General features: G+C 68.8%; 54 protein-coding genes (2 of these 54 running past the window's edge). 28 read left to right on the forward strand and 26 right to left on the reverse strand.

The genetic code is table 11. The features are described from left to right. The 5 genes from QFZ21_RS19780 to QFZ21_RS19800 form a co-directional block, all read right to left on the reverse strand. Positions 1 to 525, reverse strand: the 5' portion of a protein-coding gene (locus tag QFZ21_RS19780; protein WP_307380931.1) for a succinate dehydrogenase iron-sulfur subunit. The gene continues 243 nt to the left of window position 1, outside the view; 525 of the gene's 768 nt are visible here — the first part of the coding sequence; the start codon lies at positions 523 to 525; the stop codon falls past the left edge of the window. 2 nt (positions 526 to 527) lie between these two features. Further along, complete coding sequence (gene sdhA / locus QFZ21_RS19785; protein WP_307380933.1) at positions 528 to 2,354, reverse strand: succinate dehydrogenase flavoprotein subunit; 1,827 nt, start codon at positions 2,352 to 2,354, stop codon at positions 528 to 530. 19 nt (positions 2,355 to 2,373) lie between these two features. Further along, positions 2,374 to 2,820: a succinate dehydrogenase hydrophobic membrane anchor subunit gene (locus tag QFZ21_RS19790; protein WP_307380936.1), complete on the reverse strand. Its 447-nt coding sequence runs from the start codon at positions 2,818 to 2,820 to the stop codon at positions 2,374 to 2,376. Further along, positions 2,820 to 3,254 (reverse strand): succinate dehydrogenase, cytochrome b556 subunit, encoded by a 435-nt coding sequence (sdhC, locus tag QFZ21_RS19795; RefSeq protein ID WP_307380938.1) that lies wholly within the window; start codon positions 3,252 to 3,254, stop codon positions 2,820 to 2,822. The genes QFZ21_RS19790 and sdhC overlap by 1 nt, the downstream gene beginning before the upstream one ends. Before the next feature lie 150 nt (positions 3,255 to 3,404). Further along, complete coding sequence (locus tag QFZ21_RS19800; protein ID WP_307380940.1) at positions 3,405 to 4,661, reverse strand: FG-GAP-like repeat-containing protein; 1,257 nt, start codon at positions 4,659 to 4,661, stop codon at positions 3,405 to 3,407. A 90-nt stretch (positions 4,662 to 4,751) separates the two neighbouring features. On the opposite strand from QFZ21_RS19800, the gene QFZ21_RS19805 reads away from it, so the two are divergent. From QFZ21_RS19805 to QFZ21_RS19845, 9 genes are all read left to right on the forward strand, one after another. Beyond that, entirely contained in the window at positions 4,752 to 5,867 is a 1,116-nt protein-coding gene (locus QFZ21_RS19805) for a mannose-1-phosphate guanylyltransferase (RefSeq protein WP_307380943.1), read from the forward strand. 147 nt (positions 5,868 to 6,014) lie between these two features. Next, the gene (locus tag QFZ21_RS19810) at positions 6,015 to 7,163 is read left to right on the forward strand and encodes a BMP family protein (protein WP_307380946.1); all 1,149 of its coding nucleotides are present in this window, start codon (positions 6,015 to 6,017) and stop codon (positions 7,161 to 7,163) included. Positions 7,164 to 7,240: 77 nt separating this feature from the next. Further along, positions 7,241 to 8,770 carry an ABC transporter ATP-binding protein gene (locus QFZ21_RS19815; protein ID WP_307380948.1) on the forward strand — a complete coding sequence of 510 codons (1,530 nt, stop codon included), beginning with the start codon at positions 7,241 to 7,243 and terminating at the stop codon, positions 8,768 to 8,770. After that, positions 8,767 to 10,014, forward strand: coding sequence for an ABC transporter permease (locus QFZ21_RS19820; RefSeq protein ID WP_307380949.1), 1,248 nt, complete (start codon positions 8,767 to 8,769; stop codon positions 10,012 to 10,014). Before QFZ21_RS19815 ends, QFZ21_RS19820 begins: the two co-directional genes overlap by 4 nt. Continuing rightward, positions 10,011 to 11,297: an ABC transporter permease gene (locus QFZ21_RS19825; RefSeq protein WP_373426031.1), complete on the forward strand. Its 1,287-nt coding sequence runs from the start codon at positions 10,011 to 10,013 to the stop codon at positions 11,295 to 11,297. Before QFZ21_RS19820 ends, QFZ21_RS19825 begins: the two co-directional genes overlap by 4 nt. Positions 11,298 to 11,301: 4 nt before the next feature. After that, on the forward strand, positions 11,302 to 11,718 hold the full coding sequence (locus QFZ21_RS19830) for a cytidine deaminase (RefSeq protein ID WP_307380950.1): 417 nt from the start codon (positions 11,302 to 11,304) through the stop codon (positions 11,716 to 11,718). Then, on the forward strand, positions 11,715 to 13,034 hold the full coding sequence (locus QFZ21_RS19835) for a thymidine phosphorylase (protein ID WP_307380951.1): 1,320 nt from the start codon (positions 11,715 to 11,717) through the stop codon (positions 13,032 to 13,034). Before QFZ21_RS19830 ends, QFZ21_RS19835 begins: the two co-directional genes overlap by 4 nt. A gap of 36 nt (positions 13,035 to 13,070) precedes the next feature. Continuing rightward, positions 13,071 to 14,186 carry an adenosine deaminase gene (locus QFZ21_RS19840; protein ID WP_307380954.1) on the forward strand — a complete coding sequence of 372 codons (1,116 nt, stop codon included), beginning with the start codon at positions 13,071 to 13,073 and terminating at the stop codon, positions 14,184 to 14,186. 39 nt (positions 14,187 to 14,225) lie between these two features. Then, a complete protein-coding gene (locus tag QFZ21_RS19845; protein WP_307380956.1) occupies positions 14,226 to 15,290 on the forward strand; it encodes a polysaccharide deacetylase family protein in 1,065 nt (354 codons plus the stop codon). Positions 15,291 to 15,300: 10 nt separating this feature from the next. On the opposite strand, the gene QFZ21_RS19850 is transcribed toward QFZ21_RS19845, so the two are convergent. The 10 genes from QFZ21_RS19850 to QFZ21_RS19895 all read right to left on the reverse strand — a co-directional run bounded on the left by QFZ21_RS19850 (position 15,301) and on the right by QFZ21_RS19895 (position 24,876). Continuing rightward, positions 15,301 to 16,056, reverse strand: coding sequence for an alpha/beta hydrolase (locus QFZ21_RS19850; protein WP_307380958.1), 756 nt, complete (start codon positions 16,054 to 16,056; stop codon positions 15,301 to 15,303). A gap of 19 nt (positions 16,057 to 16,075) precedes the next feature. Beyond that, the gene (locus tag QFZ21_RS19855; protein ID WP_307380960.1) at positions 16,076 to 17,041 is read right to left on the reverse strand and encodes an SDR family oxidoreductase; all 966 of its coding nucleotides are present in this window, start codon (positions 17,039 to 17,041) and stop codon (positions 16,076 to 16,078) included. After that, positions 17,038 to 17,991: a bile acid:sodium symporter family protein gene (locus QFZ21_RS19860; protein ID WP_307380962.1), complete on the reverse strand. Its 954-nt coding sequence runs from the start codon at positions 17,989 to 17,991 to the stop codon at positions 17,038 to 17,040. The genes QFZ21_RS19855 and QFZ21_RS19860 overlap by 4 nt, the downstream gene beginning before the upstream one ends. Next, positions 17,988 to 19,280, reverse strand: coding sequence for an NAD(P)/FAD-dependent oxidoreductase (locus QFZ21_RS19865; RefSeq protein ID WP_307380964.1), 1,293 nt, complete (start codon positions 19,278 to 19,280; stop codon positions 17,988 to 17,990). Before QFZ21_RS19865 ends, QFZ21_RS19860 begins: the two co-directional genes overlap by 4 nt. 100 nt (positions 19,281 to 19,380) lie before the next feature. Further along, complete coding sequence (locus QFZ21_RS19870; protein ID WP_307380967.1) at positions 19,381 to 20,538, reverse strand: mannitol-1-phosphate 5-dehydrogenase; 1,158 nt, start codon at positions 20,536 to 20,538, stop codon at positions 19,381 to 19,383. A 17-nt stretch (positions 20,539 to 20,555) separates the two neighbouring features. Beyond that, positions 20,556 to 20,987, reverse strand: a complete 432-nt coding sequence (locus QFZ21_RS19875; RefSeq protein WP_307380968.1) for a PTS sugar transporter subunit IIA — start codon at positions 20,985 to 20,987, stop codon at positions 20,556 to 20,558. Between the two features lie 79 nt (positions 20,988 to 21,066). Continuing rightward, complete coding sequence (locus tag QFZ21_RS19880) at positions 21,067 to 22,602, reverse strand: PTS mannitol transporter subunit IICB (RefSeq protein ID WP_307380970.1); 1,536 nt, start codon at positions 22,600 to 22,602, stop codon at positions 21,067 to 21,069. Further along, positions 22,599 to 24,284: a phosphoenolpyruvate--protein phosphotransferase gene (ptsP, locus tag QFZ21_RS19885; protein ID WP_307380971.1), complete on the reverse strand. Its 1,686-nt coding sequence runs from the start codon at positions 24,282 to 24,284 to the stop codon at positions 22,599 to 22,601. Before ptsP ends, QFZ21_RS19880 begins: the two co-directional genes overlap by 4 nt. After that, positions 24,281 to 24,562 (reverse strand): HPr family phosphocarrier protein, encoded by a 282-nt coding sequence (locus tag QFZ21_RS19890; RefSeq protein ID WP_307380972.1) that lies wholly within the window; start codon positions 24,560 to 24,562, stop codon positions 24,281 to 24,283. Before QFZ21_RS19890 ends, ptsP begins: the two co-directional genes overlap by 4 nt. Beyond that, positions 24,559 to 24,876, reverse strand: coding sequence for a PTS sugar transporter subunit IIB (locus QFZ21_RS19895; RefSeq protein WP_307380973.1), 318 nt, complete (start codon positions 24,874 to 24,876; stop codon positions 24,559 to 24,561). Before QFZ21_RS19895 ends, QFZ21_RS19890 begins: the two co-directional genes overlap by 4 nt. Before the next feature lie 166 nt (positions 24,877 to 25,042). Between QFZ21_RS19895 and QFZ21_RS19900 the strand changes: the two genes are divergently transcribed. Beyond that, a complete protein-coding gene (locus QFZ21_RS19900; RefSeq protein ID WP_307380976.1) occupies positions 25,043 to 26,965 on the forward strand; it encodes a PRD domain-containing protein in 1,923 nt (640 codons plus the stop codon). A 9-nt stretch (positions 26,966 to 26,974) separates the two neighbouring features. Here QFZ21_RS19900 and QFZ21_RS19905 read toward each other — a convergent pair whose 3' ends face one another. The 3 genes from QFZ21_RS19905 to QFZ21_RS19915 are packed head-to-tail and all read right to left on the reverse strand — an operon-like array spanning position 26,975 to position 29,756. After that, a complete protein-coding gene (locus QFZ21_RS19905) occupies positions 26,975 to 27,238 on the reverse strand; it encodes an HPr family phosphocarrier protein (protein WP_307380979.1) in 264 nt (87 codons plus the stop codon). A gap of 2 nt (positions 27,239 to 27,240) precedes the next feature. Further along, a complete protein-coding gene (locus QFZ21_RS19910; protein WP_307381369.1) occupies positions 27,241 to 28,911 on the reverse strand; it encodes a phospho-sugar mutase in 1,671 nt (556 codons plus the stop codon). A gap of 11 nt (positions 28,912 to 28,922) precedes the next feature. Continuing rightward, on the reverse strand, positions 28,923 to 29,756 hold the full coding sequence (locus tag QFZ21_RS19915) for a purine-nucleoside phosphorylase (RefSeq protein ID WP_307380981.1): 834 nt from the start codon (positions 29,754 to 29,756) through the stop codon (positions 28,923 to 28,925). 48 nt (positions 29,757 to 29,804) lie between these two features. On the opposite strand from QFZ21_RS19915, the gene QFZ21_RS19920 reads away from it, so the two are divergent. Further along, a complete protein-coding gene (locus tag QFZ21_RS19920; RefSeq protein WP_307380982.1) occupies positions 29,805 to 31,253 on the forward strand; it encodes an NAD(P)H-quinone dehydrogenase in 1,449 nt (482 codons plus the stop codon). A gap of 52 nt (positions 31,254 to 31,305) precedes the next feature. Here the strand turns inward: QFZ21_RS19920 and QFZ21_RS19925 are convergent, their stop codons facing one another. Then, complete coding sequence (locus tag QFZ21_RS19925; RefSeq protein ID WP_307380985.1) at positions 31,306 to 33,072, reverse strand: biotin carboxylase N-terminal domain-containing protein; 1,767 nt, start codon at positions 33,070 to 33,072, stop codon at positions 31,306 to 31,308. A 78-nt stretch (positions 33,073 to 33,150) separates the two neighbouring features. Next, complete coding sequence (locus QFZ21_RS19930) at positions 33,151 to 33,789, reverse strand: nucleoside triphosphate pyrophosphatase (protein ID WP_307381371.1); 639 nt, start codon at positions 33,787 to 33,789, stop codon at positions 33,151 to 33,153. A 23-nt stretch (positions 33,790 to 33,812) separates the two neighbouring features. Between QFZ21_RS19930 and QFZ21_RS19935 the strand changes: the two genes are divergently transcribed. From QFZ21_RS19935 to QFZ21_RS19955, 5 genes are all read left to right on the forward strand, one after another. Further along, the gene (locus QFZ21_RS19935; RefSeq protein WP_307380987.1) at positions 33,813 to 35,060 is read left to right on the forward strand and encodes a class I SAM-dependent RNA methyltransferase; all 1,248 of its coding nucleotides are present in this window, start codon (positions 33,813 to 33,815) and stop codon (positions 35,058 to 35,060) included. A gap of 43 nt (positions 35,061 to 35,103) precedes the next feature. Continuing rightward, positions 35,104 to 35,763, forward strand: coding sequence for a response regulator transcription factor (locus QFZ21_RS19940; RefSeq protein ID WP_307380989.1), 660 nt, complete (start codon positions 35,104 to 35,106; stop codon positions 35,761 to 35,763). Beyond that, complete coding sequence (locus QFZ21_RS19945; RefSeq protein WP_307380991.1) at positions 35,753 to 36,985, forward strand: ATP-binding protein; 1,233 nt, start codon at positions 35,753 to 35,755, stop codon at positions 36,983 to 36,985. Before QFZ21_RS19940 ends, QFZ21_RS19945 begins: the two co-directional genes overlap by 11 nt. Beyond that, the gene (locus tag QFZ21_RS19950; protein ID WP_307380993.1) at positions 36,985 to 37,992 is read left to right on the forward strand and encodes a hypothetical protein; all 1,008 of its coding nucleotides are present in this window, start codon (positions 36,985 to 36,987) and stop codon (positions 37,990 to 37,992) included. Before QFZ21_RS19945 ends, QFZ21_RS19950 begins: the two co-directional genes overlap by 1 nt. 254 nt (positions 37,993 to 38,246) lie before the next feature. Next, positions 38,247 to 39,446, forward strand: a complete 1,200-nt coding sequence (locus QFZ21_RS19955; RefSeq protein WP_307381374.1) for an ROK family transcriptional regulator — start codon at positions 38,247 to 38,249, stop codon at positions 39,444 to 39,446. Positions 39,447 to 39,467: 21 nt separating this feature from the next. Here the strand turns inward: QFZ21_RS19955 and QFZ21_RS19960 are convergent, their stop codons facing one another. After that, the gene (locus tag QFZ21_RS19960; RefSeq protein ID WP_307380994.1) at positions 39,468 to 39,710 is read right to left on the reverse strand and encodes an acyl-CoA carboxylase subunit epsilon; all 243 of its coding nucleotides are present in this window, start codon (positions 39,708 to 39,710) and stop codon (positions 39,468 to 39,470) included. Further along, positions 39,707 to 41,296, reverse strand: coding sequence for an acyl-CoA carboxylase subunit beta (locus tag QFZ21_RS19965; RefSeq protein ID WP_373426032.1), 1,590 nt, complete (start codon positions 41,294 to 41,296; stop codon positions 39,707 to 39,709). The genes QFZ21_RS19960 and QFZ21_RS19965 overlap by 4 nt, the downstream gene beginning before the upstream one ends. A 186-nt stretch (positions 41,297 to 41,482) precedes the next feature. Here QFZ21_RS19965 and QFZ21_RS19970 point away from each other — a divergent pair, with 186 nt between their 5' ends. Next, positions 41,483 to 41,845, forward strand: coding sequence for a hypothetical protein (locus tag QFZ21_RS19970; protein ID WP_307380999.1), 363 nt, complete (start codon positions 41,483 to 41,485; stop codon positions 41,843 to 41,845). 79 nt (positions 41,846 to 41,924) lie between these two features. Here QFZ21_RS19970 and QFZ21_RS19975 read toward each other — a convergent pair whose 3' ends face one another. Both QFZ21_RS19975 and QFZ21_RS19980 read right to left on the reverse strand, forming a co-directional pair. Then, positions 41,925 to 42,926, reverse strand: coding sequence for a hypothetical protein (locus QFZ21_RS19975; RefSeq protein WP_307381001.1), 1,002 nt, complete (start codon positions 42,924 to 42,926; stop codon positions 41,925 to 41,927). 77 nt (positions 42,927 to 43,003) lie between these two features. Next, a complete protein-coding gene (locus QFZ21_RS19980) occupies positions 43,004 to 43,696 on the reverse strand; it encodes a phosphocholine cytidylyltransferase family protein (RefSeq protein ID WP_307381003.1) in 693 nt (230 codons plus the stop codon). Between the two features lie 250 nt (positions 43,697 to 43,946). On the opposite strand from QFZ21_RS19980, the gene QFZ21_RS19985 reads away from it, so the two are divergent. The 3 genes from QFZ21_RS19985 to QFZ21_RS19995 are packed head-to-tail and all read left to right on the forward strand — an operon-like array spanning position 43,947 to position 47,561. Continuing rightward, on the forward strand, positions 43,947 to 45,713 hold the full coding sequence (locus tag QFZ21_RS19985; protein WP_307381005.1) for an ABC transporter ATP-binding protein: 1,767 nt from the start codon (positions 43,947 to 43,949) through the stop codon (positions 45,711 to 45,713). After that, positions 45,689 to 47,254 carry a hypothetical protein gene (locus QFZ21_RS19990; RefSeq protein ID WP_307381007.1) on the forward strand — a complete coding sequence of 522 codons (1,566 nt, stop codon included), beginning with the start codon at positions 45,689 to 45,691 and terminating at the stop codon, positions 47,252 to 47,254. Before QFZ21_RS19985 ends, QFZ21_RS19990 begins: the two co-directional genes overlap by 25 nt. A 40-nt stretch (positions 47,255 to 47,294) precedes the next feature. After that, positions 47,295 to 47,561 carry a DUF3039 domain-containing protein gene (locus tag QFZ21_RS19995; protein ID WP_307381010.1) on the forward strand — a complete coding sequence of 89 codons (267 nt, stop codon included), beginning with the start codon at positions 47,295 to 47,297 and terminating at the stop codon, positions 47,559 to 47,561. A gap of 11 nt (positions 47,562 to 47,572) precedes the next feature. Here the strand turns inward: QFZ21_RS19995 and QFZ21_RS20000 are convergent, their stop codons facing one another. Continuing rightward, the gene (locus QFZ21_RS20000) at positions 47,573 to 48,898 is read right to left on the reverse strand and encodes a nicotinate phosphoribosyltransferase (RefSeq protein WP_307381012.1); all 1,326 of its coding nucleotides are present in this window, start codon (positions 48,896 to 48,898) and stop codon (positions 47,573 to 47,575) included. A gap of 74 nt (positions 48,899 to 48,972) precedes the next feature. On the opposite strand from QFZ21_RS20000, the gene murI reads away from it, so the two are divergent. The 7 genes from murI (at position 48,973) to QFZ21_RS20035 (ending at position 54,397) form a co-directional block, all read left to right on the forward strand. Continuing rightward, entirely contained in the window at positions 48,973 to 49,809 is an 837-nt protein-coding gene (murI, locus tag QFZ21_RS20005; protein ID WP_307381014.1) for a glutamate racemase, read from the forward strand. Positions 49,810 to 49,841: 32 nt separating this feature from the next. Next, positions 49,842 to 50,588, forward strand: coding sequence for a ribonuclease PH (gene rph / locus QFZ21_RS20010; protein ID WP_307381015.1), 747 nt, complete (start codon positions 49,842 to 49,844; stop codon positions 50,586 to 50,588). A 2-nt stretch (positions 50,589 to 50,590) separates the two neighbouring features. Continuing rightward, complete coding sequence (rdgB, locus tag QFZ21_RS20015) at positions 50,591 to 51,184, forward strand: RdgB/HAM1 family non-canonical purine NTP pyrophosphatase (RefSeq protein WP_307381377.1); 594 nt, start codon at positions 50,591 to 50,593, stop codon at positions 51,182 to 51,184. Positions 51,185 to 51,243: 59 nt separating this feature from the next. Then, complete coding sequence (locus QFZ21_RS20020) at positions 51,244 to 51,843, forward strand: dihydrofolate reductase family protein (protein WP_307381017.1); 600 nt, start codon at positions 51,244 to 51,246, stop codon at positions 51,841 to 51,843. Beyond that, positions 51,840 to 52,691, forward strand: a complete 852-nt coding sequence (locus QFZ21_RS20025) for a PHP domain-containing protein (protein WP_307381019.1) — start codon at positions 51,840 to 51,842, stop codon at positions 52,689 to 52,691. The genes QFZ21_RS20020 and QFZ21_RS20025 overlap by 4 nt, the downstream gene beginning before the upstream one ends. Before the next feature lie 244 nt (positions 52,692 to 52,935). After that, entirely contained in the window at positions 52,936 to 53,310 is a 375-nt protein-coding gene (locus QFZ21_RS20030) for an ATP-dependent DNA ligase (protein ID WP_307381021.1), read from the forward strand. A 166-nt stretch (positions 53,311 to 53,476) separates the two neighbouring features. Beyond that, positions 53,477 to 54,397, forward strand: a complete 921-nt coding sequence (locus tag QFZ21_RS20035; RefSeq protein WP_307381022.1) for a cation diffusion facilitator family transporter — start codon at positions 53,477 to 53,479, stop codon at positions 54,395 to 54,397. Positions 54,398 to 54,415: 18 nt separating this feature from the next. Here QFZ21_RS20035 and ligD read toward each other — a convergent pair whose 3' ends face one another. Continuing rightward, entirely contained in the window at positions 54,416 to 56,398 is a 1,983-nt protein-coding gene (gene ligD / locus QFZ21_RS20040) for a non-homologous end-joining DNA ligase (protein ID WP_307381025.1), read from the reverse strand. Between the two features lie 90 nt (positions 56,399 to 56,488). Between ligD and QFZ21_RS20045 the strand changes: the two genes are divergently transcribed. Then, on the forward strand, positions 56,489 to 56,863 hold the 5' end (the start) of the coding sequence (locus QFZ21_RS20045; RefSeq protein ID WP_307381027.1) for a Ku protein. Its footprint extends 468 nt past the window's final position; only the first 375 of its 843 coding nucleotides appear in the window; its start codon is at positions 56,489 to 56,491; its stop codon lies beyond the right edge, outside the window.

Genomic DNA, 56,863 nt, shown 5'->3' on the forward strand with positions numbered 1-56,863 from the left:
CGAGGTGCACGCCGCGCACAGGATGCACTTGGTGGTGTCGTCGAAGATCTCGCGGTCGGCGATGGTCTGGACCCGCTCCTTGCCCTTCTCCGGCACGGAGTTCGCGACGAGGAACGGCTGCACCTCGCGGTAGGAGGCGAAGAACGGCTCCATGTCGACGATCAGGTCCTTCTCGAGCGGAAGACCCTTGATCGCCTCGACGTAGATCGGCTTCGAGATGTCGAGGTCCTTGATCAGCGTCTTGCAGGCGAGGCGGTTGCGGCCGTTGATGCGCATGGCGTCGGAGCCGCAGATGCCGTGGGCGCAGGAGCGCCGGAAGCTCAGCGACCCGTCGACCTCCCACTTGATCTTGTGCAGCGCGTCCAGGACGCGGTCCGTGGAGTAGAGCTCCACGTCGTAGTCGACCCAGTGCGGCTCGGAGTCGACCTCGGGGTCGAACCGGCGGATGTTGAAGGTGACGATGAACGACTGGATCGCGGTCTCTTCAGCGGTGTCCGCGGGGGACTCGGCGATGGCGGTGGACATGCTCAGTACTTCCTCTCCATCGGCGGGTAGTTGAACTCGCCCTGCTCGTTCTTGGTGAACACGACCGGCTTCCAGTCGAGCTTGATGTGGTCGCTCGGGGTCGACGAGTGCGGGTCGCCGGTGAGGTAGGCCATGGTGTGCTTCATGTACTTCTCGTCGTCACGCTTCGGGAAGTCGTCGCGCATGTGACCGCCGCGGCTCTCCTGACGGTTCTGCGCCGCGTAGACGACGACCTCGGCGATGTCGAGGAGGAAGCCGAGCTCGACGGCCTCGAGCAGGTCGGTGTTGAACCGCTGGCCCTTGTCGTCGACGTGCACGTTCATGTAGCGGTCGCGCAGCTCCTTGATGACGCCGAGGACGTGCTCGAGCGACTCGTGGGTGCGGAACACCTGCGCGCCCTTGTCCATCTCGTCCTGCAGGGCTTTGCGGAGGACCGCGATGCGCTCGGTGCCCTGGTTGTTGCGCAGGCCCTCGAGCATTCCTGAGACGAAGCCGGCCGGGTTCTCCGGCAGCGGCACGAACTCTGCGGTCTTGACGTACTCGACGGCCTTGCGGCCGGCGCGCTTGCCGAAGACGTTGATGTCGAGCAGCGAGTTGGTGCCCAGACGGTTGGCGCCGTGCACCGAGACGCAGGCGCACTCGCCGGCGGCGTAGAGACCGGGCACGACGGTGTCGTTGTCGGCGAGGACCTCGGCGTCGTTGTTCGTGGGGATGCCGCCCATCGCGTAGTGCGCGGTCGGCATCACGGGCACCGGCTCGACGACGGGGTCGACGCCCAGATACGTGCGGGCGAACTCCGTGATGTCGGGCAGCTTGGTCTCGAGCACCTCCGCACCGAGGTGCGTGCAGTCGAGGAGCACGTAGTCCTTGTGCGGACCGGCGCCGCGGCCTTCGGCGACCTCCTGGACCATGCAGCGGGCGACGATGTCACGCGGAGCGAGGTCCTTGATCGTCGGGGCGTAACGCTCCATGAAGCGCTCACCCGAGGCGTTGCGCAGGATCGCGCCCTCGCCTCGCGCACCTTCGGTGAGAAGGATGCCGAGCCCGGCGAGGCCGGTCGGGTGGAACTGGAAGAACTCGAGGTCCTCGAGGGGGAGACCCTTGCGCCAGACGATGCCGACGCCGTCGCCGGTGAGAGTGTGCGCGTTGGAGGTCGTCTTGAAGATCTTGCCGAAGCCGCCGGTCGCGAAGATCACGGCCTTGGCCTGGAACACGTGCAGCTCACCGGTCGACAGGTCATAGGCCACGACGCCGGAGACCTGCGTCTTGCCGTCGGCGTCCTTCACCGTCAGCAGGTCGAGCACGTAGAACTCGTTGAAGAAGTTGATGCCGAGCTTCACGCAGTTCTGGAACAGCGTCTGCAGGATCATGTGTCCGGTGCGGTCGGCCGCGTAGCAGGCGCGACGCACCGGGGTCTTGCCGTGCTCGGCGGTGTGGCCGCCGAAGCGCCGCTGGTCGATCTTGCCCTCGGGCGTGCGGTTGAACGGGAGACCCATGTTCTCGAGGTCGATGACCGCGTCGATGGCTTCCTTCGCCAGGATCTCCGCCGCGTCCTGGTCGACGAGGTAGTCGCCGCCCTTGACGGTGTCGAAGGTGTGCCACTCCCAGGAGTCCTCCTCGACGTTCGCGAGGGCCGCCGCCATACCGCCCTGCGCTGCACCGGTGTGCGAACGCGTGGGGTACAGCTTCGAGATCACCGCGGTGTTCGCGCCGGAGCCGGCCTCGATCGCCGCGCGCATGCCGGCACCGCCCGCACCCACGATCACGATGTCGAACTGGTGGTAGTGCACGCCGTCGCGAACGACGGAATCCTGGGTATCGGTAGTCACTTCTTCTTTAGCCTTCTTCTCAGTTCCCGACCAGCGCGGCGCATTCGGTCCAGAGGGTGCTGTCCTCTGTGACGCCCAGGCACGGGTCGAACGTGAACACGACGAGCGTGCCGAGGATGATGAGGAGGCCGGCGGCCAGGCCGATGGCCCAGACGAGCGCCTTGCGTGCCTTCTCGGTGGTCACGTAATCGTTGACGATCGTTCGCATGCCGTTGCCGCCGTGGATCAGCGCGAGCCACAGCATCAGCACGTCCCACCACTGCCAGAACGGGGTGGCGAACTTACCGGCGATGAAGGCGAAGTCGAGGGCGTGGATGCCCTCGCCGACCATCAGGTTGATGAAGAGGTGCCCGAAGATCAGCACGACGAGCACGAGGCCCGACAGCCGCATGAAGATCCATCCCCACTTCTCGAGGTTGAACCTGCGCTGACGGCGCACCGGAGCGTCGACGGTCTGCGTGGCCATCAGTGTCCTCCTCCGAAGCCGGCGAACGCGAGCATCAGGTGCCGGGGCACGAAGCCTGCCATGATGACGACCCAGACAGCCAGGACGCCCCAGAACAGCTGGCGCTGGTACTTGGCGCCCTTCGACCAGAAGTCGATCGCGATGATGCGCAGACCGTTCATGGCGTGGAAGACGATGCCCGCCACGAGCACGACCTCGCCGAGCGCCATGACCGGGTTCTTGTATGTGCCGATGACGGCGTTGTACGCCTCCGGCGACACCCTGATCAGCGCCGTGTCGAGCACGTGCACCAACAGGAAGAAGAAGATGGCGACTCCGGTGATGCGATGAAGCACCCACGACCACATGCCTTCGCGACCCCGGTAGAGGGTGCCGCGAGGAGTCTTGGAAGTGGTTTCCGAAATCGACGGTGTCAAGCGAGCGCTTGTGGACACGGTCGTCCTCCCTGGATCGATGTGACTCGGTCGCGTGCTGCGCAAGTGTCAGGCACGCCCGATCGGTGTCCATCCTATTCCCGTCCACGGCGGGGGAGCGACGAAGGGGAGCCTAACTATCTCGACGTCGAGAGAAGGAATGTGCCTCGTTCAGCCGATCTGCGCCATTCCGTTCCAGGCGTTGCCCACGATCCGGCTCGGAAGGAAGCCGCCACGGCCCGTGCCGCCGTAGAGCACGAGGCTTCCTGCGCTGTTGCGGGCGAGCACATCCTGCGTACCGTTGCCGTCGAAGTCGCCGCCGCCGACGATCGCCGTCATCGCGGACCACCCCCGGCCGATCTGCCGTGCCGTCACCCAGGCGCCCTTCCCATTGGTCGGATACACCCAGAGTGTCCCGTCGGGTCTGCGGGCGATGACATCACCGCGCGAGTCACCGGTGAAGTCGCCGGCGTAGAAGATCGAGTTCAGGGTGCCCCACCCGCTGCCGATTTTCTTGTTTCCCGCGATGAACCCGCCGCGCCCGTTGCCGCGGTAGAGGAGCATGTCGCCGGACTTGGTGCGGGCGATCACATCGGTCTGACGATCCCCGTCGAAGTCGATGCCGCCGATGAGCTGGGAGAACTGCGCCCATCCGTTGCCGATCTTCACCGGGGCGCGAAGTCCACCTTTCCCGTTGCCGGCGTAGAGCATCAGCCGGCCGTCGCTCTCGGTGCGAGCGATGTCGGGGACGCCGTCGCCGGAGAAGTCGCCGAGCGTCGTGAAGGGCCGCGCGCCCCATCCCGACATCGCGGTCGAAGCCGCCTTGAAACCGCCGTTCCCGTTCCCGGGGTAGATCTTCAGGTCGCCCGTCGAGGTGCGGGCGAGGACATCCGCCGCGCGATCGCCCGTGAGGTCGCCCGCACCGCCGGAAAGGCTCTTCACCGGCGAGCCGATGCCGAAGATCTGCACCCAGTAGGTCCGGTAGCACTTCCCGGTGGCATAGCCGACGCCGAGCCCGGTGTAGCGCTTGTCGAGGATGTTGGCCCGATGTCCCGTCGAGTTCATCCAGCCGGTGACGACGGACTGTGCGTCGGGCTGGCCGGCGGCGATGTTCTCACCCGATGCCACCCACCCGAAGGAGGCGATGCGCGCGTTTCGCCAGGCCGAGCTGCTGTGGTCGAACGTGCAGCTGGCGGCGAGATGACGCGCCCATTCCGCTGCAGCGGCGTCGAGCCCGGGGTCGGACTTGAGAGCGGGGATCCCTGCCTTGGTGCGCTGCGCGTTCGTGAGCGCGAAGACCTCGCCGGCGGCGCCGCCGGCGGCCGACGCGGCTGCAGGTACGAAGAACACGGCGGCCATCGCGACGGCGAGTGCGGTGGCGATCGCGCGACGGGCATGGGTGAATCGGCGTCTCTGGGGATGGCGCATGGGAATGAAGATAGCGGCTGACCGGTCGATTGTGCAGTATGCCGGTCGTCGCGAGGTCATCCGGCGCGGTGTCCCCGTTACGCTGGCAGCATGACCGAGCCGATCAAGGACTTCTACGCCGTGATCCCCGCCGGCGGCATCGGGAGCAGGCTCTGGCCGCTGTCGCGCGCCGACGCGCCCAAGTTCCTGCACGACCTCACCGGCTCAGGGCACTCGCTGCTGCGCGACACCTGGGACCGTCTGGAGCCGCTCGCCGGGCCGGACCGGATCGCGGTCGTCACCGGCCGTGCCCACCGCGCGGCTGTGGAGGCGGAACTGCCGGGCATTCCGGACGCGAACGTCTTCCTCGAGTCCGAGCCTCGGGAGTCCGCGGCTGCGATCGGTCTCGCCGCCGCCATCCTGCACCGACGCGATCCCGACGTGATCATCGGCTCGTTCAGCGCGGATCACGTGATCCGCGGGACTCGGGTGTTCGAGTTCGCCGTCCGGGATGCCGTCGAGGTCGCCCGCGAGGGATACATCTGCACGATCGGCATCGCTCCGACGGAGCCGGCGATCGGATTCGGGTACATCAAGAAGGGCCCGGAGCTCGTCGTCGAGCGGGCACGCGAGGCGGCCCTGGTGGAGAGCTTCGTGGAGAAGCCCGACCTCGCGACCGCCGAGGCGTACATCGCCGATCGGGGCTACCTCTGGAATGCCGGCATGTTCATCGCCAAGGCGAGCGTGCTCCTGGAGGAGCTCGCGGCGAACGAGCCGGAACTGCACGCCGGGCTCCTCGAGTTGGCCGAGGCATGGGATGACCGCGAGCGCCGCGGTCAGGCCGTAGACCGGATCTGGCCGCGGTTGAAGAAGATCGCGATCGACTACGCGGTCGCAGAGCCCGCGGCCCGGCGGGGGCGGCTCGCAGTGGTCCCCGGGCACTTCGACTGGGACGACGTCGGCGACTTCGCGTCGCTCACGAAACTCATCACGAACGGTCGGAAGAACGACCTCGCGGTGCTGGGGCCGAACGCCCGGGTGCTGTCGGATGCCGCGAGTGGGATCCTCGTCAGCCAGACCTCGCGCGTGATCAGTCTGATCGGCGTGCAGGACATCGTGGTCGTCGACACCCCCGACGCGCTTCTGGTCACCACGGTCCAGCATGCGCAGCGGGTGAAGGGCGTGGTGGAGTCCCTCAAGCTGAACGGGCAGGGCGACGTGCTCTGATGAGCACACCTCCATGCTCATCGGCCGGGTTGATTCCAGCTTTGTAACCTTTCGACAGCGCGTGCGGCCGGAGTATGCACAAACGGTGAAACAGTAGGTAACTTTGAGCGATCCGCGATGGCCGCGGTTCGTTGAGGGAGGCATCAGTTGACCATCTCCACCACCAAGAAGCTGCTCGGCGCGACGCTCGCCGCGGGCGTCATCTTCGCACTCGCCGGCTGTGGCCAGGCGCCGACCGATTCGGGAGACGACGGCGGCGACGCCGGTTCCGCGGTCGACGGCTTCAAGCCCTGCATGGTCTCGGACGAGGGCGGCTTCGACGACAAGTCGTTCAACCAGCTCGGGTTCGAGGGCCTCACCAAGGCTGCTGACGAGCTGGGCGTCGAGGTCAGCAAGACCGAGTCCAAGTCCGCCAGCGATTACGCGTCCAACCTCGACGCACTCGCATCCGAGGGCTGCACGTTCATCGTCTCGGTCGGCTTCAAGCTCAGCGCCCCGACCATCGAGGCCGCGACCGCCAACCCCGACATCCAGTACGCGATCATCGACGACTTCGCCGACAACACCGGCGCGAAGGACGACGCCGGCAAGGACATGGGCGACGGCAAGACCGATGCTCCGAACATCAAGCCGCTCGTCTTCGACACCGCGCAGGCGGCGTTCCTCGGCGGCTACGCGGCCGCGTCGTACTCCGAGTCCGGCACCGTCGGCACCTTCGGCGGCGCCAAGATCCCGCCGGTGACGATCTTCATGGACGGCTTCGAGCTGGGCGTGAAGTACTTCAACGAGGAGAAGGGCGAGGACGTCAAGGTCGTCGGCTGGAGCATCGACTCGCAGGAGGGCCAGTTCACCGACGAGTTCGCGGCGAACGACAAGGCGAAGCAGGTCGCTCAGGGCATCATCGACCAGGGTGCGGATGTGCTCCTCCCCGTCGGTGGCCCGATCTACCAGTCGGCCGCTCAGGCGATCCGCGACTCCGGTGGCAACATCGCACTCATGGGTACGGACGCGGATGTGTTCACGACTGACCCGACCGTCGCCGACCTCCTCCTCGCCTCGATCCAGAAGGGCATGGACGTCGCCGTCTACGACGCCGTGATGGAGGCCTCGACGGGCGACTTCGACCCGACCCCGTTCGTCGGAGTCCTCGAGAACGACGGCGTCGCCCTCTCGGAGTTCCACGACTTCGAGAGCAAGGTCGACCCCGCCCTCGCCGACGAGCTGAAGGCGATCAAGGACGGCATCATCGATGGCTCGATCAAGGTCGAGTCGCCGGCATCGCCGGCAGCGCCGTAATCAGCACAGCAGTACAGGACGCGGCCGGACAGATGTCTCATCTGTCCGGCCGCTCCACTGATCGATAGATTGGCACCATGAAGCTCGAGCTCCGCGGAATCACCAAGAGATTCGGCTCCCTCGTCGCGAACGACCACATCAGCCTGACCGTCGAGCCGGGGCAGATCCACTGCCTGCTCGGTGAGAACGGCGCGGGGAAGTCGACGCTGATGAACGTCCTCTACGGCCTCTACACCGCCGACGAGGGCGAGATCCTCCTGGACGACGTCGTGCAGGACTTCGCCGGTCCCGGAGATGCGATGGCCGCCGGCATCGGCATGGTGCACCAGCATTTCATGCTCATCCCGGTCTTCACCGTCGCCGAGAACGTCATGCTCGGCCACGAGCAGACCGGATTCGCCGGCCGCCTCGATCTGGCCGCCGCCCGCGCGCACGTGCGCGCGGTGAGCGAGCGCTTCGGTTTCGAGGTGGATCCGGATGCGGTCGTCGGCGACCTCCCGGTCGGCGTGCAGCAGCGGGTCGAGATCATCAAGGCCCTGTCGCGCGACGCGAAGGTGCTGGTCTTCGACGAGCCCACCGCCGTGCTCACCCCGCAGGAGACCGATGAGCTGATGAACATCATGCGGCAGCTGCGTGACGAGGGAACCGCGATCGTCTTCATCACCCACAAGCTCCGTGAGGTCCGCGAAGTGGCGGACAAGATCACGGTCATCCGTCTCGGCAAGGTCGTCGGCGAAGCCGACCCCGGCTCGTCCAACACCGAGATGGCGGCCCTCATGGTCGGCCGCGCCGTCGAGCTCACGGTGCAGAAGGACGCTCCGAACCTGCGCAGCGGCGGCCTCGTCGTCCAGGGACTCCGCGTCATCGACGACGCGGGGCAGGTCGTCGTCAACGACGTGAGCTTCGAGGTCCGGCCCGGCGAGATCCTGGCCATCGCCGGGGTGCAGGGCAACGGGCAGACCGAGCTCACCGAGGCCATCATGGGTCTCCAGAGCAGGGCCACCGGCAGCATCACGCTCGATGGCGAAGAGCTGCTCGGCCGCTCCGTCCAGGGCGTCATCGACGCCGGGGTCGGCTTCGTCCCGGAAGACCGCAAGGAGGACGGGCTCGTCGGCGAGTTCAGCGTCGCGGAGAACCTCATCCTCAACCGCTCGACCTACGGCGCCCCGTTCTTCCGCGGCGGCACGATCCAGCGCGGCGCGCTCGACACGTTCGCGCGAGCGCAGATCGACGAGTTCGACATCCGCACGCAGGGACCGGATGCCGCGGCGGGCCGGCTCTCCGGCGGAAACCAGCAGAAGGTCGTGCTCGCGCGGGAGCTGAGCCGGGAGCTCAAGCTCTTCGTCGCCTCGCAGCCGACCCGCGGCATCGACGTCGGATCGATCGAGTTCGTCCATGAGCGCGTCGTCGCCACACGGGACTCCGGGGTCCCGGTGATCGTGGTGTCCACCGAGCTCGACGAGGTCTCGGCGCTGGCCGACCGCATCGCCGTGATGTACCGCGGTGGCATCGTCGGAATCGTGCCGGGGAATGCGCCGCGCGAAGTGCTCGGACTCATGATGGCCGGCGAGATGCCGAGCGCGACGGAGAAGGAGGTCGCTTCGTGAGCGAGGTCACGACGAAGAACACCGAGGTGGAGCCGGCACCCCGCCAGAACACCCTGATCAGAGACATCCTCGCGGGCGGCGCCGTGCGCGCCTTCCTGGCGATCGTCCTGGCCATGCTGATCGGCGGCCTGCTGATCGCCACCACCAGCCCGAGCGTGCAGTCGGCACTGGGCTACTTCTTCCAGCGGCCGGCTGACACCTTCTCGGCGATCTGGGAGGCGATCTCCGGGGCGTATGCGGCCCTGTTCCGCGGCGCGATCTACAACTACAACGCGCCGAACTTCCTGCGGGCGATCAAGCCGATCACCGACACCCTCAACTTCGCCACGCCCCTGATCGCTGCCGGCCTCGGTGTCGCCCTCGCATTCCGCGTCGGCCTGTTCAACATCGGTGGTCGCGGACAGATGCTCATGGGTGTCGCCGCGGGGGCGACCGTCGCCTTCACCGTGCAGGCGCCGATCTTCATCCACCTGCCGCTCACCATCATCGCCGGCCTGATCGGCGGCATGGTCTGGGGCGGTCTCGTCGGGTTCCTGAAGGCCAAGACCGGCGCGCACGAGGTGATCATGACGATCATGCTCAACTTCATCGCGTACTACTTCATCTCCTGGCTGCTCGCGACCCCTGGCCTCCTGCAGCGACCGGGCGGCTCTCAGCCGATCTCGGCGCCGACGCCGGAGACCGCGCGGTTCCCGCTGCTGTTCACCGCCCCGCTGTCGGTGAACGCCGGGTTCCTCGTCTCTCTCCTCGCCGTGCTCTTCGTCTGGTGGCTCATCGAGCGCTCCAGCCTCGGCTTCCGCATGCGCGCCGTGGGGGAGAACCCGCACGCGGCCCGCGCCGCCGGCGTGAACGTCGGACGCACCATCGTGTACGCGATGGGAATCGCCGGTGCTCTCGCCGGTCTTGCCGGCATCAACCAGATGTCCGGCACGATCACGAGCGGCTTCGAGAACGGCATCGACGCCGGCATCGGGTTCGATGCGATCACCGTGGCATTGCTCGGACGGAGCCGCGCCTTCGGCGTCCTCTGGGCCGGTCTGCTGTTCGGCGCGCTCAAGGCCGGCAGCTTCACGATGCAGACGTCGCAGGACATCCCGGTCGACATCGTGCTGGTCGTCCAGGCGCTGATCGTGCTGTTCATCGCGGCCCCGCCACTGATCCGCGCGATCTTCTTCCTTCCGAAGGAAGGCTCGAAGACCCGCACCCCGCGTGTGAAGAACGCGAAGAAGGAGGTGGCCGCGTGAGCGCCATCGCAGCCACCACCGCCGCAGACGGCACGATCTTGCGCGAGACCGTGCGTCAGCGCAGTCTCAAGCTGCCGATCTCCCTCGGGATCGCCACGGTACTGATCCTGCTGCTCGCTCTCCCGGCGGGCCGCAGCGGCACCAGCGTCTTCCGCCTCGCCGATCGCACGTCGTCTTTCGCCCTGCCGGACGTCGGGGTGCCGACCTGGCCGACCGTCCTCGTCTGCGCCATCCTCCTCGCCCTGCTCACGGCCTACGCCACGCTCCGCGTGCTGCGGTATCAGCGGGTCGGTCTCTGGTTGCCGATCGTCTTCGCCTTCGTCGCCGTCTTCGCGTTCCTGACCTGGTCTGCCGCAGACGGCCTGGTGCCGGTGACCGGTCTGCTGTTCGGCGCGGTGTCGCTCTCGGTCCCCCTGGTGTTCGGAGCCCTCGGCGGCGTGATCGGCGAGCGCGCCGGTGTCGTCAACGTCGCGATCGAGGCGCAGTTCCTGCTCGCCGCATTCACGTCCGCCCTGGTCGCCTCGATGACGGGAAACTACATCCTCGGTCTCATCGCCGCGATGGTCGGCGGCGCGCTGGTGGCATCGGTGCTGGCGCTCTTCGCCATCCGCTACATCGTCGATCAGGTCATCGTCGGCGTCGTGCTCAACGTGCTCATCACCGGGCTCACGAGCTTCCTGCACGGCGCCGTGATGAAGCAGAACGAGACGCTGTTCAACTCGCCACCGCGACTGCCGCGCGTACAGATCCCGCTGCTGCACGAGATCCCGGTGATCGGCCCGGTGCTGTTCAATCAGACGCTGATCGTCTACCTCATGTACATCGCCATCCCCGTGGTGGCATGGGCGCTCTACCGCTCGAAGTGGGGTCTGCGTCTGCGCGCGGTCGGTGAGCACCCGCAGGCGGCCGACACCGTGGGCATCAAGGTGAATCCGACGCGATTCTGGAATCTGCTGCTCGCGGGCGCCATCGCCGGCATCGGCGGCGCCTACTTCACGCTGGGGTCTGTCGGCGCGTTCGACAAGGAGATGACCGATGGGCTCGGCTTCATCGCCCTGGCCGCCGTCATCTTCGGTGGGTGGGATCCGGTGCGGGCGACGCTCGCCGCGTTCCTGTTCGGCTTCTCGATGAACCTCGAGACATTGTTGAGCAATCTCGGATCCCCGATCCCGGGCGAATTCATGAAGATGCTGCCGTACGTGGTCACGGTGCTCGCGGTGGTCGGCTTCGCCGGCAAGGTCCGCGCCCCGGCTGCCGACGGCAAGCCGTACATCAAGGGATAGACACATGACTGACATCGACTGGGACGAGCTGCGTCAGGTCGCGACCGATGCCATGACGAAGGCGTACGCACCCTACTCGCGCTATCGCGTGGGTGCGGCGGCACTCGTCGGCGACGGACGGATCGTGGCGGGCTGCAACGTGGAGAACGCCTCTTACGGCGTGACCCTGTGTGCGGAGTGCGCGCTGGTGGGCGACCTGCACATGTCGGGCGGCGGACAGCTGGTCGCGTTCGTCTGCGTCAACAACGACGGGCAGACGATCATGCCCTGCGGCCGCTGCCGTCAGCTGCTGTTCGAGCACGCGATGCCCGGAATGCTGCTGGAGACCGTCTCCGGCATCCGCACGATCGACGAGGTGCTGCCCGACGCGTTCGGGCCGCGCGCCCTTCGGCAGGCTCAGGGACCAGAGGTGAAGGCATGAGCATCGAGCCATTCGACGCAGTGGACGTCATCCGCTCCAAGCGGGACGGCGGCGTCGTGCCCGAGAAGGCACTTCGGTGGATGGTCGATGCCTATACCCGCGGCTACGTCTCGGACGCGCAGATGGCCTCGTTCGCGATGGCGATCTTCCAGCGCGGCATGGAGCGCGATGAGATCCGCGTGCTCACCGACGCGATGATCGCCTCGGGGGAGCGGATGAGCTTCGCCGCCCTCGGCAAGAAGACCGTCGACAAGCACTCCACGGGCGGTGTCGGCGACAAGATCACGCTGCCGCTCGCCCCGCTGGTCGCCTCGTTCGGCGTGGCGGTGCCGCAGCTGAGCGGGCGCGGCCTCGGTCACACCGGCGGAACGCTCGACAAGCTCGAGTCGATCCCCGGCTGGCGCGCGGCGCTCAGCAACGAGGAGATGTTCGCGCAGATGCAGGGCGACGTCGGCGCGGTCATCTGCGCCGCCGGGTCCGGGCTCGCGCCGGCAGACAAGAAGCTCTACGCGCTCCGCGACGTCACCGGCACGGTCGAGGCGATCCCGCTGATCGCGTCGAGCATCATGTCGAAGAAGATCGCCGAAGGCACCGACGCGCTCGTCCTCGACGTGAAGTTCGGATCGGGTGCGTTCATGCAGGACATCGATCGAGCCCGCGAGCTCGCCCGCACCATGGTCGCGCTCGGCACCGATTCGGGTGTCGCGACGACCGCGCTGCTGACCGACATGAACGTGCCGCTCGGTCTGGCCATCGGCAACGCCAACGAGGTGCGCGAGTCCGTCGAGATCCTCGCCGGCGGCGGACCGGCGGACGTACGAGAGCTGACCATCGCCCTCGCGAAGGAGATGCTCGCGCTGGCCGGAAAGTCGGACGCCGACGTGGAGGCCGCCCTCGACGATGGTCGCGCGATGGACAGCTGGAAGGCGATGATCCGCGCGCAGGACGGCGATCCGGATGCCGCGCTGCCGACGGCACGCGAGACGCACGTCGTGACCGCCGACGCCGACGGTGTCGTGACCCGCATGGATGCCCTTCCGTTCGGCATCGCCGCGTGGCGGCTGGGCGCCGGGCGTGCCCGCGCCGAGGATCCGGTGATCTTCGAGGCCGGAATCGACCTGCACGCCAAGCCCGGCGATCGCGTCACGGCGGGGCAGCCGCTGTTCACGCTCTCGGCGGCCGATGACGCGCGCTTCCCGCGGGCGATCGAGGCGCTCGAGGGTTCCTGGGAGATCGGGAACGACGCTTCGTCAGGCTCAGCGACCAAGTTCGAGCGCGGTCCGATCGTGCGCGAGCGCATCACCGCCGACCACTAGCCTGAACTGAGCACTTCCGCGACCGAGAGGATCACCATGTCGATCGATGCGAACGGCGACGTCACCATCCAGGGGATCTCCCTGCGGAGCCTGCCCAAGGTGTCGCTGCACGACCACCTCGACGGTTCGCTGCGGCCCGCCACGATCATCGAGCTCGCGGATGCCGCAGGGGTCGAGGTTCCGGCATCCGATCCCGCCGCACTCGGCCGGTGGTTCGCGAAGCAGAGCGACTCGGGCTCCCTCGTCGATTACCTGAAGACCTTCGACCTCACGACCGCGGTGATGCAGACGCCCGAGGGACTCACGCGCGTCGCCCGCGAGTTCGTCCAGGACCTGGCCGCCGACGGCGTGATCTACGGCGAGGTGCGCTGGGCCCCCGAACAGCATGTCGCTCGCGGCCTCACCCTGGAACAGACCGTCGAGGCCGTGCAGCAGGGCATCGAAGAGGGAGAGGAAGCCGCGGACCGCGAGGGCCGCAGCATCCGGGTCGGTCAGTTGATCACGGCGATGCGTCACACCGACCGGGCACGCGAGATCGCCGAACTGGCGGTCTCGTTCCGCGGACGCGGTGCGGTGGGCTTCGACATCGCCGGTCCCGAGGACGGCTTCCCGCCGTCGAACCATCGCGCGGCGTTCGATTACCTCGCGGAGCACTTCTTCCCCGTCACGGTGCACGCGGGCGAAGCGGCAGGACTCGCCTCGATCCGCTCTGCGCTGCTGGACGGCCGCGCTCTGCGACTCGGTCACGGCGTCCGCATCGCCGAAGACCTCCAGGTCGTCACGCAGGAGGGCGACGAGGTGCAGGTGCAGTTCGGGGAGCTCGCCCGCTGGGTGCGCGATCGGGAGATCCCGCTCGAGCTCTCGCCGTCGTCGAACCTGCAGACGGGGGCGATCGCCGCGTGGGGGAACACTCTCGCCGACCACCCGTTCGATCTGCTCTATCAGCTGGGCTTCGCCGTCACGGTCAACGTCGACAACCGCACGATGAGCGCCACGTCGCTCACGCGAGAGCTGGCTTTGCTGGTCGACGCGTTCGAGTACGACCTCGATGACCTCGAGACGTTCCAGTTCAACGCCGCGGCAGCCGCATTCCTCCCGGTCGAGGAGCGGGAAGAGCTCGTGGAGATGATCGCTGACGGCTTCGACGCCTGATCTGTGGCTTCCGGGGGGAAGCGGCGCCTCGGCGCCGTCTTGATCATCAGTGCGGCCGTCGCGGCCATCGGCGGCGCCGCCGCAGCGTTTCTGTGGCTCAACCGCGACGTCGCCGAACCGGTGCCGCGTGCGGGTTCGGAGATGATCGATCGTCCACTGACTCCGGCCCAGCAGCTGGTCGCCGACGCCGACGACCCGCTCGCCTGCGCGGTCACGTTCGTCGGTGAGGAGGCTCCGGTCGAGCCGGTACTCCAATGGCAGAACGCGCTGTACCAGGGCCTGCCGATCCCGGTCGCCGAGGGGCGCGTCTTCGCGGGCTGGTACTCGACTCAGGCCGCGGCGGGGTCGTTCGACCCCGCCGCCCGGGTGAACGGCGCTGATCCGGTGGTCTGCGAGGACCAGCAGGTCGAGCTGCACGCCGGCTGGACGACACCGGAGGAGAACGGCGCCGAGGCGACGAGGGTCCCGATCCTCATGTACCACCAGTTCACCGCAGCCCCCGAAGGCGAGAAGGGCTGGCTGCGCGGAAACTACGCCTACATCGGCGACTTCGATGCGCAGATGAACCACATCGCGACGACCGGCTTCTACCTGCCGACCTGGGACGAGCTCAGCGCCTTCATCGACGGGCGGCTCTTCCTGCCCGCCCGCTCGGTGATCATCACGGACGACGACGCGGATCAGACCTGGTTCGACCTCGCCGTACCCGTCGTGGAGAAGCACAGGGTGCTCGCGACATCGTTCATGGTCACCGCGTACCGGCAGGATCCGCCGCCGTCCATCTACGTCCTCCGTCGTTCGCACACGCACGACATGCACCGGGCGGGCGCAGACGGCGACGGCCGGATGGTCAATTGGACCGCCGATGAGATCGCCGCGGACCTCGACACCTCGGGCGACATCCTCGGCGTCCGTGAGGTGATCGCCTATCCGTTCGGTCACTTCGACGACACCGCCAAGCAGGGCGTCGCACAGGCGGGCTTCGAGATGGCGCGCACGATCGAACCGGGTTATGTCGAGATCGGGACGGACAAGCTCGCGCTGCCGGTGGTGCGGATCGACTACGGCATGGGACTCGACGCGCTGATCTCGCGCATCGGGTGAGTCCTCGCGCTCAGCGCGCGCGGTCTTCGAGCGCGTCGAGGAAAGCGCCGAGGGATTCGGTGACGTCGGCGTGCATCTGCTCGGCGGAGATCGTCGGGGTGCCGTCACCGGCCTGGGGCCCGTAGTCGCCGAACGATGCGTGTGAGGCGCCGTCGATCTCGATCAGCTCGGCATCGGCCGGCAGCTGGTCACGGGCATCCGCGATCTTCTGCGGCGTGGAGAGCCCGTCCTCGCTGCCCGACAGGCTGAGCACCGGCAGATCGGTCGCGGACAGGTCGGTCGAGCAGTAGGAGCCGAACAGCACCAGCGCATCGGCGTCTTCTGCGAGCTGACAGGCGCGCACACCGCCGAGCGAGTGCCCGCCGACCGACCAGGTGTCGATGTCCGGATCGGCCGAGGTGAACGCGTCGAGTCCGCGCAGATCGAAGAAGGCGAGGTTGAGCCACGGCCGGGTGATCACGACAGTGACGCCCTGCTCGGCGAGGCCCTGCAGGATCGGGGCGTACGCCCAGGGGTCGACCTTGGCCCCGGGAATGAACACGAGGCCGAGGTCGGAGTCTCCGTCCGCGGGAGCGAGGACGATGCCCTGCTCCGCGTCATCCACCGTGATGGCCGGGTTCGCCCGCACGTCCGCGAGGGGCTCGGACTCGGCGGCCATGACCCCGATCTGGCTCCAGGCGACGATGCCGCCGGCGCCGAGCACCAGCACGATCACCAGCCCCCAGAGGATCCCCTTCAGCGCACGGCGCCCTCGTCTTCTCTGCACCCCTCCACGCTACTCCGGGTCAGGAGCGGCGCCGCCTGCCGTGCACGACGGACGGGTGCGTCGCGAGGTAGTCCTCGAACGCCTCGCGCGAGGACCGTCCGGGGGTGTATCCGAACTGCTCCTTCAGCCGCAGATTCGCCAGGACAGGGCGGTAGCGCAGGAACGGCACCTTCTCCGGGCCGTGCTCGGTGAGGCGCAGCATCCGTCCGATGCGCAGGACGGTGGCCAGCACTCCGGCCGGGATCACGAGCTGCCGCTTGCCGAGCCGACGCGCGATCTCGGGCACGGTCATCCGCCCGTCGCCGGCGACGTTGAAGATGCCGGCGGGGCCGTCGGTCGCCGCGCGCACCATGGCGGCCGCGACGTCGTCGACCGAGACGAAGACGAAGGGGGAGTCGGAGCCTGCGATGCGGAGGATGCGCCGGCCATCCCACAGCGCGGTGATCTGGTTTCGCACCTCGGGGCCGAGGATCGTGCCGATCCGGAAGACGACCTGTTCGAGTTCGGGGTGCGTCCGGCTGTGCTCGGCCAACATCTCCTCGACGAGTCGCTTGTGGCGCGAGTAGGCGAAGTCGTCGTTGCCGCGGAGCGGCTGGTCTTCGTCGATCCACTCCGGGTTGTCGGGGTGGTAGCCGTAGGCGGCACCGGAACTGGAGACGACGATCCGTCGCACACCCGCCTCGATGCACGCGGTGATCACGTTCGCGGATCCCGTGACATCGACGCGGTATTCGAGGTCGACGTCGCGTCCCGGATTCACGATGGCGGCGAGGTGCACCACCGTGTCGATGCGGTGTTCCCGCAGCAGCGGTGCGATGGCGGACCCCTCCGTCACGTCGAGTACCGCGTCGGTGATCCCCGGGCGCGGCGGCCCGATGCGCAGGTCCGCCGACACGACGAGCTCCACATCCGCACGCGCGGCCACGGCGCGGGCGACGTGCGACCCCAGGAAGCCCGCGCCCCCCGTGATCAGGACCCGGGTCATGAGACGGCGCCGCTGACGGTGCGCCCGCTCGCGTCGCCCGAAGCGGAGCTGGTGCGCCGACGGGTGTGCCGGGCCCAGAGCCCCGCGAGCACCAGGCCCGCGATGATGTCCCAGATGCCCCACCACCCGGCGACGATGGCCATCCCGCCGAGCCCGTCGAAGAACAGGAAGACCAGGCCGAGACCGAGCCCGGCGTTGCGGATGCCGACCTCGAAGGTCATCGCCTTGCGCTCCCGGGTGCCGAGGCCGCCGACGACGGCGGTGCCGTAGCCCAGGGCGAGTGCCACCGCGTCGTGCACGGCGACGACGAGCAGGATCACCCCGAGCACCTGTACGAACACCGCCCAGTTACCCACCAGCGCCGCGACGATGAAGCCCAGCAGCGCGATGAGGCTGAACCACTTCACGAACGGCTGCACCCGGGCGGAGAGCCGCGGCAGCTTCGCCCGCAGCAGCAGGCCCAGCGCGAATGGGAGCCCGACGATCAGCACGATCTCCAGCAGCATCCGCCACGGATCGAGCGCGACCTCCCGGAGAAGCGTGCGGGCGGTCGGATGCAGAGAGCCCCAGAACGTGATGCTGAGCGGCATCGCGACGATGTAGACGAGGTTGCCGACCGCGGTGAGCGACACCGAGAGCGCGACGTTGCCGCCCGACCGATGGGTGAGCACCTGCGAGATGTTCCCGGGCGGACAGCAGGCCACCAGCAGCATCCCCAGCGCCATCGACGGGGGGACGGGCAGCACGAGCGTCAGCAGGAACGTCGCGATCGGGAGCAGGAGCAGCTGCGCGAGGATCGCGATCACGAAGGGCTTCGGATGCTTCGCCACCACCCGGAAGTCGCTCGGCGCGGTGTCCAGGGCGATGCCGAACATGATGAGACCGAGCACCACGTTGAGGGTTGTGAGGGTTCCGGGTGTGAACGAGAGGACCACGTCGTCGACGTTCACGCCGTGACCTCCAGGGCCTTCTTCTCGTGCCTCACCGCGCCTCGATAGGCGTCCTTGTTGACGTAGTACGCCATCCGGTCGAGGCCGAGATAGTGGTATCCGCCGGTGAGGTCCGGCCAGGGGGAGCCCGCGACCCTCTCGCGGAATCGGGCGGCGCGCGGCGCATCGCGCTCGACCGCGTCGAGGTAGGTCGCGAGGAGGTCCGCCTGCTCGTATCTGCCCTGCCAGCCGATCCCGGAGGCCTCGATCATGCCCATCACGAACAGTCCGTTGAAGGACGCCGGGAACAGGTTGAGGAAGAGCCGCGGCGCGGCGCCCCGCCAATGCAGATGTTCGCGGTCGACGAACGGGTAGTCCAGCGTGTAGCCGGTCGCGAGCAGCACCAGGTCGTACTCGTCGGCGCTGCCGTCGCGGAAGTGCACGGTTCGGCCGTCGAAGCCCTGCACGTCGGCGCGGATGCGCAGGTCGCCCTGACCGAGATGGTTCAGGACCATGGTGTTCACGATCGGATGCGACTCGTAGATGCGGTAGTCGGGCTTCGGGAAGCCGAATCGCACCGGGTCGCCCGTGAAGGCCCGCAGCACCCTGCTGTCGACCGCCTGCTTGATGCGTGCCGGCAGCGGCCGCCCCTGGTTGAGGGTGTCGCTCGGCCTGCCGAAGAGGTAGCGGGGGACGAAGTAGTAGCCGCGCCGAACGCTCATGTCGACGGATGTCGCGTGGTGCACGGCATCCACGGCGATGTCGCAGCCGGAGTTGCCGGCACCGATCAGCAGCACCCGCTTCCCGGCGAGCTGCGAGGGCGACTTGTATGCGCTGGTGTGCAGCAGCTCGCCGGAGAACTCGCCCGAGAACGAGGGGATGTTCGGCTCCGCGAGGGTCCCGTTCGCGAGCACCACCCCGGCGTACCAGAGCGTCTGCTCGCCCTCGGGACCTTCGCTGGTGAGGTCCCACCCGCCGTCCCGCGGTTCGAGGCGCGTGACCCTCGTGTCGAAGCGGAAGAGCTCGGTGAGCCCGAAGTGGTCGGCGTAGTCCTGGAAGTACTCGCGCAGAACGCGATGACCGGGGTAGTCGGCCCGCGACCGCATCGGGAACTCGGTGAACTCGGTGGTCGTGCGCGACGAGATCAGATGCGCGGACTCGTACATCGTGCTGCGGGGATTGGTGATGTCCCAGAGGCCGCCGACGCCGTGCGAGGAGTCGTAGCCGTCCACCACGATGCCGCGCTTTTGCAGGGCCCGAGCCGTGGCCAGCCCCGATGGACCAGCGCCGATCACGGCGTATCTGTTCATGCTGCTCCCTGCACGTCGCTGTGCTGAAATTCTCTGCTCGAAAAGCCCCCGCCCACCGATCGTAACCGGTGGACGGGGGCGTTCCTCGTGCGGTTCGGCCTCAGTTCTCCGGCAGGCTGTGCTGTCGTGCGGCGACGGCGTCGCGCACGGCGGCGAAGAGCGGATGCTCCGGGTCGAGGCCCGTCGTGAGCGCCGTGAACGAGTCGGCGTCCTCGGCGCGCAACAGGCGCTGCAGCTCGACCGACTGCTCGTCGTCGGTGTCGTCGAACTCCAGTGCCGCGGCGACGGCGGCGACCAGGGCATCCGACGACAGACCGCGTTCGGCGGCCATGGCGGCCGGCCCGATGAACCGCTCGTGCCGCGAGATCTTGCGCAGCGGCTGCCGCCCGACGCGCTGCACGGTGTCGATCAGGGCGGGGTTTCGGAAACGGTCGAGGATGGTCGCGCGGTAGGTCGCGAGCTCGGCGGGGTCCAGCCCGTGCTCTGCGACCAGCACGGCCGAGGTCTCCTCCAGTGCCGCCGACACGCGCGCCGCGATGTCGGGGTCCGCCAGGGCGTCCGAGATGCGCTCGACCCCGGCGCGCGCGCCGAAGTACGCCGTGGCCGCGTGCCCCGTGTTCACCGTGAAGAGCTTCCGCTCGATGAAGGGGGCGAGCTCGTCGACGAAGTGCGCTCCCGGAATCGTCGGAAGACTCCCGCCGAAGGGCCCGGACTCGATCGCCCACTCGAAGTACGGCTCCACTGTGACGTCCACGCCGCCGCCCGAAGGCTGGGCGGGCACGATCCGGTCGACGGCCGTGTTCGCGAAGACCGCGCGAGAGAGCAGCTCGCCGGCATCCGTCCCCGCCGCCGTCTCGATCTCGGCGCGGAGCAGATCCGTCGCGCCGATGGCGTTCTCGCAGGCCATCACCTGCAGGGGAGCGGCGTCGTCCGCGCGAGCAGCGAGTCCGGCGACGATCGCCGGAGCGACGAAGCGCAGCACGGTCGGTCCGACGGCGGTCGTCACGACATCGGCCGTCGCGATCTCCCGGGTGAGCGCGTCTGGGTCGGTGCGACTGTTGACCGCGCGGAATCCGGTGACGACGTGATCCACCCCGCCGGGACCCGCTTCGTGCACCGTGTACTCGTCGACGGCGTTGATCGCGTCCACGAGGGCATCGGCGACGTCGGAGAAGACGACCTCGTACCCGCCCTCGTGCAGCAGCAGGCCGACGAAGCCGCGCCCGATGTTCCCGGCACCGAAGTGGACGGCCTTCATGGCTCGCTCCCCGCCCATCACTCGTTGACGGCGGAGAGCAGCGCGAACAGCTCGTCGGGCGTCTGAGCGGCGTTGAGCTTCGCCACGTCGTCGTCATCCGAGAACAGGATCGCGATCTGCGACAGGATCTCCAGGTGCTCGTCGCCGCGACCGGCGATGCCGATCACGAACGTGGCCTGCTCGCCGGCCCAGTCCACGCCGCCGTCGTAGCGGACGACCGACAGCGCGGATCCGAGGATCGCATCCTTGGTCTCGTTCGTGCCGTGCGGGATGGCGAGGCCGTTGCCCATGAAGGTCGAGACGGTCTCCTCCCGCTGACGCATCGCGTCGACGTAGGCCGGGGTGACGGCTCCCGCGGCGACCAGGATGTCGGTCGCCTCCTGGAGCGCGGCGTCCTGAGTGCTGCTGCCGGAGTGGATGCGGACCTGGTCGAGGGTGAGAACGCTCATGGTGTTTCCTTTCTGGATGGTGAGGCGGGGCGGATGCCGTGGCACCCGCCCCGCCTGATCTGTCACGCGCGAGTGAAGGTCACGAGTCGGATTCGCGCTGCTCGCGCACCATCTCGACGACCTCTTCATACTGCGGTGCGTTCATGAAGTTGTCGACGGACACGTGCAGCGAGTTCGGCGACTTGTCCTTCGCACGATCGGTCAGCTGCTGCTGCGTGATCACGAGGTCGGCCGTGCCGTCGAGGTTCGCGATCGCCTGGTTGGTGACCGTGACGCCCTCGACGCCCGCCTTCTTGAACTTGTTGCGCAGGACGCTCGCGCCCATGGCGGACGAGCCCATGCCGGCGTCGCACGCGAACACGACGTTCGAGATGCGGCGGTCGGTGGCGACCCCACCGGCTGCGGCACCTGCTGCCGCCTTCGCTGCCAGACCGCTCAGCGCGTCGGACGACTTGCCCTTGTTCGCTTCGGTCTGAGCGACCGCTGCCGCAAAGGCATCCTCCTTCGCCAGATCCTTCTTGCGGCTCGCGCGCAGGATGATCATCGAGATGATGAAGGTGACCGCCGCCGAGAGGATCACGGACAGGACGACTCCGAGATAATCGGTGCGGAAGGTCTGCCCGAGCACGGCGATGATGCTGCCCGGTGCGGCCGGTGCGATCAGGCCGGTCCCGAAGAGCATGTTCGTGGTGACACCGGTCATGCCGCCGGCGATCAGAGCGACGATCAGCACGGGCTTCATCAGCGCGAACGGGAAGTACACCTCGTGGATGCCGCCGACGAACTGGATGACCGCCGCGCCGGGTGCCGACGCGCGCGCCGCACCGATGCCGAAGATCGTGAACGCGAGGAGCAGACCGAGGCCGGGGCCGGGGTTCGCCTCGAGCAGGAACAGGATCGACTTGCCGCTCTCCGCCGCCTGCTGCGTGCCCAGCGGTGTGAGGACACCGTGGTTGATCGCGTTGTTGAGGAAGAACACCTTCGCAGGCTCGATGAGGATGCTGGTCAGGGGAAGCAGGTTCGTCTCGATGAGCCAGTTCACGGCGGTGGACAGGACGTTCATCAAACCGTTGACGAGCCATGCGACCGGGTAGAAGCCGACCACGACCATGACGAAGCTCCAGATACCCGCGGAGAACATGTTCACGAGCATCTCGAAGCCCGCCCTGATCTTGCCGTCCCACAGCGAGTCCAGCCACTTCATCGAGTACGCCGCGAGCGGTCCCATGATCATCGCGCCGATGAACATGTGGATCTGGTTGAGCTGGTTGTCGGCGGGAAGCGTGGCGTTCACCTGCGCGATGAGGTAATCAGACCCCGCGATGGCTCCCATCACGGCGACGGCGGCGACCACACCGCCGCGGGTCTTGTAGACGATCGTGCCGCCGGTGTAGGCGATGATGATCGGCAGCAGGTAGTGGATGATCGGACCGACGAGGGTGGCGAGCTGCTCGTTCGGCGTCCAGCCCACCGGGATGAAGAACGCGGTGATGATGCCCCAGGCGATCAGTGCAGGGATGTTGGGCATGATCATTCCGGACAGGAACGTGCCGAAGCGCTGCACGCCTGTTCGGAGGCCGCCCGTCTTCTGGGCGGCTGGTGACGTCGTCGTCATGATGTCGTCTCTTTCTTGTGCGAGGGGAGGGATGCTGTGGCTTCCGCCACGGCGTGGCGAGCACCGACGGCGTCATCGGCCGCCAGTGCGATTCCGGCGAGGTTGCGGGCCTCGTCGAGGGTGCGTTCGGAGAGGGCGTGGCGCACGTCCGCGAGGGCGGACGGCGCCATGGAGAGGCTCGTCGCGCCGAGGCCGACGAGGACGACGGCGAGCAGCGGATCGGCCGCCGCCTCGCCGCAGATGCCGACCGGCTTGCCCAGGCGGGCGCCGGCGTCGCCGACCTCGCGCACCAGGCGGAGGACCGCCGGATGCCACGGGTCCTGGAGGGCGGCCACCGAGCCGAGCATCCGATCGGCGGCCATCGTGTACTGCGTGAGGTCGTTGGTGCCGATCGAGGCGAAATCGGCGTGCGCGAGCACGCGGTCGGCGAGCAGTGCGCTCGACGGCACCTCGACCATGACCCCGGCGGTCTTCAGCCCGTAGTCGCGCGCGAGAGTGGTGAAGTACACCGTCTCCTCGACGGTCGCCACCATCGGCGCCATGACCCAGAGGTCGGCATCCGTCTCGGCATCCGCCTCGGCGAGGGCGGTGAGCTGCTCGCGGAGGATGTCTTCGCTGGCGCGCAGCGCCCGGATGCCGCGGAGTCCGAGTGCGGGGTTCTCCTCGTGCGCGTCGTTGAGGAACGCCAGGGGCTTGTCGGCGCCGGCATCCAGCATTCGCACGACGACCTTCTTGCCGGGGAACGCCGCCAGGAGCTCTCGGTACGACTCGCTCTGCTGGCTCACCGTCGGCGCCTGGGCGGAGGAGAGGAACAGGAACTCCGTACGGAACAGCCCGACGCCCTCGGCCCCCCGAGCGACCGCATCGCCTGCGTCCGCGGGTTTCCCCAGGTTCGCCAGCAGTGCGACCAGCGTGCCGTCGGCGAGGGCGCCGGGTGTCAGGGGAGCCGTCTCCGAGGCGGCGCGGGCGGCCGCGCGCTGTGCGGCGCGGTCCTTCTCCTCGGTCGTCGGGTCGGTCGTGACGACACCGGCGGCGGCATCGACGATCACCGTCTGCCCGGTGGTGAGTGCCGCTGCATCGGCGACCCCGACGATCGCGACGATGCCCTTCTCGCGGGCGAGGATGGCGGTGTGCGAGGTCGGCCCGCCGTCCGAGGTGATCAGCGCGAGCACCTGGTCGAGGTCGAGCAGCGCCGTGTCGGCGGGGGCGAGGTCGCGGGCGACGAGGACGAAGGGGTGACCGGGATCCGGAACACCCGGAGCATCCGCTCCCCGCAGACGCGCGAGCACCCGCTGAGCGATGTCGTCGAGGTCGGCGGCGCGCTCGCCGAGGTATCCGCCCACCGCCTCGAGGGTGGCGCGGAAGCCCGCGAAGGCATCGTGCACGGCCCATTCGGCGGTGGCTCCGGCATCGATCCGCGAGTCCACCTCGTCCTGCAGGGTCGGGTCCTCGGCGATCATCGCCTGGGCCTCGAGCACGTCCTGCGCCGACCCTCCGGCCTTCGCGCCGCGCTCGTTCAGCTCGCGGGCGACGGTCTCGACCGCCTCGCGGGAGCGCTGGCGCTCGGCCTCCGCGCCCAGCGAGCTCGGGGTGTTCTCCGGTGCGGGCACGGGCTCCGCCATCCGGACGACCGGCCCCTGGGTGACGCCGAGACCGATCCCCACTCCGCGGAGCTCGCTCATCCGGCGGCGTCCTGGTCGTGGTCGGTCGTCAGCAGTTCGGTGAGCGTGTCCAGTACGCCCTCCGCACCGTCGCCCTCCGCGGTGAGCGTGACGTAGTCGCCGTGCTCGACGGCGAGGGCGATGACGCCCAGGATGCTGGCCGCATTCACCGGCTTGCCGGAGTCCTTCGCGATCGTGACCGGGATGCCGGATTCCTTCGCCGCCTGTGCGAAGAGCTTCGCGGGGCGGGCGTGCAGGCCGTGCGATGAGCCGATGCGGACGGTGCGAGTGGCGGTCATGGGGTTCCCTTCGGGGTGTTCCTGAGGTCGGAGAGGACGGAGCGCACGAGGGCGAGGGTGGAGGACCCGTCGCGGTCGGCGAACACATCGTCCGGGAGGACGACGACGGGCGCATGTGCGTGCCCGCGGATGGCGTCGAGCCGGTCGGCGAGGTGCGGGCCGACGAGGATCAGGTCGTGGTCGCTGCCGGAGACGGAGTGCTCCATCCCGGCGGAGGCGTCCCATTCCAGTCCGGCGTTCGTCGCCGCGTGCCGCAGCCGCTGTGCGACGAACGTGCTCGACGCGCCGGCGCCGCAGACTACGAGGATCCTCATCGATGCCACCTTCCTGAGAACAGTCTGTGAACCGGAGCCCCTCTCGCGCCAACAGGTTCCTTTCCGCCCCCGCGGAACAGCGGCTTCCGCCCATGCACGTCCGCTTGCTGACATCATGGAGATCACGCCAGGACAGTGCAGTCGCACGGGGGAAGTCGGAGGGATCATGTCGCGCCAGCGTCAGGACCAGCTCCTCTCCGTCCTGCTGCGTCAAGAGGGCTGGGCCACGGCCGGCAGCCTGGCCGACCTGCTCGGCGTCACGCCGCGCAGCATCCGCTCGTATGTCGCCGCGCTGAACGCCCGCACGGCGGGGGCCGGCGTCGTCGAATCGGGACCGGCCGGATATCGCGCAGGTCCCGGCGCTCGCGGTGCGAAGCGACTCCGGCAGACCGGCGAGTCCGCACCGCGGGATCGGCTGCACGGCCTCGTGCGCACCCTGCTCGACGTGCCGGCCGGGATCGACGTCTACGACACCGCCGACGAGCTGCACGTCAGCGAGGCGACGCTCGAAGCGGATCTCGTCCGAGTGCGCGGACTGCTCGACGGCACCGACCTCACCCTGGAGCGGGACCGCGAGACCGTGCGGCTGCGCGGGAACGAGGCTGCGCAGCGGCGTCTCCTCTCGCGGCTCGCGCACGACGAGATGGACGATGCCTCGTTCCACCCCGAGACGTTCCGCCGTGCCCTCTCCGGCAGCGCCGTCGCCTCGCATGCGGTCGGACCATTCAAGACCGCTCTCGTGCGTGAGCTGGGCGAGCTCGGCTACTACGTGAACGAACTGGCGATCGCCGACGTGCTGCTGCACATCGCCATCGCGGCAGAGCGGGTCGCCGCCGGTCATGCGCTCGAGTCCCCGGCATCCGGAGCCCGCGAGGAGATCCCCCGGGTGGGCGCGGTCATCGCGCGCCTGGCGTCCGAGCACTTCGCCGTGGTGCTGGGGGAGGGCGACAGCGGACACCTGGCCTCGCTGGTGCTCACGCGCATCGTCGCCCCCGGCGAAGACGCCACGCGCGAGGTCGCGCGCAGCGGTGTCGACCCTCTGGTGGAGGCGGCCGTGCGCGCGGAGATCGCCCGAGCGGCCGAGGACTACCAGGTCGACCTCGTCGACGAGACGTTCGTGCTCCGTCTGGCGCTGCACGTGCAGAACCTGCTGCGGCGAGCCGAGGAGAGCGCGCTCACCCGGAACCCGCTCACCCGATCCCTCAAGACGACGTATCCGATGATCTTCGAGGTCGCGGTGTCCATCGCGAGCGGATTGCACGATCGCGTGGGCACGCCGATCCACGACGACGAGATCGCCTACATCGCCATGCACGTCGGCGGTCGCCTCGAACGCAGCAGGAAGGCGGAGTCGATCCTGACGGCGACGATCGTCTGCCCCGGGTACTACGAGCTGCACGAACTCCTGCGCTCCAGCGTCGACCGATCGCTCGGATCGGCGATCGAGGTCACGAGCGTGATCACGAACGTCGACCCGGACTGGGCGTCGTTCGACACCGACCTCGTGCTCAGCACCATCGAACCGGGTGCCGCGGGGGACCGCTTCGTGCGCATCCAGCCCTTCCTGACCGATGCCGATGTCGACCGCATCCAGCAGGCGGCTGCCCGTCTGCGCCGCGGACGTCGGCTGACCAGGCTCCGCGGCGAACTCGCGCGGTACTTCCACGCCGACGCCTACGTGTACCCGCTTCCCGACGAAGGGGAGGAGGCGATCATCCGGCGTCTCGGCGGCCTCCTCGTCGAAGTCGGACTGATCGGCGAGGACTACATCGAGAACACCATCGTGCGCGAGCGGATGTCCTCCACCGCCTTCACCGACGCGCTCGCCGTCCCGCACGCCCTGCAGATGACCGCGACCCGCACGGCCATCGCGATCGGAGTCGCCGAGGGGTCGGCCGCATGGGGCGACGGACGCGTACAGGTGGTTGCGCTCGCCGCGTTCAGCGAGAGCGACCGCGCGGCGTTCCAGACCGTGTTCGAACAGCTCGTCGAGGTGTTCAGCGAACGGGAGAGCGTGCAGCGGATCGTCCGCCGCGGCACCACGTTCGAGGCATTCCTCGATGAGCTCGTCGCCGTGATCGACGGCTGAGCTCGGGCGTCAGCGGCGCGGGTCGAGCACCTCGGCGAGCTGATCGAGCACCCGGTCCGCGGTGTCCGACTGACTCGTCTCGATCACGACGGCGTCGCCCGACGCGATCCCGAGATCCATCACGGCGAGGACGCTGCTCAGATCGACGGCGGTGCCGTCGGCGGTGCGCAGCGTGATGGGCGCCCCGTGCGACTGCGCGAGGCGCACCAGCTCGGCCACAGGACGGGCGTGCACGCCGTTGTGCGCGCTGACGACCACTCTTCTGCTCGGCACGATCAGGAGCGCTCGTCCAGCAGCATCCGGACACCGGCTTCGAGCTCGGCGACGGCCGTTCGCGCGCCCTCGGCGGACTCCGCTCGGGCGTCGATGTAGACCTTGAGCTTCGGTTCGGTGCCGCTCGGCCGCACGATCACGCGGGAGCCGTCGGCGAGGCGGTAGCGCAGCACGTCGCCGGAGGGTTGTCCTTCCTGCGCGCGCAGCAGATCCTCGGCGGAGGCGATCGCGCGTCCGCCGATCTGCGTCGGCGGCAGTGTGCGCAGGGCGAGCATGACGTTGCCGATGACCGCCAGATCGTCGACGCGCACCGAGACCTGTCCGCTGGCGAAGTAGCCGTAGGTGTCGCCGAGCTCGGCCAGCAGGTCGGCGAGCGTGGCACCACGGGCATGCGCCTCGGCAGCGAGGCCGAGGATGGCGATCGCCGCGGAGATGCCGTCCTTGTCCCGGACGGTCTCGGGGTTCACCAGGTAGCCGAGGGCCTCCTCGAAGCCGAACACCATGCCGGGGGCGCGCGAGATCCACTTGAAGCCCGTCAGGGTCTCGTGGAAGTCCAGACCATGGTGGGCCGCGACGGCGCCGAGTCCGGGCGACGACACCAGGGAGCAGGCGAGGGATGCTCCGGGAGTTCCTGCCGCCGCGCGCGCTGCCCTGGCGCCGAGCAGGAGCCCGACCTCGTTGCCGGTCAGACGGCGCCAGCCGCCCTCGGCGGACTCGTCTGGGATCGCGAGGGCGAGGCGGTCGGCATCCGGGTCGTTGGCGAGGATGAAGTCGGCCTTCGCGCGGCGCGCCGTGGCGAAGGAGAGATCCATCGCCCCCGGCTCCTCGGGGTTCGGGAACGAGACGGTGCGGAACGTGGCGTCGGGCTTCAGCTGCTCATCGACGACGGAGGGCTGCGGATAGCCGGCAGCAGTCAGGATGCGCGAGAGCGTCTCCCAGCCGACCCCGTGCATCGCCGTGTAGACCCAGCGCAGCTCGGAGGCTCCGGGAGGCGCGGGGGCGACGTCCGCGGTGGCCGCGACGTACGCCGAGACGATGTCCTCGCCCGCGGTCTCGTACACGGTCGAACGGGGGAGGCCGGCCGCGTCTCCGGCATCCGCGACGCGCTGGATGTGCGCGGCGATCTCGGCATCCGCCGGTGCGACGATCTGCGACCCCTGGTCGGCTCCGCCGAGATACACCTTGTAGCCGTTGTCGTTCGGCGGATTGTGGCTGGCGGTCACCATCACCCCGGCATCCGCACCCAGGTGCCGCACCGCGAAGGCGAGGACCGGCGTCGGCAGCAGACGGGGGAGGAGGATCGCGCGGAGGCCCGCTCCGGTGAAGAGCTCCGCGGAGTCGGTCGCGAACACGCGCGAGTTCCGGCGCCCGTCGTAGCCGATCACGACGGTCGGCACGCCGCCCCGGGACTTCTCCCGGAGGTAGGCCGCGAAGCCCGCCGCAGCCTGGGCGACAAGCACCCGGTTCATCCGGTTGCTTCCGGCGCCGAGCTCGCCGCGCAGCCCGGCGGTGCCGAAGGCGAGGCGCGCCCGGAAGCGGTCGTCGAGGTCGGCGATCGCGGCCCCGTCTCCGCCGCCGGCGCGCGTGATCAGGCCGGCGAGCTCGTCGCGGGTCTCGTGATCGGGATCCTGGCGCAACCAGGCGCGCGCGGTGGCGAGCAGGCCCTCGTGCACGGACTCCTCGTTCACAGAGCCTCGACCACCTTGGCCAGGAGTGCCGAGATCACGGGCTCCGCCTCGCGGCCCGCCTCGATCACCTCGGTGTGGCTGAGCGGCGTCTGCTGGATGCCGGCGGCGAGGTTCGTGATGAGCGAGAACCCGAGGATCTCCATGCCGGCCTCGCGGGCGGCGATGGCCTCGAGAGCGGTGGACATGCCGACGATGTGGCCGCCGATGTGCTTGGCCATCTGCACCTCGGCCGGGGTCTCGTAGTGCGGACCGCGGAATTGCGTGTAGATGCCCTCATCGAGCGTCGGGTCGATCGACCGGGCGATGTCGCGCAGACGCTTCGCGTACAGGTCGGTCAGGTCGATGAACGTCGCACCCTCGAGCGGTGAGTCCGCCGTGAGGTTGATGTGATCGCTGATCAGGACGGGCTGGCCGGGCTTCCAGGTCTCACGGATGCCGCCGGCGCCGTTGGTGAGCACCATGATCTTGGCCCCGGTGGCCGCAGCCGTGCGGACGCTGTGCACGACGCGGCGCACGCCGTGGTCCTCGTAGTAGTGCGTCCGTGCGCCGATCACGAGCACGTTCTTGCCGCCCGGTGTCCGGATGCTGCGCAGCGTGCCGACGTGGCCCTCCAGGGCGGGCTTCGAGAATCCGGTGACCTCGGTGGCGGGAACGGTCGCGACGGTCTCGCCGATGATGTCGGCGGCCTTGCCCCAGCCGCTGCCGAGCGTGAGGGCGATGTCGTGGTGCTCGACTCCGGTCAGCCGCGCGATGTCTGCGGCTGCCTGTGCTGCGACCTCGAACGGGTTCGCGGTCGGGTCGTCGAGGGGGTTGCTGTGGGTTTCAGGCATGGATCCACTCTAGGAAGGTGCAGGCTCGGGGGCCAGGATTGCGGAAGAATGGATTCCATGACCTCCACCCCTTTCGAGCGCACTCAGCGCGTCGCCGTCCTCGGCGGCGGACCCGGCGGATACGAGGCGGCCCTGGCTGCCGCACAGCTCGGAGCCGAGGTGACGCTCATCGAGCGCGTGGGCGTCGGAGGGGCCGCCGTCCTCACCGACGTCGTGCCCTCGAAGAGCCTGATCGCGACGGCGGATGCCGCGGTGGCGATCTCCGAGGCGAGCGACCTCGGCGTGAACTTCTACGCCAAGGGCGACAACGGCAAGCCCCTGAAGCCGGAGATCGCCATCAACCTCGCCGCCGTGAACAAGCGGCTGGTCGCGCTCGCGGGTCAGCAGTCCGAGGACATGCGCGCCACGCTGCTCGCCGCGGGCGTGCGGATCCTCTCCGGCCACGGCCGCCTCGAGGGGCCCACCGCGATCATCGTCTCCACCGGCCAGGACGGAACCGACTTCGACCGCGTGGAGGCCGACACCATCATCGTGGCCGTCGGGGCGTCGCCGCGCGAGCTCGACTCCGCGAAGCCCGACGGCAAGCGCATCCTCACCTGGACACAGCTGTACGACATGAAGGCGCTCCCGGAGCACCTCATCGTGGTGGGTTCGGGTGTCACCGGGGCCGAGTTCGCCTCCGCGTACATGAACCTGGGCGCGAAGGTCACGCTCATCTCCAGCCGCGACCAGGTGCTGCCCGGCGAAGACAAGGATGCGGCGCACGTGCTGGAGAAGGTCTTCACGCGCGGCGGCATGACGGTGCTCTCCAAGTCGCGCGCCGAGAAGGTCGAGGCCTCGAAGACCGGCGTCACCGTTACCCTGTCGGACGGCCGCACGGTCGAGGGCAGCCACTGTCTGATGGCGGTCGGGTCGATCCCCAACACTGCAGGCATCGGACTCGAGGAAGCCGGAGTCGAGCTCAACGAGTCAGGGCACGTGCGCGTGAACAAGGTCGCCCGCACGTCGGTGCCGAACGTCTACGCGGTCGGCGACTGCACGAACTTCTTCCCGCTCGCCTCCGTCGCCTCCATGCAGGGCCGCACCGCGGTGTTCCACGCGCTGGGCGACATCGTGATCCCGCTGGAGCTGATCAAGATCACGTCGAACATCTTCACCGCACCCGAGATCGCGACGGTCGGCTACTCGGAGAAGGACGTCGAAGACGGCATCGCCGACGGCCTCGTCTACAAGCTGCCCCTCGCGGCCAACCCGCGCGCGAAGATGATGGGCATCAAGGACGGCTTCGTGAAGATCATCGCCCGCAAGGGGTCCGGCACGGTGATCGGCGGTGTGATCGTGGCGCCGAAGGCGTCCGAGCTCATCTACCCGATCGCCGTGGCGGTGGAGCGGCGCCTGACGGTGGACCAGGTCTCCCGCGTCTTCGCGGCGTACCCGTCGCTGTCCAGCAGCATCACCGACGCCAGCCGCGCCATGCACCTGGGGTACATCTCCTGAGACACGCGAAAGGGCGCCCCACCTCGGTGGGGCGCCCTTTCGTATCGGTCCGTCAGCTGATCGTGAGCAGCTGGTGCCCGGCCGAGACGGTGGCGCCGGCGCTGGCATTGATGTTGCCGACGACGCCGTCCTTGTGGGCCTGCAGCGGCTGCTCCATCTTCATCGCCTCGAGGACGACGACCAGGTCGCCCTTGACGACCTGCTGGCCCTCTTCCACGGCGATCTTCACGACGGTCGCCTGCATGGGGGACTTCACCGCGTCTCCGGATGCTCCGGCGTTGGCGACGGTGGCGTGACTGCGGCGCGACGGCGGCACAGCGGCAGGTCGGCCGGCGGTACCGGCCGCGACCGCGACGCGATCGGGGAGACTCACCTCGAGGCGCTTTCCCGCCACCTCGACGACCACGGTGTGGCGCGAGCCGCTCTCGGACGACGAGTCGAGCTCGCCGTCCCACGCGGGGATGTCGTTGACGAACTCGGTCTCGATCCACCGCGTGAAGATGCCGAACTCGCCGTTCTCCGCAGTGAAGGCCGGATCACGCACGACCTTGCGGTGGAACGGGAGCACCGTGGGGAGCCCCGCGACCTCGAACTCGTCGAGCGCCCGGCGCGAGCGCTCCAGAGCCTCGGCGCGGTCCTTGCCGGTCACGATGATCTTCGCCAGCAGCGAGTCGAAGGCACCGGACACCGCGTCGCCGGCGGTCACGCCGGAGTCGAGACGGATGCCGGGGCCGCCGAAGGTCTTGAACACATGGATCGGTCCGGGCTGAGGGAGGAACCCGCGCCCCGGGTCCTCGCCGTTGATGCGGAACTCGATGGAGTGCCCCTGCGGCGTGGGGTCGTCGTAGTCGATCGTGCCACCGGCGGCGATGCGGAACTGCTCGCGCACGAGGTCGATGCCGGTGACCTCCTCGGAGACCGGATGCTCCACCTGCAGGCGTGTGTTCACCTCGAGGAACGAGACAGTGCCGTCGGCACCGATCAGGAACTCGCAGGTTCCAGCCCCCACGTAGCCGACCTCCTTGAGGATGGCCTTCGACGCCGAGTAGAGGAGGTCGTTCTGCTCCGTGGTGAGGAACGGCGCCGGCGCCTCTTCGACCAGCTTCTGGTGGCGACGCTGCAGCGAGCAGTCGCGCGTGGAGATCACGACGACGTTGCCCGCGGCATCCGCCAGGCACTGGGTCTCGACGTGACGCGGCTTGTCGAGGTACTTCTCGACGAAGCACTCGCCGCGCCCGAATGCCGCGACCGCCTCGCGGGTGGCGGACTCGAACATCTCGGCCACCTCGTCGAGCTCGCGGGCGACCTTGAGGCCGCGGCCGCCGCCGCCATAGGCGGCCTTGATGGCGATCGGGAGTCCGAACTCCTTCGCGAAGGCGATGACCTCGTCGGCCGTCTCGACCGGCCCTGGCGTACCCGGTGCCAGCGGTGCGCCGACCTTCTCGGCGACGTGCCGGGCGGTGACTTTGTCGCCGAGCGCCTCGATGGCGTCCGGCGAGGGGCCGATCCAGGTCATCCCCGCGCCGATGACGGCGCGGGCGAACTCGGCGTTCTCGGCGAGGAACCCGTAGCCGGGGTGCACGGCATCCGCACCCGCGCGGCGGGCCACAGAGAGGATTTTCTCGATCTGCAGGTAGGTCTCGGCGCTCGTCGAGCCGCCGAGGGCGAAGGCCTCGTCGGCCAGGCGCGCGTGCAGAGCATCACGATCCTGGTCGGCGTAGACGGCGACCGAGAGGATCCCGGAGTCCCGAGCGGCTCGGATGATGCGGACGGCGATCTCGCCGCGGTTGGCGATGAGCACCTTGGCGATAGCAGGCATGGTTGCCAGCCTAGCGAGAAGCCCGTCGTTCTCTTTGACGACCGTCCACAAGAAAGCGGGCGAAACGTCGACGGGAGTCTACGACCAGAGGTCGGTCCACCGGACACCGAGTTCGGCGGCCAGGCGGCGGACGGTCGAGAGGGACATGCCCACGACGGTGGAGGGATCGCCGTCGACCCGGGTGATGAAGGCCCCGCCGAGGCTGTCGACGGTGAAGGCGCCGGCCACGAGCAGCGGCTCTTCGGATGCGACATACGCGGCGATCTCCGCATCGTCGATGTCGTCGGCGAACGAGACGGATGCCGCGGCCACCGCGGTCGCCTCCACGGGATCGATGCCGGGGGCGACCCGGAACACCGAATGCCCCGAGTGCAGGATGCCGGTGGCGCCGCGCATCTCGTGCCAGCGGCGCGTCGCCTCCTCCGGGGTGTAGGGCTTGCCGTAGACGCGGCCGCCGAGCGCGAACATGGAGTCTCCACCGATCACCAGGCCGTCGAAATCGCCCTGACCGGCGAGGCGGTGCGCCACGTCGGCGGCTTTCGCGCGGGCGAGCACGAGCACGAGCTCCTCGGGGGACAGCTCGACGCCCCGTTCCGCGGCGATGCGGGCGGCGACCGCGTCCTCGTCGACGTCGGGCGACATCGTGAGCGGCTCGATGCCGGCCTGCCGCAGCAGCATCAGACGGGCGGGAGAGGTGGAGGCCAGGCAGACGCGCATGTGCACCACCGTATCCTCGAAGGATGACTTCTTCCCCAGCCGACGTGCTCGAGCTCGACATCACCGGCATCGCCCACGGGGGCACCTTCATCGCCCGCCACGAAGGGCGCGTGGTGTTCGTGTCGGACGCGATCCCCGGTGAGCGGGTCCGCGCCAGGGTGATCCCGCCCGGTGAGGGCGCGGATGCCTCGACGCGCAGCTTCTGGCGAGCCGAGACCCTCGAGGTGCTCGACGCCTCGGAGCATCGCCGACCGCACATCTGGCCCGAGGCCGACCTGTCCCGCGATCCCGCAGAGCGTCCGGGAGGAGCGGATCTCGGTCACATCGCCCTCCAGCATCAGCGGGTGCTCAAACGTCAGGTCCTGACCGAAGCGCTCGACCGCTTCGCGGGCCCTGGCCTCGTCGCCCCCGAGATCGAGGCCGTCGAATCCGGAGACGGCACCGCGTGGCGCACGCGCGTCACCGTGCACGTCGACGATGCCGGCGAGGTGGGGCCGTTCGCGGCGCGCAGCCACCGCGTCATCCCCGTCACCTCGTACCCGCTCTCGCGTCCGGCCATCGCTGAGGCCGCTCTCGCGCTGCGCGGCGAGGCACCCGGACGCATCGAACTCGTCGAGCCGGCCGATGGCCGGGTGCGCATCATCCGGCGGGAGGAGACCGAGCGCCCCGCCCGTGTCGCGCGCGGGTTCCGGCGTCGTCCGACCCCCGAGGTGATCCACGAGGTCGTCGGCGATCGGCGCTTCCAGGTCGACTCCACGGGGTTCTGGCAGGTCCACTCGCGGGCGGCATCCGTGCTGGATGCCGCGGTCTACGGCATCCTCGACGGGCATGTGGACGACGACAGGACGCACTACGACCTGTACGGGGGCGTCGGACTCTTCGCCGCGACCCTCGCCGACCTCGGCGGCACCGACATCGTCACGGTCGAGTCGAGCGCGCGGGCCACCGAGCACGCGGCCGCGAACCTCGCCCCGCTCGACGTCTCTGCTGTGACGGCGCGTGTGGACCGGTTCCTCTCGGGTGTCAAGAGCAGTGGTCGCACGGGTGCCGTGATCCTGGATCCGCCGCGTGCTGGTGCCGGGCGAGCGGTCGTCGAGGGCGTGCACGCTCTTTCTCCCGCAGCGATCGCCTACGTCGCCTGCGACCCGGTCGCGCTCGCCCGAGACCTCGGGACCTTCCGCGGTCTCGGCTGGAACGTCACGACGCTCCGCGGGTTCGATCTCTTCCCGCACTCGCACCACTTCGAGGTCGTCGCACTGCTCACCCGCTAGGCGGCGGGACCTCGCACCGCGACGGACTCACTAGGCTGGGCGGATGAGCACGGTCGCACTCATCGACGATCACGAGTCCGTTCGCCTCGGTCTCGAGGCCGCCTGCGCGCGCGACGCGCAGTCCGTCGTCTTCTCCGGCAGCACCGTCAACTCCTACCTCGAGTGGCGGTCCACGAGCGGCGCCGCACCCGCTGATGTCGTCGTGCTCGACCTCACTCTGGGCGACGGAACGACGGTGACCGAGAACGTCAGGTCCCTTGTGAGCGACGGCGCCTGCGTCGTGATCCACAGCGTCGCCGATCGTCCGGCCGCCGTGCGCGAGGCGCTCTCTGCGGGAGCGGCCGGAGTGGTGAGCAAGTCCTCCGCGCTCGATGACGTGCTCGACGCGATCCGCACCGTCGCGCAGGGCGAGGCTCTGAACAACGTCGAATGGGCGAGTGCCGTCGACGGAGACCGTGAGTTCGCCGATGCGCAGCTCTCGACGCGCGAGCGCGAGGTGCTCAGGCTCTACGCCACAGGGCTGCCGCTGAAGGCAGCGGCCGAGCGGCTGGGCGTCGCCTATTCCACGGCGAAGGAGAACATCACCCGGATCCGGGTCAAGTACGTCGAGGTCGGGCGCCCCGCTCCCACCAAGGTCGATCTCCTCCGCAGGGCCATGGAGGACGGCATCGTGGCGACCGACGGGGCGGCGAGTGCCCGCTGACCCGCTCAGCATCCGCGACGCCTGGAGCAAGATCCCCTCTCCCGGTGCCGCGGAGACGGAGTTCGAGCGCTTCACGGGGAAGCGCATGGAGCGGATCCTCGCGATCGTGGTGGCGATCGGCTCCGCCGCGCTCGGCGCGCAGGCACTGATCGCGGCCGTCGGGACGATGTCCGGGGGAGATGTCCCGCACATCGCGACCCTCGTCGTCGTGTTCGCGCCGCTCGCGGCCATGCTGCTCGCCTGTCTGATCGGACGAGGCGTCCGCGTCACCTGCGGCGTGTTCGCCGTCGCCTACGTGCTCGCGCTCGCCGCCTGGCCGATCGTGGTCGATCCCGCCGCCGACGGCGCCGATGCGCAGCCGTGGATCTTCTTCCTCGTGAACGTGGGCGTGGTCGCGGCGATGCTCGCCTTCCCGGTGCGGATCCAGTTCGCCTGGGCGTTCGGGATGCCGTTCGTCTACGGGTACGTGCGCCTCGTCCAGGGCGAGTTCTCGCGGGAGTTCTGGGTGACGACGGCCTTCGACGTTTCCTTCACGCTCATCCTCGGTGTCGTCATCGTGTCGCTCGGGTGGATGTTCCGTTCGGTGGCCGCCGGAGTCGACGAGGCCAGAGGCCAGGCCGTCTCCTCCTACGCTGCGGCCGCGGCGGCGGCCGCCGCCGAGGAGGAGCGGGTGGCGATGTCGGCTCTGATGCACGACAGCGTATTGGCGGCGTTGATCGCGGGGGAGCGCGCCGAGGGCGATCGGGCACGGGAGCTCGCCGTGGCGATGGCTCGGGAGGCCCTCACCCGTCTCGCCAACACCGAGGCGCCGGTGGCCCAGGAAGGCAGCGATGAGCCGGTCGGCACGACGCAGATCGTCGCCGAACTGCGTCGGTCGCTCTCCGAGGTCGGAGCCGACGCCATCGTCGAGGAGCGCGGCGGGCTCGGTCTCATCCCGGGACGCGCGGCCCGCGCGCTGGTGCTCGCCGCACGGCAGGCGATCGGCAACGCGGTGGCGCATGCGCACGGGCGGGGGCTGCACATCGTCGTCGAGGGGCACGGCGACGAGGGGCTCCGCGTGACGATCTCCGACTCCGGCCCCGGTTTCGACGTTCAGACGATAGGCGCGGACCGCCTCGGCATCCGCGCCTCCATCTTCGCGCGCATGGCCGGTGTCGCCGGCACGGCCAGGATCGACTCCGACGAGAGCGGCACGACGGTCACGCTGGGGTGGTCCCGCTGATGAACCGCACGGTGCGCAGCGTCGCGACCTCCCTCGCCGTGGGCTTCGCCATGTACTTCGCCGCGCGCGGGGTGTGGTGGATCGAGCAGCCGACCGCTCCGCTGATGATGGTGCTCGCCATCGGGCTGTATCTCGTGGTGATCAACGTGGCCATACTGGGCGATTCCGCCTCGCTGCGGATGCCGATGTGGACGGCGCTGCTCGCCCTCGTGACGAGCGCCCTGATCCCCGTACTGGTGACACTCTCCCTCGATCCGGCCCACCGCACGGAGCCGTTCGCCACCTGGTACATCGGCGGTCTGGGGCTGCTCGCGGTCGTCTGCGTGGTGCGCCGTCGACCGGTGATCGGCTGGCTGACCCTGGCTCTGCTCGCGGCGACGGCCGCGGCCTACCTCGGCGTCGTGGTCGCCCTGAACCTCGGCCTCGTCGGGTCCATCATGTGGGTCGTCATCGCGCAGCTGCTCGTGATGTTCTGGGACCGGGCGGTACGAGACACCGAGCGGCTGGCGGAGATCCAGCAGGCCGTCTCCGCCTGGCATGCCACGCAACTGGTTCGCCAGCGCGAGCGGAGGCTGCGCACCCAGTTCGCCCTGGCGGTGGCCGGCCCCGTATTGAGCCGTGTCGTCGCCTCGCGCGGCGTGCTCGACGAAGAGGAGCGGCTGGAGGCGCGGCTCGCCGAGGGGCGGCTTCGCGACGAGCTGCGGGGCGCCGACCTGCTCAACGACGCTGTGCGGGATGCGATCGAGGCGGCTCGGCGTCGCGGAGTCATCGTCACCGTGTTCGACGAAGGCGGCCTCGACGGCGTGGGCGAGGAGCGCCGGGTGGAGATCCGCGATGAGCTGGCCGTCACCCTGACCAGCGCAGAGACCGGTCGCCTCATCATCCGATCGGCGAAGGATCCGGAGGTGGCGGTGACCGTCGTCGGCCGCGCCGGCTCGCGTGCGTCGGGCGATGACGACTCGGTCGAGCTCTGGCACGAGATCCCGCGGGAGCCCGGCGGAAGCTGACGGTGAGAGTGGGCGAGGGGTGGCGGCGAAGCCGCCTACCCCTCGCCTAGCGGACAGTTACCCGAAAACCGTCCGCTGGTGGCCGATCAGCGTCTGTCTACCCTGGACAGAGAGACCAGCCGAACGCGAAGCGTCTCCCTTATTCTGACCGCTCCATCGCATCCTGTCTGTAGGTATTTTGGGGGACACGGATCCGGGGGCGATGAGGGAGTATTAGGACCATGGGAATGCGTCGCGGTACCAATCTCCCGCGGATGGGCGACTTCAATCAGTCCGTCACCCTCGAGGCCATCCGGCGGTCGGGAGAAGGGCTCAGTCGCATCGAGCTCGTCGATGCGACGGGCCTGTCCGCGCAGACGGTGACCAACATCACGCGCAGACTCCTCGACGATGGGCTCATCCGCGAGGCGGGGCGGACGATCAACGGTCCGGGAAAGCCTCGGGTGACGCTGCGCCTCGTCTCGGAGAGCCGCTTCTCGATCGGCGTTCACCTGGACCCCGCCGTGATGACCTTCGTGCTCCTCGATCTTTCCGGGACGGTCGTCCGTCGCACGACCGTGCGCACCCCGACGAAGGATCCGCGCCGCATCGTCGAGGCGATGGGCAGGACCATCGATGCGCTGATCGCAGCCGCCGGCGTGGATCGGAGCCGGATCGCGGGGGTCGGCGTGGCCGCCCCGGGGCCGCTCGACGCGGACAAGGGCACCGTCATCGATCCGCCGAAGCTGCTCGGGTGGCATCGGGTGCCGCTGCGTGCAGCGCTCGCCGAAGCGACGGGATTCGCTGTCACGCTCGAGAAGGACACGACCTCGGCGGCCGTCGGAGAGCTCTGGACCCATCTCGAGCCGTCCGACGACTCCTTCGTCTTCATCTATCTCGGCACGGGCATCGGTGCAGCCCTCGCCAGGGACGGCGAAGCCGTGCACGGCAGCACCCGGAATCTCGGCGAGGTCGGGCACATCGTGGTGGATCCCGACGGTCCTGCGTGCACCTGCGGCTCGCGCGGCTGCGTCGAGGTCGTCTGCACGCCGCAGGCGATCGTCGAACAGGCGGAGCGGGCCGGAGTCTTCCCGGACGACCGCGAGGTCAGCGATGCCGAGGCCGTCGAGGCGCGCTTCACCCGGCTGTGCGAGCGCGCCACCGAGGGCGACGAACCGGCCGCGCGCGTACTGCGAGAAGCGGCAGAGCACATGGCCGTGCTCACGGCCGTGCTGACGAACATGCTCGATGTGGATCGCGTCGTGTTCGGCGGGCCCTTCTGGTCCAGACTGGCCGACGTCTACCTGAAGGAGATCCCGGGTCGGCTCGATCGGCTCAGTGCGACGCGAGCGGTCCGAGCGATCCCGGTCGTCGGCACCGTCGTCGGCGATGATGTCGGCGCCGTCGGTGCGGCGTGCGTCGTCCTCGACTCGGTGCTGAGCCCCCGGACGGCGGACCTGCTGCTGGAGAGGTGATCTCGGAGATCAGCCCCGAGATCAACCGGAGAAACGCCCCCACGGGATGTCGCGCCGCAGGGGCGTGCGGAGCGGACGCTGCGTGCGCGTCCACGCCGACACGCGCGGCTCGTCGGCGACGGCCTCCGCCGCTTCCGAGGCATACGCATCGCTGATCACGGCGATGAGCGCGGCGAGCTCCTCCTCGCTGGCCGTTCCGCGTGCGATCTCCAGCGTCAGCGGCAGCTCGTCCGGCGCTCCGGAGGGAGAGGACTGGCCGGTCACAGCGGGATGTTCCCGTGCTTCTTCGGCGGCAACTCTGCCCGCTTTCCGCGCAATGCCCGCAGCGCCTTGGCGATGGACACGCGCGTGTTCGCCGGCTCGATGATGCCGTCGAGCTCTCCGCGTTCGGCGGCGAGGAACGGCGAGGCGACGTCGTACGTGTACTCGTTGGCGAGCCGCGTGCGCACGGCTGCCACGTCCTCACCGGCCTCCTCGGCCTTCTTGATCTCGCCGCGGTAGAGGATGTTCACGGCGCCCTGACCGCCCATCACGGCGATCTCGGCGGTCGGCCACGCGAGGTTCACGTCGGCGCCGAGCTGCTTCGAGCCCATCACGATGTACGCGCCGCCGTACGCCTTGCGCAGGATGACCGTCACCAGCGGCACGGTCGCCTCGGCGTACGCGTAGAGGAGCTTCGCACCGCGGCGGATGACGCCCTCCCACTCCTGGTCGGTGCCGGGCAGGTACCCGGGGACGTCGACCAGGGTGACGATCGGGATCGAGAACGCGTCGCAGAACCGCACGAACCGGCTCGCCTTCTCACCGGCCTGGATGTTCAGGGTGCCGGCCATCTGCGACGGCTGGTTCGCGATGATGCCGACGGTGCGACCCTCGACGCGGCCGAAGCCGATCACGATGTTCGGAGCGAACAGCGGCTGCACCTCGAGGAAGTCGCCCTGGTCGACGACATGCTCGATGACGGTCTTGATGTCGTAGGGCTGATTGGCGGAGTCCGGGACGATCGTGTTCAGGCTGCGATCGGCATCCGTCGTCTCGAACTCGAAGGCCGTCTCATACGACGGGAGCTCGGCCATGTTGTTGTCGGGGAGGAAGCCGAGCAGCGTGCGCGCGTAGTCGATCGCGTCGTCCTCGTCCTCGGCCAGGTAGTGCGCGACACCGGAGCGGGTGTTGTGCGTGTACGCGCCGCCCAACTCCTCCATGCCCACGTCTTCGCCGGTGACCGTCTTGATGACGTCGGGCCCGGTGACGAACATCTGGCTGGTCTTGTCGACCATGATGACGAAGTCCGTCAACGCAGGGGAGTACACGGCTCCACCGGCAGCCGGACCCATGATGATCGAGATCTGCGGGATGACACCGGATGCCCGCGTGTTCAGACGGAAGATCTCGCCGTACTTGCCGAGGGCGACGACGCCTTCCTGGATACGGGCACCGCCCGAGTCGAGGATCCCGATGCAGGGCATGCCGCCCGCGAGTGCGAACTCCATGATCTTGATGATCTTCTCGCCGGCGACCTCGCCGAGCGAACCTCCGAACGTCGAGAAGTCCTGCGAGTAGACGGCGACCGTGCGGCCGTGGATCGTGCCGACACCCGTGACGACCGAGTCGCCGTAGGGGCGGGACTTGTCCATGCCGAACGCCGTGGTGCGGTGGCGCACGTACTCGTCGAACTCGACGAAGCTGCCGGGATCGACGAGGAGCTCGATGCGCTCGCGCGCGGTCATCTTGCCTTTGGCGTGCTGCTTCTCCTTGGCCTTGGCCTCGGCGTCGATGACGGCCTCGGTGTAGCGAGCGCGCAGATCCGCGATCTTGCCGGCGGTGGTATAGAGGTCAGGCTTGTCCGTCACGGATTCCACCCTAGCGGCGGGTCGGCTCGGACCGTTGGATGCTCGGCACAACGGGTCGCCCGATCCTTTGGCCGATCTCGACCGCGCGATCACACCCGAGAGAATCGAGTGAACCTTTTCGACTGCTGTCTCGTCACTACTCATGACCGGACTCGACGAGCCCGGCGCTGAGACAGGAGTAGAACGATGAACCGCAAGATCGCCGCCACCCTTTCCGCCCTCGCCCTGGCAGCCGGCACCGTCGCACTCGGGGCCGTCCCCGCGCAGGCCGTCGACACCTGCAAGACCGGATCCGTCTGCTACGTGCACGACGGATCCCTGCGGGCCGAGGTCGCGCCCGGGGTCAACCCGAAGGTGCAGTTCGACAAGATCATCAACAACTCGTCGAAGAGCATCCAGGTCAGCTGGGCCGGCTGGGGCGAGAGCAACATGTTCGAGGGCTACATGGAGGCCAAGGCCGGCACGGAGTTCGTCGGCGCCCGCTCGACGATCGAGCTTCCGCGCTACACCGACGCCACGGGCATCCAGTCGGTCCGCGTGGTCCGCTGAGGCGATCCGCGATCGTCGGGATGGCGCCCGTGACCGGTGCCATCCCGACGAAGGGCCCCTGCGATGAGGTGTCGCCGCGTCAGCGTGAGTCGTCTCGCGACGAGCTGTCGAGGCCGGAGAGGTCGTGACCGCCGAGCTGCTCGCCGGCGTCGCCGTCGGAAGCCTCGACCGCGTTCTGATGCCCGCGGCGGACGGTCAGCCCACCCACCTTGCGCCCCGCCCAGCCGACGCCTCGTGCCGCAGTCCCGGCGGCGCCGGCGACGGCGCCTCCCGCGAACCGCGCGCCGCGCAGCATCCGCAGTTCCAGCTTCTCCGCCCCGGCGACCGGCTCCAACTCGACCGGCAGATCGATCGGTGCCGCACCGAACGCTCTGTGTGAGGTCGTGAGCACCCGCCGGCCGAGGATGTGGTTGCCCGCACCGCCGACCACGGCTCCGACGCCGAAGGGGAGGGCCTTGCCGATCACGGACGCTCCGCCCTTCGCGGCGAACTGCTTCACGAACATGGTCTTGAGCCGGTCGACCAAGGGGCCGACGGCCGCGCGGGGGAGCGACTTCGTCACCAGTTCGCCCCAGTACGAAGAACGGCTGCCGCCGCGGCCGGCCACCTGGCCCGCGAGCTGTCCGACCAGGTCGACGCCCTCTTTGCCGAGCATCAGCGTCATCACCAGTGCCCTGGCACGGTCGGGGTTGGCGATCGCGATGCCGTGCACCTCGGCGACGGACTGCGCGAACAGGGCGGTCGACTCTACAAAGCCGACGGTCTCCACGCCTGAGAGTGCCAGTGTGACGCCCGTGCCGATACCGGGGACCACGGCGGTCGCGCCGACGGCTGCACCTCCCGTGGTGACAGCCGCCAGATAGCGTCGCTCGAGGATCCGGATGATCTCGGCCGGAGAAGCCTGCGGATGACGAAGACGGATGCTGCGGATGTGCGCGAGCACCAACGGACGCTGGATCGACAGCACACGGTCGAGTCCCCGCACCATCATCGGATGCTCCGCAGAACCTGCCGGCGGCACCCCCTTGTCCCAGGGAGCATCATCGGGCATCGAATGGATCTTGTGAACCTTGGGTTCCATGCCCTGATCCTACGAAGCCCGCCCGCGAAAACGCCGAATGCCCGGCTCCTTTCGGAACCGGGCATTCGAGGAGTCGATCAGACGAACAGGTTCGCCCGGTCGAGGTCTTCTGCGAAATCGATCTCGACCGCGTAGAGGTCGGAGACATCCATCGGCTCGAGCAGCAGGCCGTCTTCTGCGATGGCCAACTCGAGTCCACGCTCGAAGTAATCCTGATCCTCGACACGCTGCAGCTGGCGCATGAACGCCTTCTTGTTCGCTGCCGAGATGTAGTTGATGCCAACGGCCTCGCCGAGGCCGCCCTTGACCGTCTTCGACAGCTGGTCGATGAAGCCCTCCGCCGTGACGGTGTACTTCACCTCTTCGTCGCTGACCTTGGAGGTGTTGACCGTGACGAACGACTGATCGCGCTCGATGTACTCCAGCGCACGCCCGAGGATCATCGGGTCGAACACGACATCGCCGTTCATCCAGAGCACACCGTTGCGCCCGGTGGCGCTCAGGGCGCGCAGCAGGCTCTTCGACGTGTTGGTCTCGTCGTAGCGCTCGTTGTGGACGTAGTTGACGGAGGGGAAGGCTTCGATGATCGTCTCGGCGCGGTAGCCCACCACCGTGGTGATGCGTGCGTCGGAGCCGAAGGCGGCCCGGATGTTGTCGTGCTGCTGGCGCATGATCGTGCGCCCGTCAGCGAGCTCGGTGAGCGGCTTGGGCAGCGCGCGGCCCAGGCGTGAGCCCATGCCTGCTGCGAGAATGACGGTCTGAAGAGTCACGAGTGCTCCTAAAGGAAGTTGTGTTCACGGTCGGTTAACCGACCAGACACCTCGTCGTGCCGCGTTCATGCTATCGATTCCGCCTGGGAGACCCCGGCGCTGAGTGTTCCCGTTGTCATTTCGTGACCGAGTACACACCGAACACTCAGGCTGGCTGACTCAGTCGGTCCTGCGCGGATTCTTCGGAATTCGAGCGTGGATTGTTTCGCCACGCCCTTGGCTCGCAGCATCCCATTGATACCGTAGGACGGTGACTCCTTCCCCTGACGACCGCACCGACCAGGTGGACGATTCCGAGACCCCTCCCGACACGACATCGGTGAAGCGCACGCCCCCAGTGAAGCAGACCTCGAAGCCGCGCACCACTGCCAAGAAGACGCCGGTCAAGGGTGCTGCCGCGGCGAAGAAGCCCGCCGTGAAGAAGCCGGCCGCGAAGACCCCCGCTCGGGCAGCGGCGGAGAAAGCGGCGCCGACCGGAGAAGTGGTGATCGAGCCCGCCGTTCGGATGGTGATCGATCCGCCGGCTCCCGCCCGCACGTCTGCCTCGGCGCGCTCGGTGGCGGCGAAGAACACCGCGGCGCGGACGTCGGCCGCACGGGGCGCCCAGCCCGCGGCTTCCGCGGCCGCTCGCGCCGCATCGGCGCGCTCGGCCGCCCCGAAGACGACCGCCGGATCGGCGAAGACACCTGCCGCGAGGACTGCGGCGGCCAAGACCGCAGCCGCCAAGTCCGCGGCAGCCAAGGCCGCCGCCGCGAAGTCGACAGCCCGCAGCGCGACGGCACGATCCACCTCGGCCAAGACCGCCGCGGCGAAGGCGGCGGCGGCGAAGTCGGCTGCCGCGAAGGCTGCTGCGGCGAAAGCCGCGGAAGACGCGGCAGCGGAAGCGAAGGCTGCGGAGGCCCTCTCCATGCCGGACGCCGTTGTCGAGCCGCCCGCCCCGATCGTCGAGGAGCCCTCTGCGGAGGAGCCCCAACCGACGGCCGAAGAGAGCGCTGTCGAGGAGCCCGTGATCGACGAGCCCGTGATCGACGAGCCCGTCATTGACGACCCGGCGGTCGAGGAGCCGGCGGTCGAGCAGCCCGTGACCGACGACCCGGCAGTCGAGGAACGGACGACCGAGGAGCCCCTGCTCGAGACGGACGACACCGAGGAGCCGATTCTCGATGCCACGGACACCCCGGACGAGGCGGTCGTCGCGGTGACCGAGGCCGGTGACTCAGCATCCGATGCCGTCGGCGATCTCGGTGCCGTCTCGGCCACCGAGGCCATCCGCATCCGCGGCTTGGTCAAGCAGTTCGGCGACAACCGGGCGGTCGACGGGATCGACCTGACCGTCCCTGCCGGCTCGTTCTACGGGATCGTCGGCCCGAACGGTGCGGGTAAGACGACGACGCTCTCGATCGTGGCCGGGCTGTTGCGGCCCGATGAGGGCACGGTCGTGATCTGCGGCGTCGATCAGGCCGAGAAGCCCCTCGCGGCCAAGCGGGTGATGGGTGTGCTTCCGGATCGTCTGCGCACGTTCGACAGGCTCACCGGGCGTCAGCTCCTCTACTACTACGGCCTGCTGCGCGGCCTCGCCGCCGATGTCATCGAGAAGCGGGCAGCCGACCTCGCTCGTGCCTTCGATCTCGGCGATGCGCTCAGCCGTGTCGTCTCCGACTACTCGGCGGGAATGACGAAGAAGATCATGCTCGCGGGGGCGATGATCCACTCGCCGCGCGTCCTCGTGCTCGACGAGCCGTTCGAGTCCGTCGATCCGGTCTCTTCCGCCGTCATCCTCGACATCCTCCGGGCCTACGTCTCGCACGGCGGAACCGTCATCCTCTCCAGCCATGGAATGGATCTCGTCGAGCGGGTCTGTTCCCGCGTCGCGATCATCGTCGGCGGTGAGGTGCTGGCCGAAGGCACCATCGAGGAGGTGCGCGCGGGGCAGACGCTCGAGGCGCGCTTCGTCGAGCTCGCAGGTTCCAGCGGTGAGGTGGAGGGGCTCGAGTGGCTGCACACGTTCTCCGACTGAGGTTCGCCCTCCTGGTCGGATCGCTGCGCGGAGAACGTCGAGTGCGCACGCTCGTCACCTTCGTCGCGGTCATCGCCCTCACGGTCGTGGTCTGTCTCGCGGTGTTCACCCTCGGCGAGGCCCCCATCGCCGTCGCGCGGGCGGTCATCGTGCTCGGCGGCGGCGCCCTTCTGCTCGGCTTCCTGGTGGGGCCGATCCTCGTCGGGGCCGTCGACCAGCTCGATCCCCGACGGTTCGCGGTGTTCGGGGTCGACGAGCGCCGGATGCCGTGGGTGCTCACGCTCGCCGCCTTCGTCAGCGTGCCGAGCCTGGCCCTGCTCGCCGTGTACATCAGCGTCTGCGTGGTCGCCATCCGGCTCGGCGCACCCTGGGCGCTCGCCGTCGTCATGACGATCGTCGGCGTGACGACGACCGTGCTCACCGCGCGCATCGGAATGGCGATCAATGCGCTGCTGCTCCCGGAGCGCCGCTCCAGGGAGCTCACGGCGCTCTTCGCCCTGGCACTCATCGTGATCGCCTTCCCGGTCGCGGTCTTCTTCGCCTCGCTGCGCTGGGACGGCCAGGTTCCGGAGTCGCTGGCCGCGCTGACCACGACCGTCGGCTTCACGCCGCTCGCGGCGGCACCCGGCTTCCTCTTCCTCGTGGCCGGCGAGGACACCGCTTCCACCTGGACGAGCGGGGTCATCGCCGTCCTCACCGTCGCGCTCCTGTGGGCGCTGTGGTCCTGGCTGGTGCGCCGTCTGCTGACCACCACCGAACGACCGGTCGCCGCGCGCGAGCGCACCGGTCTCGGCTGGTTCGGACTGCTGCCGTCGAACGCATTCGGTGCCATCGCCGCGCGGAGTCTCGTCTACTGGCTGCGCGACCGCCGGTACATCATGAACATCATCGTGGTGCCGGTCGCCGGCGTGCTCACCGTGCTGCCGCTGATCGTTGCCGGCGTTCCGCTCGAGATCGCGGCGCTGATCCCCGTGCCCGTGATGGCGCTGTTCTTCGGCTGGCTGCCGCACAACGATGTCGCGTACGACTCGACCGCGCTGTGGACGCACGTCGCGAGCGGCATCCGTGGTCTCCCCGACAGGCTGGGACGACTCGTTCCGGTGACGCTGGTGGCGGTCCCCGTGCTGGCGATCGCCGTGCCCCTGACGATGTTCGTGATCGGGGACTGGGCCCTGCTGATGCCGCTCACCGGCCTCGCCGCCAGCCTGCTGTTCTCGGCGCTGGGCATCTCGAGCATCGTGTCGGTGGTCGCACCGTACGCAGTGTCCCGGCCCGGCGACAGCCCTTTCCAGCAGCCGCAACGTTCGGCGTCGCGCGGCACGTACGGGCCCGCAGCCGCCTTCCTCGGGGCGATCGTGCTGAGCGCGCCGACGATCTGGCTGTTCGCGGCGACGATGATCGAAGGATCCGCCTACGCGCCCGCTGCTTTCTGGGCGGGTATCGGCACCGGCATCGTCGTTCTCGTGCTCGGCGCCGTCATCGGCGGCCGCATCTTCGAGCGCAGCGGAGAGCGTCTGATGGAGTTCGTCGAGACGGCCTGACGACCGCCCGCGAGGGCACCGACGCGGCTAGACTCACGGGATGAGTACTCCGCTGGACAGCCCCGATCAGGGCGGCGTGACAACGCTTGATCGCGAACTGGAAGAGCTCCTCCGCGAGGAGAATCTCGAACCGGGTGACCACGAGCGTTTCTCGCATTACGTGAAGAAGGACAAGATCCTCGAGTCTGCGATCACCGGCAAGCCGGTGCGCGCACTGTGCGGCAAGAAGTGGACCCCGGGTCGCGACCCGGAGAAGTTCCCTATCTGCCCCACGTGCAAGGAGATCTACGAGTCGATGATCGGCTGACCAGGACCGGGTCAGGTCGCCTCGACGTAGACCGTGGGGATCGCGGGGTCGGACTTGCTGAGCGCGAGTGCCCGCACCGGCAGCTCCTCGCGCACCCGGAGATGGTGCGCGCGAGCGGATGCCGTTCCGGCCGGACCCTCGTGCGCGGTGTCGATGTCGCCGGCTTCGACGAACGTCACCTGCAGCGGGCGGCCGTCGGGATGCTCGGACGCGGTGTCCAGCTGCTCGAAGCCGTCGGAGACGACGACCGTCTCGGCGGACGCGACGCCGTCGGCAAGAGTGCGGAAGGCGGCCTTGCGGCCCCCATACGACGCCTTGTCGGCCGAGGCCTTCGCTACCCCGATCCAGGCGCCGGTCGCGTCCTGTCGTGCGACGAGCTTGTAGACCATGCTGGCGGTCGGATAGCCGGAGCCGGTCACCACGGATGTGCCCACGCCGTATGCGTCGACGGGCGATGCCGCGAGGGCTGCGATCGCGTACTCGTCGAGGTCGCTCGTCACCGTGATGCGCGTCTCGGTGGCGCCGAGCTCGTCGAGCTGGGCGCGGACTTCGCCCGCCACGATCGGCAGGTCGCCGGAGTCGAGGCGCACGCCGCCGAGCCCGGTTCCGGCGACGCGGATCGCCGTCTCGACCCCGGCCCGGATGTCGTAGGTGTCGACGAGGAGCGTGGTGGAGGTGCCCATGCTCTCGACCTGGGCGCGGAACGCGTCTTCCTCCGAGTCGTGCAGCAGCGTCCAGGAGTGGGCGGCGGTGCCCATCGTGGGAATGCCCCAGCTGCGACCGGCCTCGAGGTTGCTCGTCGCTCCGAAACCGGCGATGTAGGCGGCGCGGGCGGCGGCGACGGCGGATCGCTCGGCGGCTCGGCGCGAACCCATCTCGGCCAGGGGGCGCTCCCCGGCGGCGATGCTCATGCGCGAGGCCGCGGTCGCGACGGCGGAATCGTGGTTGAGCACGCTCAGGGCCAGCGTCTCGAGCACCACTGCATCGGCGAAGGTGCCCTCGACGGTCAGGATCGGGGAGCCGGGGAAGTACAGCTCGCCCTCGCGGTAGCCGCTGATCGAGCCGGTGAACCGGTAGTCCTCCAGGTACTTCAGCGAGGTGGCGTCGACGACCTGCTCGTCGCGCAGGAACCGCAGCTCGTCGTCGCCGAAGTGGAAGTCGCGGAGGAGTCCGAGCAGGCGTCCGGTACCCGCCACCACGCCGAACCGGCGGCCGCCGGACAGTCGCCGGGAGAAGAGCTCGAAGACGCTCGGCCGGAAGGCCGTTCCATCTCGCAGGGAGGCCGCGAGCATCGTGAGCTCGTAACGATCGGTCAGCAGCGCCGTCGACGTGGTCATCCCGTCAGCATAGTGACGACATCGACCCGTCACCTGAGCCCGCCCGATGGCGCGCGCCGGTAGGCTGGGGAGTCATGAACGACGCGCCGATCGGAATCTTCGACTCCGGTGTCGGCGGGCTCACGGTGGCCAGGGCCATCCGAGCCCAGCTGCCCCGCGAATCGTTCGTGTACATCGGCGACACGGCGCATTCCCCGTACGGACCCAAGCCCATCGCCGACGTCCGCCGGTATTCGCTCGAGGTCCTCGATGCCCTGGTCGACCAGGGCGTGAAGATGCTCGTGATCGCCTGCAACACAGCATCCGCCGCCATGCTCCGCGACGCCAGGGAACGATACGACGTCCCCGTGGTCGAGGTGATCGGTCCCGCCGTGCGCCGCGCGGTGTCGTCGACGCGCAACGGCCGCGTCGGAGTGATCGGCACCGTCGGGACGATCGGATCGCGTGCGTATCAGGACATGCTCGAGGTGAACGAGCGCCTGCAGGTGTTCACGGCCGCGGCGCCCCGGTTCGTCGAGTTCGTCGAAGCCGGCGTCACCGGTACCCCCGAGGTGCTCGCCGTGGCCGAGGAGTACCTCGCTCCGCTGCGGGATGCCGGTGTCGACACGCTCGTGCTCGGATGCACCCACTACCCGTTCCTGCGCGGCGCGATCAGCTACGTCATGGGGGAGGGCGTCACGCTCGTCTCCAGCGATGACGAGACCGCCGGCGACGTCTACCGACAGCTCGTGCGCGGCGACCTGCTGGCCCCGTCAGACGCGAATGCCACCTACGTCTACGAGGCGACCGGGGCCTCCGCCGACGACTTCACCGCGCTCGCCAACCGGCTCATGGGTCGTGAGGTCCGCGACGTGCAGCTCGTGCACACCGGCGTCATCGAGCTTCCTGCTTCCGTCTCCGAATCGCGCTGAGTCGATTCGACCACCCCCATCGAAAGAAGCACATGACCGACATCGTCCGCGCCGACGGCCGCTCCACCGACCAGCTCCGCGAGATCACCATCGAGCGCGGCTGGAGTGCCCACGCGGAAGGCTCCGCGCTGATCAGCTTCGGCGGCACGAAGGTGCTGTGCACGGCATCCTTCACCAACGGCGTCCCGCGCTGGCTCACCGGCAAGGGCAAGGGCTGGGTCACGGCGGAGTACTCCATGCTCCCGCGCGCGACCAACAGCCGCAACGACCGGGAGAGCGTCAAGGGCCGCATCGGCGGTCGCACGCATGAGATCTCCCGCCTGATCGGCCGCGCACTGCGCGCCGTCGTCGACACCAAGGCGCTCGGCGAGAACACGATCGTCATCGACTGCGACGTGCTGCAGGCCGACGGCGGCACGCGGACAGCAGCGATCACGGGAGCGTACGTGGCGCTCGCAGACGCGATCGAGTGGGGCCGGAACAAGAAGTTCATCGGCAAGAACTCCACGCCGCTGCTCGACTCGGTCGCCGCCATCTCGGTCGGGATCATCGACGGAGAGCCCATGCTCGATCTGGCATATGTCGAAGACGTCAGGGCCGAGACCGACATGAACATCGTCGTCACCGGCCGCGGCCTGTTCGTCGAGGTGCAGGGAACGGCCGAAGGCGCCCCGTTCGACAAGCGCGAGTTGGACGCACTGCTCGACCTCGGGGTCGCCGGCTGCGCCGACCTGAAGGGTCACCAGCTCGCCGCACTGGCTGCCACGGCAGGCGCGTGACGATGAAGGTCGTGCTCGCGACGCACAACCCGCACAAGGTCGCGGAGTTCCAGCAGATCGTCGCGCAGACGCGGCCCGACCTCGAGATCGTCGGCTACGACGGGCATGAGCCGGTCGAGGACGGCGTGACGTTCGCGGAGAATGCGCTCATCAAGGCGCGGGCGGCCGCGGCGCACACCGGGCTCGCCGCTCTTGCGGACGATTCGGGAATCTGCGTCGATGTGCTCGGCGGGTCACCCGGCGTCTTCTCGGCCTATTGGGCCGGCCAGAAGAAGGATGCGGCGGCGAACCTCAAGCTGCTGCTGGATCAGCTGCGCGACGTCGCCGATCCGCACCGCGCCGCGCATTTCACCTCGACGATCGCCCTCGTGACCGCGGGCGGCGTCGAATACGTCGTCGAGGGGCGCTGGCCGGGGAGGCTCGCTCACGCGGCATCCGGCAGCGGAGGCTTCGGCTACGACCCGATCTTCGTGCCCGACGGGCAGGAAGCAGGGTCAGAGCGCAGTGTGGGGGAGTTCACTGCCGAGGAGAAGCAGTCGCAGTCGCATCGGGCCCGCGCGTTCGCGGAGCTCATCCCGCTGCTCGCCGACCTCTGATAGCCGAATTATAATCACTACGCTTGACGTACTTCACATGTAGTGATTAGTCTCGGGGCATGCGCGAACTGACCTACTACATCGCGGTGACCCTCGACGGTTTCATCGCCGGGCCCGCCGACGAAGTCGACTTCTACCCGGTGACGCCGGCCTTCGCCGAGACGCTCGGCACCGAGCTCGCCGACGTGCAGCCGTACCACGTGCGCGCCGACCGCGGAGGTGCGGATGCCCCGCTGACACGCTTCGACACGGTCGTCATGGGCCGCCGCACCTACGAACCGGCGCTGCAGTTCGGGATCACCGATCCCTACGCCCACCTGCGCACTCTCGTGTTCAGCTCCACGCTGGACGATCCCGGTGAGCCGAACGTCGAGGTCGTGCGCACCGACCCGGTCGCGCGAGTGCGAGAACTCAAGGCCGAGGACGGCCTCGGCATCTACCTCGCCGGAGGCGCGGGTCTCGCCGGCGCCCTCCTCGACGAGATCGATCGACTCATCGTCAAGAAGTACCCGGTGATCGCGGGCGAGGGGATCCCGATGGCCCGGCATCCGTTCTCTCCCACGCTGTTCGATCTCGAAGAGGCCCGCCCCTTCGACAACGGCTGCGTCGTGCTCACCTACGCGCGGCATCAGCCGAGCGGGGTATCGTCGGCGAGGTGACCCGACTGACCGCAGACACCCATGTGCACAGCGAGTGGTCATGGGACGCCGGCTCCCTCCCCGGGGCGCTCGGAGCGATGGACCGGATCTGCGCGCGGGCTGTCCAGATCGGGCTTCCGGTCATCGCCTTCACCGAGCATCTTGACCTGGAACCGAGCTGGCGAGTCGATGACGGCGACATCGGGGAGCACGCGCAGAAGTACGTGACCTCGAGCGGGCTCGTGCAACTGCCGGCATTCGACGTGGACGGATACCTCGAGGCGATCGACAGGGTGCGGCGCGAGTATCCCGCCCTGCGCATCCTCACGGGAGTCGAGTTCGGACAGCCGCACCTCTGGGATGCTGCGGCGGCGTCGGTGCTCTCGCGAGGCATCGACCGGGTCAACGGCTCTCTGCACATGCTTCCGTGGGAAGGCGGCGACCGGACGGAGCCGACGACCCTCTACCGCCACCGCCCCGCCGCCGAGGTGATGTGGGCGTACCTGGAGGAGATACCGCGCATGGTCGCGGGCTCGGACTCCTTCGTGGTGTTCACGCACATCGACTACGCAGTCCGCTCCTGGCCGACGGCGACCGCCGGCCCGTTCGATCCTGCCGACTTCGAGGAGGGCTTCCGGTCTGCGATGCGATCGATCGCAGGATCGGGGCGCGCGCTCGAGATGAACACCCGTCAGCTGCGACCGTGGATCCCGCAGTGGTGGGCCGAGGAAGGCGGGCGGGCGATCTCTTTCGGCAGCGACGCCCATGCATCCGAAAGCCTGGCGGGGAACTTCCCGGAGGCGATGGCGATGGCGGAGCACTTCGGATTCCGCGAGGGCGCGGATCCCGCGGACTTCTGGCGGCGCTGACGGCGACCGCGTGGGACTGGTTTCCGTCACCGTCCCGACATCGGCTCCGGAGGGGCTCCAAATCGAAAAGTAGCCCCGTCTCTATACGGCTCCTGCGTAGCTCGTGGCCATCGCTTCACGATTCGTCGCGTACTTGGCCCGGGCTATCTTTCCAGCCCTGGAAGGGCCACTGTGAGAGTAGCCACACTGCGACCCTCGGTTGCGCCTCTTTGGCACGGGTCCGGTGGCGAGCTGAGGGCGACCCATGGGTAAGTTCATCTACGAAAGCGGTTCGAAGGTCGAGATTGAGGATCGCGCCCTCACCCACCTGCAACTGGTCATGACCTCGAAGCTCCGTCGAGGGGAGCCGTTCGCCTTCTCGTGGAAGGAAGACATGAGCATCGGCGGAGGGCGAACGACAGTATGGGTGAACTCGGGAAGCTCGCTGGTTTTCAAGTTCGTCGGTAGTCGGCAACCGTCCCTCAACCGCAACTGGATCGAGGCGCTCGCATTCGTCGCGAACGGCCCGAGCGGTCTCCATCTCGTCCCCGAGCCGGACGCGACGACTGCCCCAACCAAGAGCTTCTACGAGGACCGCCGAAGGGCCACTGAGGAGGCCGGGCACGGCCACCAAGACTGAGGACCCGAGGCAGTCCGTCTTCCACCAGTCGCGAACCTCCGCGGCGCTGATGTCTTCGACGTCATGGTCACTCCCTCCTCCTTACTCGTGAGACTGGTTCTCGTTACCCTTCCCGACTAGGCGGAAACGCGCTCTCCGGGTCACCGGCCGGTCTAGCGTGGAAGGCATGCATGATCACGCGCCGGCCCCCGGCGGCATCCGCTCTGCGAGCAGCAGTCGACTTCTGACGATCTCGCTCTCGCTGACCGCGACGGTGATGATCGTGCAGGTCGTCGGGGCGATCTTCACCGGGTCGCTCGCGCTCCTCGCCGACGCGGCGCACATGTTCACCGACGCCTCGGCGCTCGTGATCGCACTCATCGCGGCATCCGTCGCCGCCCGCCCCGCCGACGACCGCCGCACCTTCGGGTATCAGCGGGCCGAGGTCTTCGGGGCGCTGATCAACGCGGTCATCCTGATCCTGCTGGCCGGCTGGGTCGCCGTCGAGGGAATCGGTCGGCTCATCAACCCCGGAGATGTCGAGGTCGCGGGTGGCCTCATGCTCGTGGTGGCCGTCGTCGGTCTGATCGCCAACGCGATCTCGATGTGGCTGCTGAGCCGCGCGCAGCGCACCAGCATCAACGTGCGGGGCGCGTATCTCGAGGTGATGGGTGACCTGATCGGATCCGCCGCCGTGATCGTGGCCGCGATCATCATCCTCGCGACCGGGTGGATGCCCGCCGACGCCATCGCCTCCCTGTTCATTGCGGCGATGATCATCCCGCGGGCGATCGCCCTGCTGCGCGAGGTCTTCTCGGTGCTCGCCGAGTCGGCCCCGAAGGGGACGGCGGTCAGCGAGATCCGCACGCACCTGCTCGGATACGACGGGGTGACCGGCGTGCACGACGTGCACGTCTGGCAGCTGACCCGCGGAGCCCCGGTGTTCACGGCGCACGTCAGCGTTCACCCCCAGCTGCTCGCCGACGGGGGCGCCGCGAAGCTGCTCTCCGAGATGCAGGCGTGCCTGGCCGACCACTTCGACGTCGAGCACTCGACGTTCCAGCTCGAACCGTCCGAGCAGTCGGACTGCGAACCGCATCACGCCTGAGCGCGACGCCCGCGGGCGTCAGGGCTCGACGACGATCTCGTCCGGGGTCTTGTCCGGACGCAATCCCCGCCAGCGCGCGTGGCGGAGCACACCGTCGGGCGTCCAGTTCGCGAACTCGACCTCGCCGACCAGCTCGGGTCGTACCCAGAGAGCGTCGGACGCGTCGAGCGCCGGCACCCCGCTCAGCGGCGCGGACTTCACCCGCAGCGGCTCGAGCCGCGCGAGAAGGTCGCGGAGGATGCGGTCGGTGAAGCCGGTGCCGACCCGACCGACGTAGCGCAGGCCCTCCTCGGTACCGGTCGCCGGGTCGGGAACCGCGAGCAGCAGCGAGCCGAGAGTGCTCTCCCGATCTCCCTTACCCGGACGGATGCCGACGATCACGGCTTCCTGCATGCGGGTGTGCTTGAGCTTGAGCCACGACGGGGAGCGGAGGCCCGGGCGATAGCGCGATCCGGGGTCCTTCACGACGACCCCCTCGAGCCCGAACTCCTCGCTCGCCGCGAGGGCGGCGTCGACGTCGTCGAACACGGGCGGAACCTGGATGGGCGCATCGAGATCGGCGATGAGGTCGTCGAGCAGTGTGCGGCGGTCGCGCAGCGGCATCGCCGTGAGATCGTGACCGTCGAGTCGCAGCAGATCGAACAACATGTAGACGATCGGCGTGCGCACGACCTCGCGCTCGATCTCGCGGGGTCGGGTGAGGTGCATCCGGTTCTGCAGCAGCGAGAAGCTCGGTCGTCCGTGCGCGTCGAAGGCGACGATCTCGCCGTCGACCACGGCGTCCGATACGGGAAGGAACGGTGCACCGTCGGCGGTGAGCTCGGGGTACCGCGCGGTGATGTCGGTGCCGCGGCGTGCGTGCAGCAGCATCCGTCCGTCCGCCCAGGTTCCCATCGCTCGGATGCCGTCCCACTTGACCTCCACCCAGGAAGGATCACTGAGGGTGCGGGCGAGGGCGGGGACGCCGTTCTCCGCCAGCATGGGTGCCAGGGTCGCGGCCGTGGCGCCGGATGCCGGTGCGGCGGCGCTCCGCGGATGCCGGGAGTTCCGACGCGGGGAGGCCGAGGCCACCGACACCGACGCGGATTCTGACGAGGCCGAAGAGCCCGAGGGCCCCGGCCGGAGCTGTGCCAACGGATCGATGCCAACTGCCGCGCGGGCGAGAACCTCGTCGAGGTCGAGCTGGGCGAGCTCAGGGTCGTCGAGCTCCTCCCAGGTGCGGGGAGCCGCCACCCACGGCTGCGCGCGACCGCGCAGCGAGTACGGCGAGATGGTCGTCTTCTTGCCGTTGTTCTGGCTCCAGTCGAGGAACACCTTGCCGCCGCGCACGGCCTTCGACATCACACTCGTCGCCAGATCGGGGTGGTCGTTCTCGATGAGCCGCGCCAATTCCTTCACGACCGCCGAGATCTCGCTGCTGGTCTGTTCGCCGGGAAGCGACGCGTAGAGGTGGATGCCCTTGCTGCCGCTCGTCACGGGCAGGGGGTCCAGGCCCATGTCGGACAGGATGCGACGGGCGATGCGCGCGACCTCGGCGCACTGGACGAGCCCGACCCCCGGGCCGGGGTCGAGGTCGAGCACCAGCCGATCCGGCCGCCCGGGCAGGCCTTCGGAGGTGAAGCGCCACTGCGGCACGTGCAACTCGATGGCGGCCACCTGCGCGAGCCACACCAGGGTCGGCACGTCGTCGACGAGCGGGTACGCCTTCGCACCGTCGGAGTGCTGGATCTCCTGGCGCGGGATCCAGTCGGGAGCCCCGGGTTCGAGCTGTTTGGTGAAGAACGCGTCAGCCGGAGCATCCGCCGATCCGACTCCCTCCACCCAGCGCTTGCGCGTGACCGGGCGGCCGTCGAGGAGGGGGAGCAGGAGCGGGGCGATCGCGGAGTAGTACGCGATGATCTCGCCCTTGGTGGTGCCCGTCTCGGGGTACACGACCTTGTCGAGGTTGGTCACGCGCAGTCGACGGCCGTCGACCTGCACGACCTGCGCTTCTCCGACCATGGAGCCAGCGTAGTCAAGGGCGCGTGCCGTCCAGCGGAGGACGCGTCAAGGGGCTGGCCGTGACGGGTGTGGCTGGTGTTCACTGGTCACATGAGGACGATCTGGAAGGGCGCGCTGACGTTCGGGCTCGTGAACGTGCCGGTCAAGGTGTATTCCGCGACCGAGGACCACGACGTGCCGCTGCATCAGGTGCACGAGAAGGACGGCGGACGCATCCGCTACCAGCGCACGTGCGAGGTGTGCGGCGAGACCGTCGCCTACGCCGACATCGACCGCGCCTACGTCGAGGAGGGCCAGACGGTCGTCCTGACGAAGGACGACCTCGCCGCCCTGCCCTCGGAGAAGAGCCGCGAGATCGACGTCGTCGAGTTCGTCCCCTCCGACCAGGTCGACCTGCTCACTCTCGACAAGCCGTACTACCTCGAGCCGGACTCGAAGTCCCCGAAGGCGTACGTGCTGCTGCGC

The sequence above is a fragment of the Microbacterium sp. W4I20 genome (assembly GCF_030816505.1).
Taxonomy (GTDB): domain Bacteria; phylum Actinomycetota; class Actinomycetes; order Actinomycetales; family Microbacteriaceae; genus Microbacterium.

Coding starts and splice junctions, on each gene's coding strand:
- QFZ21_RS19790 (WP_307380936.1), bottom strand. CDS start 2,820: ATGGCCACGCAGACCGTCGACGCTCCGGTGCGCCGTCAGCGCAGGTTC.
- QFZ21_RS19800 (WP_307380940.1), bottom strand. CDS start 4,661: ATGCGCCATCCCCAGAGACGCCGATTCACCCATGCCCGTCGCGCGATC.
- QFZ21_RS19805 (WP_307380943.1), top strand. CDS start 4,752: ATGACCGAGCCGATCAAGGACTTCTACGCCGTGATCCCCGCCGGCGGC.
- QFZ21_RS19815 (WP_307380948.1), top strand. CDS start 7,241: ATGAAGCTCGAGCTCCGCGGAATCACCAAGAGATTCGGCTCCCTCGTC.
- QFZ21_RS19830 (WP_307380950.1), top strand. CDS start 11,302: ATGACTGACATCGACTGGGACGAGCTGCGTCAGGTCGCGACCGATGCC.
- QFZ21_RS19835 (WP_307380951.1), top strand. CDS start 11,715: ATGAGCATCGAGCCATTCGACGCAGTGGACGTCATCCGCTCCAAGCGG.
- QFZ21_RS19840 (WP_307380954.1), top strand. CDS start 13,071: ATGTCGATCGATGCGAACGGCGACGTCACCATCCAGGGGATCTCCCTG.
- QFZ21_RS19855 (WP_307380960.1), bottom strand. CDS start 17,041: ATGACCCGGGTCCTGATCACGGGGGGCGCGGGCTTCCTGGGGTCGCAC.
- QFZ21_RS19865 (WP_307380964.1), bottom strand. CDS start 19,280: ATGAACAGATACGCCGTGATCGGCGCTGGTCCATCGGGGCTGGCCACG.
- QFZ21_RS19870 (WP_307380967.1), bottom strand. CDS start 20,538: ATGAAGGCCGTCCACTTCGGTGCCGGGAACATCGGGCGCGGCTTCGTC.
- QFZ21_RS19875 (WP_307380968.1), bottom strand. CDS start 20,987: ATGAGCGTTCTCACCCTCGACCAGGTCCGCATCCACTCCGGCAGCAGC.
- QFZ21_RS19880 (WP_307380970.1), bottom strand. CDS start 22,602: ATGACGACGACGTCACCAGCCGCCCAGAAGACGGGCGGCCTCCGAACA.
- ptsP (WP_307380971.1), bottom strand. CDS start 24,284: ATGAGCGAGCTCCGCGGAGTGGGGATCGGTCTCGGCGTCACCCAGGGG.
- QFZ21_RS19890 (WP_307380972.1), bottom strand. CDS start 24,562: ATGACCGCCACTCGCACCGTCCGCATCGGCTCATCGCACGGCCTGCAC.
- QFZ21_RS19895 (WP_307380973.1), bottom strand. CDS start 24,876: ATGAGGATCCTCGTAGTCTGCGGCGCCGGCGCGTCGAGCACGTTCGTC.
- QFZ21_RS19900 (WP_307380976.1), top strand. CDS start 25,043: ATGTCGCGCCAGCGTCAGGACCAGCTCCTCTCCGTCCTGCTGCGTCAA.
- QFZ21_RS19915 (WP_307380981.1), bottom strand. CDS start 29,756: ATGCCTGAAACCCACAGCAACCCCCTCGACGACCCGACCGCGAACCCG.
- QFZ21_RS19920 (WP_307380982.1), top strand. CDS start 29,805: ATGGATTCCATGACCTCCACCCCTTTCGAGCGCACTCAGCGCGTCGCC.
- QFZ21_RS19925 (WP_307380985.1), bottom strand. CDS start 33,072: ATGCCTGCTATCGCCAAGGTGCTCATCGCCAACCGCGGCGAGATCGCC.
- QFZ21_RS19930 (WP_307381371.1), bottom strand. CDS start 33,789: ATGCGCGTCTGCCTGGCCTCCACCTCTCCCGCCCGTCTGATGCTGCTG.
- QFZ21_RS19935 (WP_307380987.1), top strand. CDS start 33,813: ATGACTTCTTCCCCAGCCGACGTGCTCGAGCTCGACATCACCGGCATC.
- QFZ21_RS19940 (WP_307380989.1), top strand. CDS start 35,104: ATGAGCACGGTCGCACTCATCGACGATCACGAGTCCGTTCGCCTCGGT.
- QFZ21_RS19950 (WP_307380993.1), top strand. CDS start 36,985: ATGAACCGCACGGTGCGCAGCGTCGCGACCTCCCTCGCCGTGGGCTTC.
- QFZ21_RS19955 (WP_307381374.1), top strand. CDS start 38,247: ATGGGCGACTTCAATCAGTCCGTCACCCTCGAGGCCATCCGGCGGTCG.
- QFZ21_RS19970 (WP_307380999.1), top strand. CDS start 41,483: ATGAACCGCAAGATCGCCGCCACCCTTTCCGCCCTCGCCCTGGCAGCC.
- QFZ21_RS19975 (WP_307381001.1), bottom strand. CDS start 42,926: ATGGAACCCAAGGTTCACAAGATCCATTCGATGCCCGATGATGCTCCC.
- QFZ21_RS19995 (WP_307381010.1), top strand. CDS start 47,295: ATGAGTACTCCGCTGGACAGCCCCGATCAGGGCGGCGTGACAACGCTT.
- QFZ21_RS20000 (WP_307381012.1), bottom strand. CDS start 48,898: ATGACCACGTCGACGGCGCTGCTGACCGATCGTTACGAGCTCACGATG.
- murI (WP_307381014.1), top strand. CDS start 48,973: ATGAACGACGCGCCGATCGGAATCTTCGACTCCGGTGTCGGCGGGCTC.
- rph (WP_307381015.1), top strand. CDS start 49,842: ATGACCGACATCGTCCGCGCCGACGGCCGCTCCACCGACCAGCTCCGC.
- rdgB (WP_307381377.1), top strand. CDS start 50,591: ATGAAGGTCGTGCTCGCGACGCACAACCCGCACAAGGTCGCGGAGTTC.
- QFZ21_RS20020 (WP_307381017.1), top strand. CDS start 51,244: ATGCGCGAACTGACCTACTACATCGCGGTGACCCTCGACGGTTTCATC.
- QFZ21_RS20030 (WP_307381021.1), top strand. CDS start 52,936: ATGGGTAAGTTCATCTACGAAAGCGGTTCGAAGGTCGAGATTGAGGAT.
- QFZ21_RS20035 (WP_307381022.1), top strand. CDS start 53,477: ATGCATGATCACGCGCCGGCCCCCGGCGGCATCCGCTCTGCGAGCAGC.
- ligD (WP_307381025.1), bottom strand. CDS start 56,398: ATGGTCGGAGAAGCGCAGGTCGTGCAGGTCGACGGCCGTCGACTGCGC.